The organism is Marinimicrobium sp. (genome assembly GCF_002695945.1).
Classification (GTDB): domain Bacteria; phylum Pseudomonadota; class Gammaproteobacteria; order Pseudomonadales; family Cellvibrionaceae; genus Marinimicrobium; species Marinimicrobium koreense.
Window position 1 is genome coordinate 1 of record NZ_NZQP01000068.1, and the last position, 42231, is coordinate 42231.

Here is a 42231-nt window from a genome sequence, read left to right on the forward strand (position 1 = left end):
CGCTTCGCTTATCCGCCCTACGCCCGGCTCCGCGCTGCGTCGACCAATGGCGAACGGAAAATATCGCCTCCGCTGCAATTACACGTTACGCCCCCACAAAGAACGTCGCGTTTTGGCAACGGCGGATGCGCTGCGCTTATCCGCCCTACGCGAAGCTACGATCCCGTTTTCCGGCTATTCGATTCCGGGCGCACTCTGCTGGTGAAAATCCGTCGCCTGTTGGAACTGGTGGGCGACGTTCAACAATTTGCCTTCGGCGAAATAATTGCCAATCAACTGCAGCCCCACCGGTTTGCCATACACCTGGCCGCAGGGGATGGATAGGCCGGGTAGGCCCGCCAGGTTGGTGGGGATGGTGAAGACGTCTTCCAGGTACATGGACACCGGGTCTTTGGTTTTTGAGCCAAAGGCGAACGCCGGTGAGGGCGATGTGGGGCCGAGGATGACGTCGACTTCGCTGAAGGCGTCGACAAAGTCCTGTTTGATCAGGCGGCGCACTTGCTGAGCCTTGTTGTAGTAGGCGTCGTAGTAGCCGGCGGACAGGGCGTAGGTGCCTACCAGGATGCGGCGTTTGACTTCTTCGCCGAAGGCTTCGCTGCGCGAGCGTTCGTACAAGTCGTTCAGGTCTTTCGGGTTTTCACAGCGATAGCCGTAGCGCACGCCGTCGAAGCGCGACAGGTTGGCNGAGCACTCCGCCGGGGCGATCACGTAGTAGGCGGCGACNGCCAGGCCGGAGTGGGGCAGGCTGATGGTTTTGATGCTGGCGCCGAGGCTTTCATAGACTTTNATGGCCGCTTCTACCGCTTTGGCGGTGTCCGGNTCCAGNCCGTCGGTGAAGTATTCTTTGGGNACGCCAATTTTCAGGCCGTCGAGAGGCTTATCCAGCTCGGCGGTGTAATCCTCCAGCGGNTGGTCCACGCAGGTNGAGTCCTTGGGATCGAAGCTGGCCATGGCGTTGAGCATCAGCGCGGAGTCTTCNGCGGTGCGGGTCAGGGTGCCGGCCTGATCGAGGCTGGAGGCGAAGGCGATCATGCCCCAACGGCTGACCCGGCCATAGGTGGGCTTGAGGCCNGTGAGGCCGCACAGGGCCGCNGGCTGGCGGATGGAGCCGCCGGTGTCGGAGGCGGTGGCGCCGGGGGCCAGGTGGGCGGCCACCGAGGCGGCGGAGCCGCCGGAGGAGCCGCCCGGCACGCAGCCGGTGTCCCAGGGGTTTTTCACTGGCCCATAGAAACTCGTTTCGTTGGAGGAGCCCATGGCGAACTCGTCCATATTGGTTTTGCCCAGCATGACCGCCCCNGCCGCTTCGTAATTGTCGACGATGGTGGCGTTGTAGGGGGCAATGAAGTTGTCCAGCATTTTGGAGCCGCAGCTGGTACGCACGCCGGTGGTACAGAAGATGTCCTTGTGGGCAATGGGTACGCCGCACAGCGCGGGCGCATCCCCNTGGGCCAGCCGCTCGTCGGCTTTGGCGGCCTGGGCNAGGGCCCGCTCTTCGGTCAGGGTGATGTAGCTGTTATAGGTCGGGTCCAGGCGCTGGATGCGGTCAATATAGTGCCGGGTCAGCTCGGTGCTGGAAAACTCCCGGTTGCGCAGTCCCTGAACCAGTTGGGCAATGGTGTGTTGGTGCATTGCGATTTACATCCTCAAATAAGTGTCTGGGCTCAAGCCGCTTNAATGGCGCAGGGCGCTATAGAGGGCGGGCCGGTCAAAGGTCGGGCCGGGCGCGGCGATCATTCGATGACGCGGGGCACCAGGTAGAGCCCGTCTTCGGTCGCCGGNGCAATGGCCTGGAAGTGCTCGCGCTGATTGGGCTCGGTCACCTGATCCGCGCGCAGGCGCTGGGTGGCNTCCAGCGGGTGGGCCATGGGCTTGACGCCTGTGGTATCGACCGCCTGCAACTGGTCGACCAGATTGAGGACGTCAGAGATGCGCTCGGTGACTTGANCGACTTCATCGTCGGAAACAGCGATGCGCGCCAAATGCGCCAGCTTGGCGATGTCGGAAGAGGCGATGGCCATCAAGATGCTCCAGATTGGTGTGGCTCCGGGTCAAAAAGTGCTCAACCGGTGGCCAAAAAGGTCCAAAAGTTCGCGTTTGTGCAATAAGCCGCTAAAGTTATCACATTTGCGCCTTGCCCTAAATCCCTGCCGTTGATAGAGTGCCAGCATCTGCGCCGACGCTTCGGGCCCGCTCATGGGCCGGGCGCCCGCCAAGCCGCGTCGGGTAAAGCTGTNCAACCTCGTGTAAACTGCTTGAGCCGCGAGTGAATTCGCAGGCGGGGTGTCGGTCTAACCGNCGTCCGGACCNGGTCTGGCAGCACGGCGGACCATCCGAAAGAATTTTAGGCAGCAGGTCGGTTCCGGCCTGCTGCGAGACAGAACAATATAGGGTTGCGTGAACCAATGTTAAAACACCTGCGTGGAGCCTTTTCCAACGATCTTTCCATAGACCTGGGTACCGCCAATACACTGATCTACGTACGCGGCCGGGGCATTGTCCTGGACGAGCCGTCGGTGGTTGCCATCCGCCATCACAACGGCCACAAAATTGTCGAGGCCGTGGGCACCGAGGCCAAGCGTATGCTGGGTCGTACCCCCGGCAACATTACCGCAATCCGCCCCCTGAAAGACGGTGTCATCGCCGATTTNCANGTCACCGAGAAAATGCTGCAGCACTTCATCAAAAAGGTACACGAGGCGAGCTGGTTCCAGCCCAGCCCCCGGGTTCTGATCAGCGTTCCCTGTCTGTCGACCGAAGTGGAAAAGCGGGCCATCCGCGAATCCGCCATGGGCGCCGGTGCCCGGGAAGTGCGCCTGATCGAGGAGCCCATGGCNGCNGCCATCGGNGCCGGTCTGAAGGTNTCGGAAGCCAGNGGCTCGATGGTGGTTGATATCGGTGGTGGTACCACGGANATNGCCGTGATCTCCCTTAACGGCGTCGTTTATTCGGATTCCGTGCGCATCGGCGGGGACCGGTTTGATGAAGCCATCGTCAATTATGTCCGCCGCCATTACGGCAGCGTCATTGGTGATGCCACGGCCGAGCGGATCAAGCAGGAAGTCGGCTGTGCCTTCGCCGGCAGCGAAGTGCGTGAAATCGACGTGCGTGGGCGCAACCTGGCCGAAGGGGTGCCGCGCAGTTTTACCCTGAACAGTGANGAGATTCTGGAAGCCCTGCAGGAGCCGCTGGCGGGCATTGTCCAGGCGGTGAAGAGCGCCCTGGAACAGTCCCCACCGGAGCTGGCGGCCGATATTGCCGAGAGTGGCGTTGTCCTGACCGGCGGTGGTGCGCTACTGCGCGACATCGATCGCCTGTTGTCCAACGAAACCGGTCTGCCCTTCATTGTGGCGGAAGATCCGCTGACCTGCGTGGCACGCGGCGGTGGCCTGGCAATGGAAATGATGGACAAACGGAATATCGATCTGCTGTCTTCCTGACGGGTTGCTGGGCCCAGAGTTAACGGGATCCACACTGAGCGGGAGAGGGTGTTATTAAAACGCTGTTTACCAAAGGCCCGGCGGTTGCCTCGCGTGCGTTGTTCTTCAGCGTGGCGGCCGTCGGCCTCATACTTGTCAGTCTCTACACCGATTGGCTGGGGCCGGTGCGCGCCCAGCTTGGTGCCGTCGCTACCCCTTTCTATTGGGTGACCAATCTGCCCCAGCGCATCGGAGCCTGGGGCGATGATACCTTTGCCAGCCGTCAGGCGCTGAGCGAGGAAAACGAAGCCCTCAAGTCCGAACTGCTGATTCTCCAGCGCAAATTGCAGCAAATGGCCGCTCTGGCCGCCGAGAACGTGCGCTTGCGTCGCCTGCTCGGTTCCAGTGACATGCTCCAGGATAACGTCCTGGTGGCGGAGCTGGTGGGAGTTTCCCCCAATCCACTGAGCCACTCCGTGGTCATCAATAAAGGCGCCCGAGACGGCGTCTATATGGGGCAGCCGGTGCTGGATGCCTTTGGCCTCATGGGGCAGGTGGTGGAGGCCAACCCGGACAGCAGCCGGGTGCTGTTGATCACGGACACCAGTCATGCGCTGCCGGTGCAGGTCAATCGCAACGGCGTTCGCGCGATTGCCGAGGGCACCGGGCACATCAACCGCCTGCGCCTTCGCCACGTATCCAACACCACCGATATCCGGGTCGGCGATCTGCTGGTCAGCTCCGGGCTGGGGGACCGCTTCCCGGTGGGTTATCCGGTGGCCGAGGTCGAGCAGGTGGTCCGGGATCCCGGGCAATCATTTTCAACGGTCATCGCCCGCCCTATGGCGCGCCTTGACCGCAGCCGACACCTGCTGTTGGTCTTTGCTGGCGGCGCGTCCGAGCGCAGCGGCGTCGAGCAACCCGCCCCGGAGCTTCCGCTTGAAGAGGCCGAGGGCGAGGCCAATGATTGATCTGACCCGGGGCCACAATCGCTGGCTGGTGCTGGTGGCTCTCTTGCTGGCCCTGACGTTGGCGGTTTATCCGCTGCCTCTGGATTGGCGCTGGTGGCGCCCGGAGTTTGTCATGCTGGTGGTGGTCTATTGGGTGTTTACCCTGCCCGATCATGTCAGCCTGACCCAGGTCGCTCTGCTGGGTCTGATTCAGGATCTGGTGGAGGGTACGCCACTCGGACAGCATGCGCTGGGTTTGGTGATCGTAACTTACATTGCGCTGCAATCCTATCGCCGGTTTGGCAACTACGCCCTCTGGCAGCAGGCCTGTTGGGTGTTTGTCCTGGTCGGCATTGCCCAGATGACCAGCAATTGGGTTCACAGCCTGGCCGGGGGGCATGTGTCAGGCCTGCAGTTCCTGTACCCGGCACTGGTCAGCGCGGTGCTATGGCCTCTGGTCCACATCGGTTTTGGGGGTCTGCGTCACCGCTACCGCATCCAGTAGCAGGGGCGCCAGTGCTGGCCCACACAACAGACGCAGGAGAGATGTGACAATGACGGATCTGTATCTGGCATCCCAATCCCCGCGCCGCCGCGAGTTGCTCGGTCAATTGGGTGTGCAGTTTGAGCCCCTGACGCTGTCGGTACCGGAAGAGCGGGGGGTGGATGAGCCGCCGGCTCAGTACGTTGAGCGTCTGGCGCTGGAGAAGGCCCGGGCGGGTCTGGCCCTGCTTGGTGAGTTGGGGCTGCCGGCGGCGCCGGTGCTGGGGTCCGATACCATCGGGGTCTGTCTGGGAAAGGTGCTGGAAAAGCCCCTCGGGCGTGACCATGCCCTGACCATGTGGCGGCTGATGTCCGGGCGTGAGCACCAGGTGATGACCGCCGTCGCGGTCTGCTCGCCGGAGCGCGAAGCGGTCTGCCGCGTTACCACCACCGTCTGGTTTCGGGCCCTCGACGAGCGCGAGATGGAGGCCTATTGGGCCTCCGGCGAGCCCCGTGATAAAGCTGGCGGATACGGCATCCAGGGCCTGGGCGGTGTCTGGGTGGATCGAATCGAAGGTAGTTACAGTGCGGTTGTGGGTCTGCCAATGGCTCAGACCGCCGAGCTGCTCAACCAATTTCAGGTGCCTTGGTGGGGCCATCCCGCCGGCGTACCCAAAGGCGAGCGTCCATGAGTGAAGAACTACTGATCAATGTCTCTCCCGTGGAAACCCGGGTGGCCCTGGTGGAAAACGGGGTAGTCCAGGAATTACACATCGAGCGCAGTCACGGCAAGGGCTACGTCGGCAACATCTACAAAGGAAAAGTGGTCCGGGTGCTACCCGGCATGCAGGCGGCGTTTGTGGAAATCGGGCTGGCCCGCACCGCCTTTATTCACGCTTCGGATATGGCCGAGACGGATGACGATGAGGGTCGCCGCGGAGAGGTGCCGGACATCCGTGCTCTGGTGCGCGAAGGCCAAACCCTGCTGGTGCAGGTCAGTAAAGACCCCATCGGCACCAAGGGCGCTCGCCTGACGACCAACCTCAGTCTGTCTTCCCGTTATCTGGTCTACATGCCCAACAGTGCCCACATCGGGGTGTCGACCCGCATTGACGATGACGCCGAACGTCAGCGGCTGCGCGGACAGGTCGAATCGCTTGCCGAGGAGGCCGGTGTGTCCGGTGGCTTCATCCTGCGCACCGTGGCCGAGGGCGTCGGGGCGGACGAGCTGCGCAATGACATCGACTTCCTGCAGAAGCTGTGGCTCGATTTTCAGGATAAGTGCACCAATGCCCCGGTGCCCAGCGCCATTCACACCGACATGCCGCTATTTCTGCGCGCCCTGCGGGATCTGGCCCGGGCACCGATCGAGAAAATCCGGGTGGATTCGCGCATGAGCTGGACCCAGATGCGCGAATTCGCCACCAGTTACTACCCTGAGCTGGTGGATCTGATTGAATGCTACAGTGGCGAACGCCCTTTGCTTGACCTGTACGGTGTTGAGGATGAAATTGCCCGGGCGCTGGACACCCGAGTGCCGCTAAAGTCCAATGGTTACCTGATTGTCGAGCAGACCGAAGCCATGACCACCGTGGATGTGAACACCGGTGCGTTCGTGGGGCGGCGCAATCTGGAAGAGACCATCTTCAAAACCAATATGGAGGCGGCCAGTGCGATTGTGCGACAATTGCGGCTGCGCAACCTCGGGGGGATCATCATCCTCGACTTCATCGATATGAAGGACCCGGAGCACGAGCGTCAGGTGCTGCGGACGCTGGAAAAAGCCCTGGAAAAAGACCACGCCAAGACCAGCATCACCGGGGTGTCCGAGCTGGGGCTGGTGGAAATGACCCGCAAGCGCACCCGGGAATCCCTCGGCCAGATGCTCTGCGAGCCCTGCCCGCTGTGCTCGGGGCGGGGCCTGGTCAAGTCGGCCGAGACGGTGTGTTATGAGATTTTCCGGGAAATTCTGCGCGAGGCGCGCGCGTACGATAATGACAAGTTCCTGGTGCTGGCCTCCCAGTTGGTGGTGGATCGCCTGCTCGATGAAGAGGCGGCTTACGTGGCCGATCTGGAGGCCTTTATTGGCCGCACCATTGAATTCCAGGTCGAGAGTCTGTTTACCCAGGAACAGTACGACATTGTGCTGGTCTGATGATCAACCCGGGTAGAGAGGCAGATTCTGGCGCCCCGGCCGTTCCGTCGACCGGTTTGAGGAAACCCTCAGGTATGTTTCGGTGTTAGCTTACCTACTGAAAAAATTTTACATCCTCTGCGCCGTGCTGATTATCGCCCTGGCAGTGGTGGTGCAGTCAGGGCGGAGCCTGTTTCCGCTCCTGGCCAACTACGACCGGCAGCTGACGGAGTATCTATCGGAGCAATTGGATCTGTCCGTGTCGGTTGGGCGCCTCACGGCCGACTGGCAGGAGCTGAAACCCAGCCTCACCCTTTACGAGCTGAGTGTCAGTGATCAGGAGGGGCGCCCCCTACTCAAGGCCGACCGGGTCCTGCTTCGACTGAANCTGGTCAGCAGCGCGCTGGAAGGGCGACTGGCTTGGGACAAGATCGTGCTGCGTCGCCCCCAACTNTCCCTGTCCCAGGGGACCGATGGGTATTGGGGNCTGCCAGACTTCGTCNCCGATCAGGAGCGCCCNNCCGCCGATGAACCGCTCGCGCCAGACGATCTGCTCACCCTGTTCGAAGTCGGCACNCGNGTCGAGCTGCTNGATGCCAGTATTGNCCTGTCTTTTGCCAGNGGTCACCAGCAGACCTTCTCCGCCCCGTACNTGTTACTGGAGCATGAGGGGGACTTCCACCGGCTCTCCTTGCAGGTGGACCTGGAAGGACGGGACCGTGCCCTGGTGGCCATTCTCGAAGGCCGGGGCGATCCGCGAGACCCGAAAAACTTCCATACCGAAGGCTATCTGAACCTGCGNGACTTCCCCACCCTGGAGCCCCTGACCGCGATCGGTGGCATTCTGGTGGGCGAAAGCGAACATCGTGACTGGTACCGGGAAGGGCGAATGAACGCCAGCCTCTGGTTCTCCAGCCAGGAAGACGGTGGCGGNTACGACTGGGTCGGCAATCTGGGGCTGGACGACGTNGCTCTGCCGTTGGAAGAACTCACACTGGACCGGGTCAGCGCCACCATCGGCGGCGAATGGCGTCGCTCCGGTCGGTGGCAGGTGGCGTTGCAGGATCTCTCGGCGGAATGGCGCGATCGGGCNCTGGAGCCGCTGCAGGTCTCCGTGTCCACTGCCCGGACCAACGCTCCGATCCACTGGATGATCGATCACATCGATCTGCGCTACTGGACCACCCTGGCGGACCAGCTTGGATTGCTGGGGGACGGTCGCCTGCAGGAAGTGGTGCGTACCCTCAATCCCCAGGGCGACGTCCGGCATCTGCAGCTTACGGTGCCCCAGGACGACTGGCGGGGTTGGGAGCTGATGGCCGAGCTGGGAGACGTAGCCGTGGAACCCTGGCAGGGCGTTCCGGGCCTGAACGGTGTGACCGGGTTTGTCGAGGCCANTCAGCNCGGNGGCCATGTCGATCTGGATAGCCGCAACGGTTTCGAGATGTTCTTTGCCAAAACCTACGACGAGCCCATGNCGTATCANAGCGCCCGCGGTCAGGTCGCCTGGCACTTGCGGCCGGANGAGAANCAGATTTACGTCAATAGCGGGCCGCTGTCATTGCGNGGGCCGGGNGAGTCCGCNACGGGCAGNATGTGGTTGTCGCTGCCCTGGGAGCGNAACACCGGTGANATCGACCTGTACCTGGATATCCNTGGCGAGGACCTGANCGCCAANGNGTACGACAAGTACCTGCCCAAGGTGGTCCCGGCCTCGCTGACCGATTGGCTCNCTCGCAGCCTCGGTGANAATAACCCNGGCACNGCCCGCTCGGCGCACTTTCTGTTCCGTGGCACTCTGAACCGTCCGGGCCAACCGCGCGTGCGCAGCTACCAACTGGCACTGGAAATGGCCGGCGCGNACCTCAACTATCATCCGGACTGGCCGCCGCTCAGTGNCCTGACCGGTCAGCTCATGCTCGATAACAACCGGGTCGATGCCCGAGTGGAGCAGGCCCGGCTGTACAACAGTACTCTGGAAAATGCTCGGATTCAGGTGGCAGAGAACCCCGTGGGCNAGGGNCTGTTATTGAACATTGACGGACAGCTGCAGGCGCTGGCCAGTGATGGNCTGCAACTGCTCAGAGAGGGNTACCTGCGCCGATACGTCGGTGACAACATGGATGCCTGGAGCGTACAGGGCACCATTGATGCCGAGCTGGATCTGGCTATCCCCCTGCAACCGGATCAGCCCGGGGCCGCCCAACAGGTGGCGATGGATCTGACCTTGCCCCGACTGACCATGAACGACCTNAATTTGAGTGCANGGGATCTGTCGGGNCCNCTCCGNTACGACAATGAGCAGGGGCTGAGCAGTGAGGGNCTGNCCGGGGAGNTGTTTGGCGAACCGCTCACGCTCNCCATCGCCAGCCGGCAGGAGNAGGAANAGGTCGGTGACGGCCATTGATCTCAATGGTCGGGCCTCTGGCGCGGTGTTGGCGGAGTGGGCTCAGCGCCCTGCACTGCAATTTCTGGATGGCACATTTGCGTTCGGCGGCGAGCTGGAACTCAGTCATTACCGGGACCCCGAGCCCCATCGCGACCAACAGCTGGCGGCTTTCACGCTCAGCTCGGATCTGCGCGGAGTTTCGCTGAATGTCCCGGCACCGATCGGAAAGACGGCCGAGCAGACCCGGGAGCTTACCGCCAGCGTGATTCTGGGACGTCAGAGTGCGCAGGCCGAGTTGTACTACAACGATCATTTGCAGGCCCGGGCCCAGATTGATCTCGAGCGGCAACAATTGCAGCGGGTCAGCGTGGGCCTGGGGGTGCCAGCACAACTGCCGGAGGCTCCCGGCGTGCATCTGAGCGGCGCCATGGAGACGCTGGATTTGGAGGGATGGCAGGATCTGCTTCGTCGCTATCAGGATCTGGTCGCGGACGATGAACAGCCGGCACCGGAGACCGCCTTTGAGGGGCTCCCGGTCGAAGTGGACCTGGCGTTGGCCCGGTATTCACTGGGCCCATTGGAACTGGAAGAGATTGAGCTTGGGGCCGTCTCCACCGAGCGCGGCTGGCGCCTGACCTTCACCAACCCCGAGCTGGCGGGTGAACTCGACTGGGCGCCGGGGCAGCCTCTGGCGCTGCATCTGGCCCGGGTTGATCTGCCCCGGTCGGTGCTGGAGTCGGCCGTCGGTGCGACGGAGTTGGCTGACCCATTTGATCCCAGGAGCCTGCCCGAGGCCCAGGTCAGCATCGAGTCGCTCATGCTCGGAGGTGAGGATTACGGTCAGTGGGAGTTCCGGTTGGCCCCGGGAGATCAGGGGGTCATTGTCGATCAGTTGCAAGGCAGTATTCGCGGCCTGACCGTCACCGGCCAGGATGAAGACACGGGCGCCCGACTGCTCTGGTCGCAGGCTGAAGACACTCCCGAGCGGACCTACCTCGCCGCCAGCCTGCGCGCCGGCAACCTGTCGGAAGTGATGCAGCGCTGGGGGCAGTCCGATATTCTCGAAAGTGAATCGGCCAACTATCGGCTCGACATCAGTTGGGCCGGGGCGCCTCAGGCGTTTGATCTCGAGACGCTGGAGGGCGACGTCCGGTTCAACGTGACCTCTGGGCGCTTCAAACGCAATCCGGCCGCCGGTAGCGACGGCATTCTGCGGCTTTTTGCGGTGCTCAATTTCGACTCCCTGGCGCGCCGGCTGCGGCTGGATTTTTCCGACCTCTATCAAAGTGGTCTGGCCTACGACAGTATTGAAGGGCTCATGACCTTCGACAAAGGGACGCTGGTGTTTTCCGAGCCGGTGCAGGTACGCAGCCCCTCCAGTCGCCTGCAACTGGCCGGTCGCGCCAATCTGGTGGATGAAACCCTCGACACCCGGCTGATCGCGACGCTGCCCGTTGCCGGTAACCTGACTTTCCTGACTGCCGTGGCGGCGGGGCTGCCCGCGGCGGCCGGGGTATTTCTGGTCAGCAAGCTGTTCGAGAAGCAGGTGGACCAGGCAACCAGCATCAGTTACACCATTCGCGGAGATTGGGATGATCCGACCATCAAGTTTGATCGAATGTTTGAGGGTGGGGCTGGTCTAACGACAGAGAACGGCTCCACAGAGCCTCAATCCCCCGAGGAGCCCTGATATGCGCTACATCAATCAGCATCGAATTCTGGCCAGCCTGCTGCCCCTGACGCTGGGGCTGCTGTTGCTGGCGGCCCTGCCGGCGGCGTCCCAACCGGCCGTAGAGCAGGCCCGTGCCTGGATCAAAGCCGGCGAAAATCTGGAGCAGATCGACCAGAGCACCTGGCGTGAACTGCTGACCGACGAGCAGTACGACATTCTCTGGGAAAAAGGCACGGAGCGGGCCTACACCGGCGAGCTGCTGGATAACAAGCGAGATGGCGTCTACGTTACCGCCGGGTGCCGGATTCCGGTGTTCGACTCCCGGCACAAGTATGATTCCGGCACCGGGTGGCCCAGCTTCTGGACCGTCTTTGAGGACGACAATATCCGGCTCGAGGATGATTACAGTTGGTTTGGCCGCCGTCGGGTGGAAGTGCTCTCCGCCTGCGGCGAACACCTGGGACACGTGTTCCCTGACGGTCCGGAGCCCACTGGAAAACGCTACTGCATCAACTCCCTGGCTCTGGAATTCGTCCCCCGCGAGGAGTGGCAGGCCGAGCAGAGCCGCCGAACCGACTGACCGGCTGGGGCTCCTGTTTCCCGGCAGATTGTGATAACGTTCGCAGACCCTGAGGCGAGCGGACCCTAGACTGCCCGCTCTTTATGGAAAGCCGTGACCCAACGGTTGGGCCTGACAACGACACAATAAGATCATGTTGCAATCCATCGCTCGAACTCGGCGCTTTTGGGTGCCTGCTCTCGTTCTGCTGGTCTCGTTACTGGTGTACGGTGTGAACTACGGTTCGCCCAAGGCCATGTTCTGGGACGAAAACTATCATGTGACCTCCGGACAGAAATACCTGGACGGCACCCTGTTCATGGAGCTGCACCCGCCCCTGGGCAAGCTGCTCATCGCCGCCGGGGAAAAGCTCTTCGGAGGCAACGAAGACCTCGACAAAAGCCGCTTCAACCGCACCGATTACCTGCAGGGCTCCGCCGTCCCGGAGGGAATGAGCTACACCGGGTTCCGCTTCGCCTCGACCTTCCTGATGGCCCTGTCCGTGCTCTTTTTCTACGGTATTGTCTGGCGCATCACTCGACGGGTCTGGGTCGCCGCCGGTTTCAGCGCACTGCTGATTTTTGATAATGCGTTGGTGGTCCACTCCCGCGCTGCCATGCTCGAGGGCATACAACTCTTTTTCATCCTTGCTGCACTTTATTACTTTGTCCATGTGCTCACCAGGACCAGACCCATCCGCTTGCCCCAGTACGCCATTCTGGGGGTATTGGTGGGGCTGGTGGTATCGGTAAAACTCAACGGGGCGGTTCTGCTGCTGCTGTTTGTCATGCTCTGGGGCGTGGATCAGTGGGAGAACCTCAAGGCCTTTCGCTGGAAAGCGTTGCTGCAGCGACTCGCCACCACTGTGCCCTCGGCCGTACTGCCGTTGCTGGCTGTCTTTGCGAGCATTCTGTATGTGCATATTGCTCTGGGCGAAAACATTGTGGGCAACCGCACCTACAAGGCGTCGGAGCCCTACCTCGAAGAGGTGCGGGCCGGTCGCAGCCATAGCCTCAGCGCCTTCTATCACGGTTTTCAGGACAATCTGCGTTACATGCTGGAATACTCCGACGGTGTGGCCCGGCTGGACATCTGCAAACCCGGCGAGAACGGCAGTTACGCGATTGGCTGGCCCCTGGGGAACAAAAGCATCAATTACCGGTGGGATAAAAACACCGTCGATGGCGAAGTGCAGGTCCGCTACATTCAGATTATTGCCAACCCGATTGTCTGGTTTTCGGTTGCCCTGGGGGTGATCTTGTCCCTCGGGCTGGCGATCAGCCGGTTTGTCTACGGCAACCCGGTCAAAGACGAGCGCCAGTTTTACTGGGTCATGGCATTTACCACGCTGTATGCGAGCTACATGATCGCCATATTGCAGATCGAGCGGGTCATGTACCTCTATCACTACCTGGTGCCCCTGGTATTCGGCATGCTCAATCTGGCCATGTTGTTCACCTATATCTTCCGCGATGAGGTGCTCGCCAACCGGCGGCACACCATGGTGAACCTCGGGTTGTTTGTGGTGTTGGTGGTGGCGATGTTTGCCTACTTCTCCCCGTTTACCTATGGGCTGCCCATCAATGAAGACCAGTTCGAGGCGCGCAACTGGTTTCATCTCTGGCAAATGAACGTGGTGCGATGATCATGCGGACCTGGTGGAATAAAAATACCGTACTGACTTTGCTGCTCGCGCTGGTGGCTCTGGCTATCGTGGTGCGAATCACGCCGCCCTACGTTCCCAAAGTGGTGGGGCTGACGCTGGTCAAGAACAAGGAGGCCATCCGGCGCATTGACCAGGAGCGGGAGGTCGACTTCCAGCGCACCCTCTGGGTGGACCGCCTGGACCTGTCCCGAAAAAACCAGCTACGCCACACCAAGCTGGGGCAAATAGGCTATGCCGACAACTTCTTTGTGGATATCGATCATACCTTCGAGGTGCTGGTGCCGGGGGAGTATCGCTTTCTGATTGGCAGTGACGACGGTTTTATCGCCAAGGTGGACGGGCGGGAAATCTGTCGGTTCAACCGGGATCGAGGGTACCGCAAGCAGAGTTGTCGGGCGCGGCTGGATGAAGGTGAACACCGGTTTGAGCTGACCTATTTCCAGGGTGGTGGACACGCCGGTTTGACCGTGGAGTATCGGTTGAAAGACGGTACTCAGGCCTATTTCTTTGGTGAGGATTCAGAGTTGATGCGTTTCTGATACCCAGGGGGAGCGCGCATCATCAATGGGGCAATCGGGGATAAAAAAAGCCCCCGAAACCGGGGGCCAAAAGAAAAGCGGGTTGAGGCCGGAGCCTCAGGTCTAACAAGGGGCAAGCGCCCCGAATCTTGCAACAGCTCGCGTCTTAGTTGGACGCCAGCTTGAATTGACGTACCGCCTGGTTGAAAGAGTCGGCGTAGGCTTTCAACTCTTCCACCGCCTGACGCTTCTCGCGGTTGCTCATGCTTGAGCAGTTCAGGAATGCTTCCTGAGCTTGAACATACTGCTTCACTTCATTGTTGGTTTTGACCATCTGCGCGGTCACTGCCGTTGCCGGATCCGGGATCGCGGGCTTATTGGCCGGCGCTTCACAAGCCAGGGCGGAAACACTGAACAGAGCGGATGCGCAAACAGCAAACAAAAACTTTTTCATAGTAAAACACCTGAATATTTTAACCGTCGGCCCTGCGGAGATATTAGCCGCGGAACCATATTTGACTGACTAGGTCTGTGACCGACTTCGCAACTTCCTGATCACGGGGCGCATTCTCCCACATGGATCATTGTTTCAAAAGGTTCTAAAAAGAACATTTTGTTATCGACATAAAGAATAAACAGGGAAAAAGTTATCAATCTTCCATGAAATGGTCACATTTACCCTGAAAGTGCTGGAAGGTTGACGCGCGACGGAATGCGGGTGGGTGTTTCAGGAATCCTGACGAAAAGTTGGCGGCTCCGGAAGGTTGNNAATNNNACCCTTCCGGAGGNTTCGGNNCAGACGGTNTTNGGNNNTNCGTGTTACNGNTCGATACCCAGNGCNCTCANNGTGTTCGGGTCNGGNAAGCCNTCNGGCACCAGATCNCGNTCACTCTGGAATNGNCTCAGGGCCTGGCGGGTAGCGGGCCCCCAGATGCCATCCACNTTGCCCGCCTCATGGCCTTCGGCNTTGAGNTTNTCNTGAATGGCNATTACCTGNTCCCGATTCAGCCGCGGGCTGTCTTCCGGGGGNGTTNNGCTCAGNNTGCCNGCNCCGGCAATCCGGTCCGCCANATGGCCCACNGCCAGGGCGTANTACTCGGACTGGTTCCANCCCATGATCACCTTGAAGTTGTCGTACACCAGGAANGCCGGGCCNCGATGGCCGGACGGNACCAGCAGGGCGGCTTCGATATCNGCGGAGGGCAGGGTGGTGCCATTGGTCTGGCGAATGCCCATNTCGTGCCACTCCGACAGCGGGCGGCGCTGTTTCAGGCCGGCTTCCAGGTACGGGAAGTTCTCCGGCAGGCGGACTTCCCGNCCCCAGCGGTANTCGNCGTCCCAGCCCATGCTGCTGAGAAANTTGGCCGCCGAGNCCATGGCATCNGNCAGGCTGTTCCANAGNTCCCGNTTGCCGTCATTGTCATANTCCACGGCGTGGCGAATAAACACCGACGGCATAAATTGNACATGCCCCATGGCGCCNGCCCAGGAGCCTTCCATACGCTCCGGTGCAATGGCCCCNTCGTCAACGATGCGCAGGGCCGACATCAACTCCCGGGTAAAGTAGGTGCTGCGGCGCTCGTCGCAGGCCAGTGTGGCCAGCGAGTCNAGNACGGACATNTTGCCGAAGTAGCGGCCNAAGTTGGTTTCCAGGCCCCAAAAGGCCACCAGATANGGNGCGGGTACGCCGTACTCCCGCTCGACCCGGGCGAGCAGGTCCCGATGCTCGCGNAGNAGGCGACGNCCGTCCGCCACTCGCTGGTCGGTGACGCGGCGACNCAAGTAGTCAGAGAAAGGCGTGGTGAATTCCGGTTGGCGNCGNTCCAGNTCNATCACCCGNTCGACCCACTTCAGATTGGCCAGGCTATCGCGGACGATNGCAGAGTCCAGCCCCTGGGTTTTGGCCTCCTGGGAGAAGCGCTCGATACACTGGGCAAAANCCTCCTGGCTCATGGCCTGGGACGGTGCGCTGGCACTGAGTGCAATCGCACCCGTCAACAATAACGAACCCCAATACATACATACTCCAATGGGATAAAAANTGGCCCCGTGTGGATCGCTCCGGGGTGGAAGTGGCNCTGCGCCTGAAATTGACCAGTGCGANTGCGCCGTGCCATGATTCCGCTGGTCAATAAAGCATAATGCAATGAGAGAAATCAACCATGAGACAACGCACACTTCTGGCCGCGCTNGGCGCGGCGAGCCTGTTTTTGTTTGGCTGTCANTCCACNCCGTCGTCAGACTCNTCTACGGTGANCGCNCCCTGGGTATCCGACCTCGGGGATGGNACCTACNAGAACCCGGTCATTTACGCCGATTACTCGGACCCGGATGTGGTTCAGGTNGACGGNACTTACTACATGACCTCCTCGAGCTTCAATAGTGCCCCNGGCCTNCCGCTGNTGACCTCCAAAGANATGGTCAATTGGGAGCTGGTGGGGCACGCGGTCGACCGGCAAATCCCGCNCGAGGTGTTCGANGTGCCGCAGCACGGCAANGGCATCTGGGCGCCCTGNCTGCGCTACCACGATGGCAAGTTCTGGATTTTCTGGGGNGACCCGGATTTTGGCATCTATCAGGTTCANGCCGAGGACTTTGCCGGCCCCTGGAGCGAGCCGCANCTGGTGGTGCCGGGCAAAGNTGCCGGGCTNATCGACCCGACGCCGCTGTGGGACGACGACGGACANGCCTATCTGTTGCACGGCTGGGCAAAGAGTCGCGCCGGGCTCAANAANATTCTGACNCTTCGGCGCATGGCNCCNGANGCNTCNNAAGTCTACGANGAAGGCGANACCGTGATTGACGGCTTTCAGNTGCCCGGCTATCGCACNCTGGAGGGGCCCAAGTTCTACAAGCGCAATGGCTATTACTACATCTTCGCCCCGGCCGGTGGTGTTGAGCCGGGTTGGCAGTCGGTATTCCGTGCCCGGAACGTTGAAGGCCCCTACGAGGACCGGATCGTNNTGGCCCAGGGCGACACNGAGGTCAATGGCCCACACCAGGGCGCCTGGGTGCAGACCCCGGAAGGCGATGACTGGTTNATTCATTTCCAGTCCAAAGAAACCTACGGGCGGATTGTGCACCTGCAGCCAGTGCGCTGGCGCGATGANTGGCCCGAAATGGGCCAGAACGTGAACGCCGANGGCCTCGGGGAGCCGGTGCTNCGGCACCGCAAGCCCGTGGACGGGTTCCCGGTNAAGGTGCCGGTCACCACCGATGAATTCTCCGGTGAGCGGTTGGGTGTGCAGTGGCAGTGGAACGCCAATTACNANGANGANTGGTTTTCCCTGACNGAGCGGGCGGGGCACCTGCGCCTNTTNGCCCATGACTTTGACTCCCCCAATGGCGAGGACAACCTNTGGCTGAACCCGGCGCTGGTCATGCAGAAAGTGCCCGCGCCNGCATTCACCATGACCACGGTGCTCGAAGTGAATACCCGGCATAACGGTGACCGGGCCGGCCTGGTCATGTTTGGTGAGGATTACGGATGGATCGGGCTGGAACAGCGCGATGGGCAGACCCGGCTGGTGCAGAAAACCTGTGTCGATGCCCGCACCGGGTGTGACGAACAGACTCAGGGCGACATCGCCTATGCCGGCGAGGGGCGCATTTACCTGCGGTTGCACTTTCACGATGATCAGACGGTCGATTTCGAATACAGTCTGGATGGCGACGACTACCAGCCCCTGGGTGAGCGCTTCCAAACCCGGCGGGGCCGCTGGGTGGGCGGTAAAATCGGTCTGTTCGTGGAGGGCGGCGAGGGCGCCTATGCCGACGCCGATTACTTCCGGGTGACACCTCCCGCGCGTTAAGTCCGTTTCACCCCCGGATTGTAAACAGGCCACCACTGGGTGGCCTGTTTGCGTATGCGCCGCTAAAAGGTTTATTCAGGCGACGTGAACTTGGTCATGGCCCGGCGGCTGAGCTTCTGGCAGAATATGGCGGCGTTCTTACGCGCAGATCCTACGCCTTATCAGGATGTTAAATACGGAAAAACAAGGAATCTTCTCTTATGCAGAAAATAACCAAAATTTCGCTCGTCGTATTGGTGTTGGTGGGAGTGGCCGTGGCGTTTGCCACCGGCGTTTTCACAGGCTCCCGAACCTCGGGCAACGGGCTGGATGAACTGCTCACCTTTATCCCGGCGGACAGCCCCGTGGTGGTGGTAGGGCAAACCAAGGCAGACTATACCGAGCTGTCCAACAAAACCCTTCAGAACATGAACCCCAATGATATCCAGCCGCTGATTGACCTGCTGGATGCCAGCGAAGAGGGTTCCGGTGCACAACTGGTACGCTGGTTGATCGATGACTACATTCAGACGGCGGCCACTCAGGGGCAGCAAGGTCTGGTGGATCGCTACGGTGCCAATCCCACCGGCCCTTATGGTTTCTACTTCAGCGGTGCTGCACCGGTAGTCCGCTTCTCGCTGACCAGCGCCGAGCCTCTGATGGCCGTACTGGCTGAAGCCGAGCAGGAAACCGGCGTAACCGCGGAGCAGAGCACCCTCGGAAGTGCCACCCTGTACGCCTGGTCTCTGAATGAAGAAAAGCCGGAGATCAAGCTGGGTCTGGCGCTGGATGAGCGCAGCCTGACGCTGTCTCTGCTGAACAGCAAGGATACGCCGGAGGCGCGGATGCTGCGCTTTGCCCGCCAGCCCCAGGCGGAGCCGCTGGCCGGTACCGAGCGCCTCAAACAACTGCGTAAGGACTATGCCGATGCGGACCAGTTCATGGGCTATGTGGACTTCCAGCAAATTGTGACCGCCCTGTTCTCGCCCGAGCAGAATGGCACTGGCCGTGAGCTGCGCACCTGGTTCCCGGAGTTTGAACAGGATTTCGCCCAGGACATGAGCGATGCCTGTCGTAACGACTATGTCGCGCTGGCGAGCCATATGCCGCGCATCACCATGGGCTCGGACGGCTACTCCGTCAACGGCAACGAGCTGGGGCAGGATCTGAGTTTCCTCTGGCACATCAACAACGACAGTGTGGTCACGTCTTTGCAGAAGCTGCAGGGCCATGTGCCGGGCTATGCCCGCACCGTGGATGACAAGCTGGCGGCTTACGCGCTGGGGCTGAATGTCAGTCAACTCGTGCCGGTGTTGAGCGAATTCTGGACCCAGTTCACCCAGGCCGAGTTCCAGTGCGAGCAACTGCAGGCGATGCAGCAACAAGCCCAGAGCTATAACCCGGCCATGCTCGCCATGGGTACCGCCATGGTTGATTCGGTGCGTGGTGCCGGTATTGCGCTGTTCAATCTCGAGCCCAGCGATACAACGCCAGTCGGACTCGACGGCTCCGTGCTGGTGTCCATCAGCTCTGAGAATCCGGCGGCCCTGGCCTCCATGGCCAGCTCGTTTGTGCCGGGTATGATGGGCTTGAGCATTCCCTCAGACGGCACCGCGGTGGAAATTCCCGACCCGATGGGCCTGGGCGGTAACTTTGCGGCGATCAAAGGCAAGCATCTGGTGGTCTATCGTGGCAGTGCCGGTGAAGCAGCCGCTAACAACCTGGCCGGCGAAACGCTGGAAACCAACGGGCTGTCGGCACTGGCGTTGAACCTGCGCGAGCCCATGAAAATGTTCAACACCGTTGAGCCGGTGATGCAGACCATGGGTAACCCCGGTTGTGCTGAGACCTTTGTCGGCCTGCTGAACCTTACCCAGACGCCCATTTCCATGGGGTATCAGGAAGCGTTGGGTCAGCGCGGCTGGCGTGGTGACCTGTCCATCGAAATGGAAGTGGCTGATCCTGTCACTCCGGGTGATATCGCCGGAGAGTATGAGCTGGCACTTCTGGATGACAGCAGCTGCTCCTGGGAGCCGCTCGGTCAGGAAACCCTGGGCGAGGACCAGACCGGGGGCTTCGCGTCCGAGTCGGCCGATGGCGCCTGTGATGAGTACCAGAGTGAATTCACCTGGAGTATGACCGGTCGCCTCCTGTCCCAGTCCACCCACGTTGAGCGTCAGCGCGACGCCTGTGACAGCGACTGGAACACCATGGAAACGGCGGAGAACTTCGAGTGCGGTGTGATTGCTGCCGAAGGAGACCACTTCTACTGCAGCACCATGACCGACGGTGTGACCGAGCTGTATCGGTACAGCCGCCTGTAAGTCGCGCTGGTATTGGATGTTGAACCGGGCAGGGAGGCCCGGTTATCTCACGCTTGATGGAATGGCAGTCCTCGCCAGATCCGTACTCCCTCGTTAGCGTTTCGAAATTCGGTTTACGCTGGAAATTCCCTCGCCATCCCAGATCATTTCATAATGTGCTGACTGCACCATACTTTTGACGCCCCGTGGGGTGAACAGCGCCCAGCAGGTGGCCCCCAGGTTGCGCACTGAGTGATAGCTCAGGCCTTTTTTTCCCCTCTGGCGAGCGGCGGCGCCCAGCGCCTGGCTGGCGGAGTAATCCTCGGGATCATAAATCGCGTGCTCGGGCGGAAGCCGGGTCAGATCCAGCAGGGTGTCCGAAAATCCGCACAGCAGCGAGCGAAATACCAGCCGGTCATAGCGCAGACCTTCCACCCGACTCAGGTATCGCTGCTGATGGTAGCGAACCTCGGCAATCGCCGTGGTGACGGATTCTGCCAGGTACAGTACGCCGAAGGCGCCATTGCTGAAGCGGCTGCCGTCCGGGTTTACATGAGTAAACGGTGCTACGGCGTAGGAGCAGCCTCGAATCCCGAAGGGGATCTCGTCCCGGGGGATCAGCCCCAGGTCGCCGGCCTCGGCCAGTAGCCGAGGATTGGTCAGTGCCTGCAACTGATACAGCGCCTCGAAGTCGTCCGCGTCGGCCACATCCTCAAACAGGGTGATGGGCGGAAACCGGGAGGGAATCAGCCGGTAGCTGGCCAGCGGCTCGACCCGCTGTTCCGGAGCGTCGAGCGGTGCTACCACTGTGCCCCCCGCAGTGCATCCACGCGTTTGAAGGTCTCATATAACGCCGCCAGGGAGCCGGTACTGATGACCTCCATGGGAGTTTTGCCGCTGAAGTAGGGGTTGTGGTTCTTCATACGCATAAAGCCGTAACGGTTTTCCGGGTTGTCGAATACCGTGTTCAGACCGGCATGTATGTTCAGCAGGTAGCTGATCCGGTCCAGGTGATCCCGGTCCAACTGCGCCTTTTCCGGCTGACTGCGGTACTTGTAGTAGGTTGCCTTGGGCAGGCTGAGGATAGCCAATTGCTCATTCAGGCTGCAGTCCCACTTCTCCAGAATATTGAAGGCCGCCTTGAGCCCGGCGGGGCCGAGTGGCGCGGTATCGGGCTGTTGACGGGGCGCTGTAGTTGCCATGAGTTACCTCCAAAAAAGCGGCCTGACTGCTCACCAATATTCTAATTATGAACCTTTATTATTTTTTTGTCTATATGGAGACTGGGGCGCTCGGCCGAATCAGCTGATGCTGAGTTAATGGGGTATTACGGCATCGTTATCTGGTTTAAGGATAATAGTGTGGCAAATATGCCCCATTTCAGAGAGTCATCTGGTTATCTTGCGACGGAGTTCGTCAGACCGACTAGTATACATTTGTTATGTTCTTTACGAGCGCGACGTCATAGCTTATTGTCGTGGTGACTTATAGTTGAGGCGGGCGGTAAGACCTCTTTTTAAGGTAAGCGCCTACTCGGCTCAAGTACCCAGCAAAGCCCAATAACAAATGCAAAGGCAGGAAAGTCATGAGCAAACACCCAATCCCATTTTTGAGTCAATGCCTCGCGGTCGCACTGATCGCCTTCAGCACCGCCGTCTTCGCGCAGGACGGCAAAATGTATCCGATCGACGCCCCCGATGAGCCCGGTGCCATTCCTCTGGAAACCGGAGGTGTGGAAGGGCAGACCGAGCCGGAAAGCTGGTTCCGCCAGTGGGGAGATCCCATGGCCCGCAATATTTCCAGGGCGACTCTGACGCCGGTATTGGCCGATCCGGAAAAAGCCAATGGCACCTCGGTGATCGTGGCGCCGGGCGGTGGCTTCATGTGGCTGTCCATGGGCAATGAAGGCTGGGAGGTGGCCGAGGCGCTGGCCGAACAGGGCATCAATGCCTTTGTCCTCAAGTACCGGCTGCAACCCACGGCTCCCTCCCTGGAAGACTTTGAAAACCAGATGAACCGCCGCTTCGAAGAAGCCGATGAATCCTCTGAGGGTGGTGAACAGAACGAAGCACCGGAGCGCCCGCGCTGGGACCTGTCAAACCAGATTGCAGATGTTGAGGCGGCTTATTCGATGATACTCGAGCGCGCTGATGACTGGGGCGTTGATCCTGAACGAATCGGCATGATTGGTTTCTCTGCCGGTGCAGGCCTGACTATGGCCACCGCACTCGAATCCGAAAAAGTCGAGCTGGCGTTTATTGGTCCGATTTACGGCGGTATGAATGCTGTCGATGTGCCAGAGAGTGCGCCGCCGATGTTTGCGGCCATCGCTTCCGACGACTTCCTCTTCAACGGAAAATTCGGCCTGATCGAATCCTGGTACGAAGCGGGCATTCCGGTCGAGTTCCACCTGTACCAGAATGGCGGTCACGGCTTTGGGCTGGGCAATCCGGACCGGACCAGCAACAAGTGGTTTGGTTCGTTCATGTACTGGCTGGAAGTGAATGGCTTTCTGAACTCTGCAAAAGACTGAGGGGAAACTCAAGGTCACTGCGATGAAATAGGGCTTAGCGATAAGCCCTATTTCAGTATCTACCGCCTCTGGCGTATCAGTTGGCCGTGGCGGTACAGTCCGGTGTGCTGATCGATCCATTGGCATTGCCGAGAACCCCGAAGGTGGCGGTGCTCCCTGGAGCCAGGTTGGCATTCCAGCTCAGGCTGCTGGCCACAATGTCGGACGCGCTGGCCTGTACATTGGCGCTCCAGCTATTGGTCACCTGTGGGTCCTGATCAAAACCGAGTGTGGCGACCCAGCCGTTGATGGCGCTATTGGTGTCATTGGTTACCGTTACATCCATCTGATAACCCGACCCCCACTGATTGAGCCCCGTTACGCTGCAGCCAATAGTACCGGGCGTGGGTTCCGGTTCGGGATCTGGTTCTGGCGTACCTCCGTCGGTGTCTCGTGGCGGCGTACCGTTATAGCCTTCCTGCCCTTCGTGCGTCATGCTCAGTACCAGATAGCCATCGCGAGTGGTGACGTTGCTCGGGGTGAAATCGGCGCTGTTTTCCGCAAACGTCCAGTCGGCGGTGCCCCAGCGGGAGGGATCCAGTGAATCAAAATCATCACGCCAGCTAAGCTGAAAATTCTGTCCATCCCAGCGGTGATACTCCATCCAGTTCACGTACATGTGCACCGGTAGAATGCTGTCATCGAAGGGGCCGACCCACTCGGCGATATTCGCTGGCCAGAAGTTCATGCGCGCCTGGGCGGGGCTGGTCAGGGCACTGGCCTGATTGCCATTCACTTCGCGTACCAGCTGCCCATCAATCAGCCAGCGAACCCGATCCGGGGTCCACTCAAGCGTGAACGTATGGTAGCTATCCCCCAGGCCAGACGCTGGGTGTACCTCCTCAGAGGTGATCTTGGTGCCCAGACCGGTAATGATGTTGCTCTGCCAGGCGTTGGCGCCGTCTTTGCCGAGCACCTCAATGTCTACCTCTTCCCAGAATACATCCTCGAGCTCCGAGCCTTCTTTCCAAAGGAAAAACGCCGAGATCAGGCCGCTGCCTTTACCGGCCCGCATGCGAATCACGTATTTGCCGTAGAGCTCCGAGTCCAGAGTAAACACTTCAGCGCTTTTGTAGGGTTTGGCATCTGCCAACAAAGGCGCCATGAGTAATAGCCCGAAGACGGGCACCGTGCGGGCGAGTCGCCGTAGAGAGGAAAACATAACGAACTCCTTAAAGTTATAAGAATGAAGATCGTAGGCGCCTGGCTCCCCGGGGAGAGTGGCGGCCGACCGGGCGATTTTCCGGTGGGGAGCGCGTGAGGAACAGTCTCAATAGGCGTTTTGCAGAAATTGAGACAGGGTGGGATCAGGCGGTACGAGAGCTGGCCGGCAGGCCGTCATAGTCCGGGTGGTGTTTCTGCCGGTAGGCGCATGGCGTGATGCCTTCGGTTTTCTTGAAGAACCGGTGGAAGGTGGCCTTGCTGTTGAATCCCGCCGCTCGGGCGATATCGGTAATGGTCTGATTCCTGGTTGCCGGGTCGCGTAGCTGACGTTTTACTTCCTCGAGGCGATAGCGACTGACAAAATCGTGAAAGTTCTGCTTGAAGCGGCGGTTTATGATGGTTGAGACGTCTCGCGGCGAACAGTCAACCTTTGCCGCAAAACGCTCCAGGGTAAGCTGAGGGTTCAGGTAGGTTCTATCTCGGGTCATGGCCGCTGTAATACGCGCCACGTCGGCATCGTCGATGGGGGCGGCACTGGCCGGGGGCGTGCTCTGTTGTGCTGTGAGGGTAGGGAGCGGTGTGAGCAATTCCCGGTAGAGCAAAAAGGCGACCAACGCCAGGGTGGCGTAATTGCCGACCACGCCCATGGCATCGCTGACCGGACCGGAATGCGCGCTGCCCACAAAGTGGGTAAGGGCGCTCCACAACCACACCATGGTGAAGCCGCTTACGATACAACTCTGTTCACGAAAGACGTCTTTGTCGACGATCGTCGCTGAAACTTCGTGCCTGGAGCGAACAACGATGGCCAGACACCACAGGCCATAGGCAAGCGGCAATAATTTCTTCAGGGTAATAAAGTCGTCGTAATAGGCGTTCGGCTGCTGATACAGCTGCAGGTTCAGTAGCAGGTCCCGTTGTACCGCGTGGGGAAAACGGAAGCACTCAAGGTAAAGGTATATCAGCGCCAGCACCGCAGGGGTCAGATGCCACCACTGCCAGCGGCTCAAGCGGAACCCCGGGCTCATATGTGATCTCAACTGCCAATAGAGCAGGGGCCCCAGCAGAAAGCCCACGGCGCCCAAGACGAGATACAAGTAGGGGAGCAGCGCAAACACCGGGTGGCGAATGGGCTCGGCCCAGACAATCAGGGTATTCACGGCGACCAGCGCATTGATCGCGAAAAACAACCCAAAAAAATAACCGGAGCGCTTTGGTCGACGCCAGCCGCCAATGTGTCGGGAGCCCAGCAGCGCACAGGCGATGACTGTCACAATCAACGCAATATCATGAACATTGAACAGAACGGCTTTCATCCCCATCCGGGCCTGGTCCTCATCGGTTCAGGTCTCGCAACGCTGAACGATATTAACGGCCCATGACACGGCTTACTATGAAGCTCATCGCAAATCGGGTGGGTGCGATTTACCAAGGCAGAGTTCTCTACGAGCAATAATCTGCCATTGTCTCGCTACTTACGAGCGACGATAAAGATCGAGGCCTTGTTGGGCTGCCACTCGCGCTCGATACTGAACCCCGCTCTGGTCAGTTTGGAAAGTAACGCTTCCTTGCTCAGGGTATTGACGTAAGGTGCCATGCCCACCCATTGCATAACGGGGATCAGCAATCGCCACAGGAAAAACAGGTCGCCCACCAGCGCGGTACTGGAAACGAAAACGCCGCCCGGTTTCAACAGCTTGTGGACGGTTGCGAGAGTGGCATCCACATCCTCAAGCAGATGCAGAATGTTGAGCCCCAGAATGACGTCAAAGCGTTCTTTGTCGAAGCTGAGATCATTCAATGTGCCCTGCTGGAACTGGATGTTCTCAACCCCCACATCCCGCGCCTTCTGCTCGGCGATATCGAGCATCTTCTGCGATATGTCGGTGGCGATAATCTGTCTGACATGGGGCGCGTGCACTAATGCCGTGCTTCCGGTACCGCACCCGAACTCCAGTACCGACGAGTCCGGCCGGAAGTATTCCCGGGTAATGGCCAACTTTTCCTGATACACCGCTTCGTCCCGAACCGGGCTCTTGGCGTAGCGGGGTGCGCTCTTGTCCCAAAATTCCTTCGAGGCTTTCATTGGTTCTCCTTGGGGTTCATGAAATGTTCCTCTAAAAAATTATCCAGCGTGTTTTTAGTGCCATATCCTATCGCTTATTGTGGTCAAAATGAATGTCATTGATTCTGGCCTTGAAAAACACAAAGTACTCATCAGTTCCGAAGCCATTTCCCGCATTGACCTGGTAGGGGAGTCGGAATCCCTGAATTTCCCTGAAGTCCGAAAGAATGCCGCCAAAGGGTTGAAGGCGGAATGTCTTCTCAGGGTTGGCATTGCTCCAACGCATAAATGACACATGAGTGGGTTGCCCCTCCTTGTCCATGTGAATGCTGACGGATTGGGACAAGCCTCCCGACGACAGCGTTACTCGAGCGGTATCGGTGTCAACCGCCTCCCAAGTGATGCCTGGGCCTGGAAGTAGTGCGGCGGGTGTCCAAAAGACCGCTTCAGCAACATAGCGACCAAAGGCGGAACGGGCATGATCTGAATTCCCGCCCTGGCGCGCTACCGGGATCAGACCCAGAATACGGAAGCGGGTCCAGCAACTGGAGTCTGACCCGCACATGAGCATTGGGCCTTTCAGTCGCATTCGCCAGACAAATCCCTCCGGAGCAGCCAGTATCTGCTCGGCACGCATTGGTTGATAATTGGGCGCTGCCTTTGATCCCAGGCTGAACTGCCCTTCCATACGTAATTTCGCCACGCGATAGAGCGGTGTGCCGGGGGTGATGGCAAAGTTGAAAAACCGCTGTGCTGGCTCAGGCAACTCCGAAACCAAGGAGGGATCATATGGTGCCGGGCGTTCAGGTTGCAGTGCCGCCAATCTTACCCACTCTGCACGGTCTGCGTGCTCGTCTGCCAGCCGAAGCGCAATCAGGGCTGTGCCGATAAGGAAAAGCGTTGAATACAGAAAGATCATCAGCCGCCACTCAGCGCTTGAAAGATAAACAGAGTATCACCGTCTTCAACCTGATCCGCGAGGGTTTTTCGATCAATCACGATGGTATCGTTAATACACAGTTTTACATGTCGCCGCACCACACCCCGTTCGTCGAGCACATAGTCGGTGAAACCGGGCGCCTGCTCATTAATGGCGTGCAGCACTTCGGCGACCGAGCCGGGCGGTGCGGTCAGCGTTCGGTCCTGTAATTGAGGAAAGAACCGGTACAGGTGTGAGGTCATCTTTACCGTAGGCATAGAGGTCAACCAAACCGCACGGAGTAGATGGGCGGAAAGTTGTTGCCCAGGCACTGCCAGGTTTCGCCTCGGTCTTCCGACAGGTAGGCATTGCCGGTGGTGCTGCCAAAGCACAGGCAATCACCTGAGACGTCCAGGGCGTGGCGCAGCACGATGTCGTGGGCATTCTCCTGGGGCAGGCCGTTGCGCAGTGCCTGCCAGGACTGGCCGCCATCCTCGGTACGGGCGACAAACAGTCCGCCGTCGATGGTCATACGCTGGGCGTCGCTCCGGCCCGGTACCACCCAGGCGGTGCGGCCATCCTGTTCATCCACGGCCACCGGGAAGCCAAAGTTTACGCCCGTGTCCGGGTCGCTGACCTTCTTCCAGCTTTGAGCGCCGTCGTCACTGTAGAACACGCCACAGTGGTTCTGTTGCCATAGGTGGTCCGGCTGGCCGGGGCATTGGGTTACAAAGTGCGGGTCGTGCCCCCAGTCGGCTTCTGGGTTCGGCAGATAGTCCATCAGCATGCCACGGTTGCGCCCGGCCCAGGTTTTGCCGCCATCCGTCGATTCGAGCACCCCGGCGGAGGAGACCGCCACATGCAAGTGATTCGGGTCGCGCGGATCGACAATGATGGAATGAATGCCCGGCTCAAACACCCCGTAATCAATACTCGCGGGTGTGCCACCCCATTGGTTTTCACTGGTGGCATCCCCGGCAAACAGATCGCCGCCGCGACTCTCATGGTTCCACAGCGGCCGGTTTAGCTCCCAGGTATCCCCGCCGTCATCACTGACAAACAGCCCTCCGGGGATGGTGCCGGCGTAGAGTCGACCGGGCTGGTCCGGCCCGCCAAAGGCCAGATGCCAGATCTTGTACACCGTCGCATTGGCGTATTCCGGTGTGCCGGCGGGCGCCTCGGGATCGAAATCTGGGGTGGGCAGTACCTGGGCGATATGACGCGCACCCTCCGGGTACTTCAGCGACGAGATATCGTCCCAGGTCTTACCGCCATCCCGCGAGCGAGACAGCTTGGGCCCCCAGTGGCCGTGATCCAGGGAGGCCCAGAGAGTGCCATCGCGAGGATCCCGGGCGGCATAGCAGACCGGAACGCCGGCGTGAAGGATAGGACGGGGTCGCCAGCCCGCCCCCCGTCGGTCGATCATGACGGTACCTTTACGGGTACCCAAAAGGATGGTGTCGGTCATCAGTGTGCCCTCATGGTGTCCAGATACGAGTAGGGCCCGGTCAGTCAGCCCCGGTAACTGGTCGAACGGCACCTCTGATTATAGACAGGGGGCGAAAAATTGCCCGGCGTCGGTGTTCAGCTGCTACGAAGCACGGCCTGGATTTTCTGTACATGCTCCACGACGTCACTGCCTAGCGGCGTGAGATACCCACCGTCCTTCTGGGTAATCAGGCCCTTCTGGTGGAGTTGCTCCGCTGCGGCCACCATCGCGGGGTCGGCGGAGTGCTGGTGTACTTTGAGGCCCTCCTGAGAGGATGCTGAGTCGAACAGGGCCAGCAGGTTGAGTTCGTTGAGGTGGTCTTCAAAAAAGTTCATGGCACTTTCCTCGCGCAGTGTTGATACAGCTCAAATAAACGTCGTTTAACGTTGGTCATTAGGTAAATATGAACGACACTTGAGGTTTAAACAACAGGAATCAGCCCTTGCATAGGAAAATGCAGCTTCAGGCGTCAGCCCGGCTGTGGCATACCTTCGGAGTCTACGATGAGCTACGAACGGTTGTTTGACGAAAGCTATGAACGCGTAGCCGTTGGAGTACGGGACGGGCAGCCGTTTTTTGAGGGCTTTTACCATCGTTTCCTTGCTGCCTCTCCTCTGGTGTCTCACAAATTCCGCCATACGGATATGGTTAAGCAGCGCACCATGTTGAAAAAGTCCTTCTACAGTTTGCTGACCTTTTATGCGAGTGGATCGGTCGATAACGTGCTTGAGCGTATCGCCGCCAATCACAGCTGCAAAGGCCTGGATGTTCCCCCGTTTCTGTATGATCTCTGGCTCGAGTCCCTGATGGACACAGTCAAACGCTATGATCCTCTATTCGACGATGACGTGGAGCTGGCCTGGCGGTTGGTGCTGAGTCCGGGTATTACCTATATGAAATTCAAATATGATCACTGCTGAGAGATTGATCTGCTTTCAGCGTTTTCAATAATAGACAACAACTCAGCGTAACTTCGACAAACAGCATCCGCTTCGGCACACCTGTCGCCATAAAGTTCGCTGGGAATAAAAACGGTATACATGCCGACCTTGGCAGCGCTCCGGATGTCGGCAACTGGGTTGTCTCCGATGAAAATGCACTGATCCGGCGAAACCGCCAGCTCCTTGCAGGCCAGCTCAAAAATGCTGGGGTCAGGTTTTCGGCAACCTACTGCCTCGGAAACGATAATCGAATCAAAGAAGTCGGCTATGCCGAGCGCTGATAGGTTTTCTTCCTGGAAAGGGCTTTTACCGTTAGAGACCAAGCCAATTTTATAGCCTTCGCGAGCAAGCTGCCGAACTGCATCCGAAGCCCCTGGTCTTTCGGCACAAAAATTTCGAAAGTGGTTAAGGTACTCGTCCACCAGCTCGTCAACGCTCTGTGGAATAGAGAATTCGCCTTTCAGGCATTGGTAAACCTGGTCCTTCCAAACCGATCCATTGCTATCGAGCTCGACAAACCGTCCCACAAACTTCTCCGAGTTGTCGATTCCCAGTGAGCTAGTGGCTTGCCAGTGACAGAATCCGATAAGGGAGCTCGCTCTGTCCAGCAGGGTGTTGTCGAGGTCAAACAGTATGCTTTTCATGGGTTGCTCGTAGGAATGAAGTCAAGTGCTGTCTTGTCACTATATAGCATCGAAAACCTTTATCACGAGTGCACCCCTTTATAAATAATCCTAATAAATAACAACGCCACTAATTTCAAATATTGACAACCACTCTGATTTTATTCGAGCTCAGATATTCTGATTGATTATGATCAAATCGCCAATAATAACTAATACATCATTAGTTGATAATGATTATATGACTTAATATTAATTTAAATGATCTAAAATGCTTGCAAATGACCTAAAATAGAATAATAGTGTGCGGTGAATCAGTTGGCTGATCTTTCAGGTTGTTACTACATAACATAAAAATTCAAGAGGAATAACATGAATAAATACCTATGGCTGCTACTCCTGACCATCGCACTTGCCGGATGCGGCGGGGGCAGTAACTCCACCCCCGACAACACTCCCAGTGAGCCGCAAACACCGACCACACCTACCGCTCCCGAAGAGGAAGAAGAGGGCAACGAGGATGTCCCGGACGAAGAAGAGCAGACCGAAGAGGACCAGGCAGAGGAGCCAGTGGTTGACGAGCCGGGTGCCGATGTTCAGCTGTTTGTAGTCGGGGACTCAACGGTTGCCAGCTATAACTCGTCCTCCTATCCACAGGCAGGCTGGGGTCAGGTTCTCCAGCATTATTTCGATGAGAGTGACATTGAGGTTCTCAACCGGGCTCGAGGTGGTCGCAGCTCCAAAAGCTACAAAGTCGATGGCATCTGGGATGACGTTCTGGCCGAGGTGGACGAGGGCGACTATGTGATGATCCAGTTTGGGCACAACGACCGGGACTGGACCAAAGAAGAGCGCTATACCTCCACAGACGATTACGAAGTCTATCTGACCGAATACGTGGAAGAGACTCGTGCGAAGTCGGCGACACCGATACTGGTCAGCCCGATGGTCATGAATGCCTACCGCGACGGTGCACTGCGCAATGTGTTCACCGAGGAAGGCAATGACTATGCAGGTTCCATGGCCAAAGTGGCGACGGATCTGGACGCTGCCTATATCGACCTGAACGCCAAATCCTGGGAGTTGGTGAACTCCCTTGGGCAAGAGCAGGCATCGCATTACCTCTACCTGATTCTGGACGCTGGCGAGTACGAGAATTACCCCGAGGGCAGCAACGATGGCACTCACTTCCAGGAGTCCGGGGCTGTGGAAATGGCTCGTCTGGTGGTGGAAGGCCTTGAAGAACTGAATGGTAATGAGTCCCTGATGACGCTGTTGGACGGAGTAAAGCAACGATACGCCCTGACGGTCGAGCAGGAGGGCGCCAGCGACAGCCTTTACACCCAGGGGAACAACTACCCGGCGGGTACGCCGTTGACCCTCAAGGTGAGAGCTGGGGATAGCGATACCTTTGACGCCTGGTATACCGCTGGCCAGGTGGCCAGTGAAGTCAACCTGTATCAGACGACCATGCCGGTTGGAAAGCTCACCCTGATCGCCGCTTTCAACGGGGTTGTGCCTGAGTTCAATTTTGAGGCCGCGACCGCTTACCTGATTGGTGATTCGACCGTTGCCGATTACGCCGACGGTTACTACCCGCAAACCGGCTGGGGGCAAGTGTTTCAGCATTACTTTGATGAATCCAAAATCACCATCGACAACCGGGCCCTGGGTGGGCGTAGCTCAAAAAGCTACTATGAAAACCACTGGGCCGATGTCAAAGCCAGCGTTCAGGAAGGTGATTTCGTCTTCATTCAGTTCGGCATTAACGACCGAGCGCAGGATGAGGAGCGCAGAGCGCCCACCGGCGGTGTGTTCGAAGGCTATATGACCAATTTCGCGGAAGAGACCCGGGAGCTGGGCGCAACGCCCATCTTTGTGACCACGGTGCGTCGCAACCAATGGCAAAACGGCGTTCCCTACGATGCTTACCATGAACATCCGGTGGTCACCCGTGAGCTGGCCGCCGATCTTGGCGTGCCGCTGGTTGACCTCAACGCAAAAAACAAAGCGCTACTTGAACTGGTTGGCGAAGACTACGCTAACGAGTTTTACTACATGGGCTTCGGTGCCGACCAATACGGAAACGCCACGGCCGCCTCGGACACCGTGCACTTTCAGAAGCAGGGCGCCGTCGAAATGGCACGCCTGGTGGCGGAAGGGCTGGAGGAGCTGAGCGGGGTCAATTCAGTGGCACCCCTAGTCAGTGCGCTGAAACCAACTTTTGCCATGAGTGTGTCGTCACCCACGCCCGAAGCAGGCACTTACTCACAAGCGTTCGAGTATCCTGAAGGTGCCCCGATGACGCTCAAAGCGCTGGCTAACGAAGGCGATGAGTTCACTCAATGGCTGGATGGTGATCGTGCCGAAGCATCTGCGGACTTCATCTATGAGTTTGATACCGCGGCCATGGCTACCAGCTACGAGGCGGTATTCAACAACAGCGAAGGCCTGGGGTCGGTGATGACCAACCTGACCACCGAGTTCGACAATACCAACATCGTGCTGAACTGGTCACTGGAGAATTTCAGCGGCGAGATTACCTATATTGAAATCTACCGCAATGATCAGGCGAATTTTGATGATCGCGAGCGTATTCTCGCCGGTGCCGCCACCAGTGGCAGCTTTGTCGATGAAACCGCCGAAGCCGGCAAAACCTATTGGTACATGTTCAAGGTGGTGCACGATGGCGAAACCACCAACACCGAGGCCGAAGGCGAAATCAGAAAGCCTTTTGTCGATGAAGTGCCCGTGACCAACTTGACGGCCACCATTGTCAACGGTACCTCCGTTCAGGTCTCCTGGAATCTTCAATACTTTGAGCCGGAAATTACGTATATCGAAATATACCGGAACGACGTGCAGGAGCTCTTGGGGCGCGACCGTATCGTTGCCGGTGCCGGCATGAACGGTACTTACCTGGATGAGGCTCTGGAGCCAGGTAAAACCTACTGGTATATGGTCAAGATTGTTCAGAACGGCAATACGATCAATACGGACCCGGAAGCGGAAACCACCATTCCTGAGGATGCGATTGCCGAATAAGGGGGGGGCAGTGAGGCTGGCACGCGAAAAAAGAGGGCTCGCTTACTGCGGGCCCTCTTTTTTTGTGTCAATGGTAGCCAAACAGCTTCTGGCGTTTGATTTTCTGGGCCACCACATCCGGAACCTGATGTTCCCACCCGGATTGGCCAGAGCCGATCTGTTCAAGCACGTTCGGGGAGAAAATATCCAGGTAGTCTTCGTTGTACCGCTCCAGTTGCACGATATGGCTATTGTCCAACAGGTGCTGGTAGAGGTGGCGAAGGGGCTTGGGAACCTCAAGGTTGTCTGCTTTGATCAACTGGGCAGTGTTCGGGTCGCGATAGGGGTAGATATACAGTTTGACCTTGTTTTTGAACAGCCGGCCGAAGCCTTCCAAAAGGCCCCCGGGAAGGTCTTTATAATAGCTTTCCTCAAACAGCTCGGCGAGGCTGTGGGCGCCCATGGTAATGCCGATGCGGCCCTGGGTGTTCCGGCTGAGGTAAGACGCCAGACGGTGGTATTCCGGGTAGTCCGAAATCATCACTGTGTGGCCGGCGGCCTCCAGTACCTCGGCCCGGCTGATGAAATCGTCCAGATCGACGTCGCCCCCGGCGTTCAGGTTCTTCAGGGCCATTTCCATAATGGCGACCGTCTCTCCGGATTCGGCTCCGGTCTCGGCTTCCATGGCGGTCAATGCGGAGTCGAGCATGTCGATATTCACATGGGTCACCGGGCGAAAACGTCCCCGCTCCACCAGCACGGATTTCTTGCGCAGGTGCTCGGAGGGCTGAAGCACGCGGCCGTCGGCGGCAAACATGGCGGCATCACTCAGGCCCAGCTGAACCAGGCGCAGGCTGAGAACGCGATTGTCCACCTGCTCAAAGGCTGCGCCGGAGAAGTCCACCATATCGACTTCCAGGCGATTCACACTGAGGCCGTCGAGCAGCGATTGCACCAGCAGGTCCGGATCATCGCTCAAAAAGCAGGCGCCATAGACGAGGTTCACGCCGACGATGCCCAGGGCCTCCTGCTGCAACGCGTTTTCGCTGTCGAGCATGCGCACATGAATAATGATTTCGCTGGCCTGGGCGCCGGGCTCGGCCTGGAAGCGTATCCCCAGCCAGCCATGGCACTCGTTGGTGCCATGGTAGTTGCGCGCGGAGACGGTGTTGGCAAAGGAAAAGAAGGCGGTACTCTCACCCCGGTCTAGCGCCAGGCGCTCCAGGGTAAGGTCGTACTCGTAGGTGAGCATGGATTCCAGTCGCTCCCGACAGACGTAGCGGGCGCATTTGCCGTAAATGGCATCGCTCACCGTCATATCGTAAGCGGAGATACTTTTTGCAATCGTGCCCGCTGCGCCTCCGGCCTGAAAGAACCACCGTACTACCTCCTGCCCCGCGCCAATTTCGGCAAAGGAGCCGTACCGGGTGTCCTCCAGGTTCAGTTTCAGGGCTTTTTCGCGCGGATGCTTGGGATGGGGATCCATAGGGGCAGTCTCTCCTCGGGCTGGGTGGATGAGGCAAATGTGCAATCCTCATCCTAACCCACAAGCGGCCGTGAGGCTATGGCAGCGGCTTTACCCCTGACTCCCGGATTGCCTGTCTTAGTTGCCCTTCATGCAGACGTACACCGAGTTGGTCGATTCGCCGCTTTGAAACGGGTTATAGAAAGAAACCACGTTGGATTCCACACGCTCGAACACTGTTTTCAGCAAGGCTTCAAAGCGCGCTTCCGGCAGGTTCTGGGACCACATGGCGAACACACCCTTGGGTTTGAGCTTCGCCGCCATCAGCCCCAGGTTTTCCGAGGTGTAAAACCCGGCGTTACCGGAATTCAGGTATTCGGTGGGGGAGTGATCGATATCCAGAAGAATCGCATCGAAACGCTTGGTTGGGTCTTCCGGGTCAAAACCGGCCTCGGGGTCCGTTGCCAGGTCAAAGAAACTGTCCAGCACGTAGTGGTTGCGCGCATCGGCATTGAGTATTTTCCCGAGCGGCACTTTTTCGTCGCGATGCCAGCCAATCACGGTATCCAGGGCCTCGACCACAAACAGCTCGGAAATCCGCTCGTCCTTGAGTGCCGCCACAGCGGTATAGCCCAGGCCCAGGCCGCCCACCACAACACTGAGCGGGTCGCCCTCCACGGCCGCCAGGCCCAGCGTGGACAGGGCTTCTTCGGCTTCCACAAACATGCTGGACATCAGGAATTCATCGCCCAGCTTGACCTCATAGATGTCCCGGTCGCCAAAGGCGGGCATGCGGCGACGGCGCAGGGAGATCTCCCCGAGCGGGGAGTTCTGGCTGTCGATTTCTTCAAACAATGCGGGCATAGTCGTTTCGTCTCAAGCGACGCGCGATGCGCTTTTATTCCTCGCCTTCCGGCGTGATGGATAAGATGTAGGCCGCCAATTTCTCCCGGGTCTCCTGTTCCAGGAAGTTATGCGCAGGCATGGCGTGTTCGCCCCATTTGCCGGAGCTGCCATTGGCGATGGCGCTGGCGATGTAGGCCGTGGGGTCATCCAGGTCGCCGTACTTCTGCTTGATGGCCAGGAAACTCGGGCCCACGGAGTCAGCGCGCTCCTGGTGGCAGGCCACACAGCTGGTGTCTTTGGCGGCCGCTTTACCTTCGGCGATCTCAAGCTGGGCTTCATGCCCGATGCCGTCGTTGCCAGCGCCGGAGGCTACCTCATCGTCGTTCAGCTCGCCCAAGTCAGCGTTCGCGTCGTATTCCACCACGCTCAGCTTGGCCTCTTTACCGCCAGCCCACCACTGGGAGCCGTATTCCAACACCCACAGGCGGCCATCGGGGGTAATTTTCAGGTCCAGCGGCCCGGCAAAGTCGACATTCGGGGCCAGGTCTTCGATTTTGACTACACTGTCGTACTCATCCAGGGTGACGACCTTGATCCAACTGCGCATAAAGTCGCCGATGATCAACTTACCCTGATAGTAGGCAGGGTAGGCCAACTCACCGGAGTTCGGGTAGACACCGGCCACCAGGGCGTTGCGGCCGCCCTGTCCCAGTTCGGGGAAGCGCTCGGAGTTGTTGTAGGGGTACCAGATCAGCGCCGGTTGGGCCGGTGGCAGTACCTTCAGCCCGGTGTTGCGCGGCGAGAAATTCTCTGGCGCCAGGGGATCGAACAGCTTGCCACTGGTTTCTTTCTCGTAGTCGTACATGCGGTAGGGAATATTGTTGCCCACCATGGTGGGCCAGCCAAAGTTGCCGGCTTCGGTCACTTTGTTGATTTCATCGTAGCCGCGCGGGCCGAAATCGGCCGTTTCTTCCTTGGCGTCGGGGCCGATATCGCCGTAATAGAGCGTGCCGGTGCTCTCATCCACGGCGATGGTGTAGGGGTTGCGGGTGCCCATCACATAAATTTCGGGGCGGCCCTGTTCCGGGTCCTCGAACAGGTTGCCCTCGGGAATGCGGTAACCGCCGTTCTTGTCCGGCTGGATACGCAGGATCTTGCCGCGCAGGTCCTGAGTGTTGCCCGCGCTGCGCAGGGCATCGTGATGCGTGCCTTCGGCGGTGTTGTTGATCGGACCGGAGCCGTTGGACTCGAAGGGGTTGGCATTGTCCCCCAGGGCGACGAACAGGTTGCCGTGCTGGTCAAACTCCAGGTTGCCACCGGTGTGGCAGCAGGTGTCGTCGTTGGGGATGTCCATCAACACCTGCTCAGAGGCCATGTCCACGGTTTTTTCGTCCACCTTGAACTGCGCCAGCCGTTGCAGCAGATCGTGCTCGCCGCTCTCGTCCGGCAGGTTGTACATCGCGTAGATCAGCCCGTTCTCGGCAAAGTCGGGGTCGAAGGCCACCGCAATCAGGCCAAACTCGATGTTTTTGGCAGGCGCGAACACTTCAAACTCGGCCATTTCGGTCATTTCCCGGGTGCCTACATCCACCCAGAAGAGCTTGCCCTGGCGCTGGGCGATCATGGCGGCGCTGTAGTCCTCGGTCACATCAAAGCTCACCGGCTCGTTCAGGTCATCCACCAGAATGTCGCGCTTGAAGCGGCGGGGGTCCGGTTTCACCTCGGCGTAATCCAGCGGCCGACGTTCGGCCAGGGCATACTCAAGCCCCCCGTCCAGGTGCTTCAAAAATAACGGTTCGCTGAACATCTCGATGGTATGGCCCAGGCCGGTGTAGAAGGCCCGCCCACCGTCAAAGTCGTGGTACCAGGCGATAGGGTGGTAAGCGCCGTGCTGGCCGCCCTGGTAGCTGCGCTCGTCAAGGGTCAGCAGGTCGGTGCGGCGATCGGACAGCTGCTGAAAATCGTACCACTCGTCCGCCAGCCGGAACTGCGCCGGTAGCGTTTCGGTGGCCGGGTGATGGGAGTTGACCACCTTGATGGTGGCCGCCTGCACGTCCGCCGGGTCGCTGGGGTGGGATTTGAACGTCGCGCCCAGCAGGCGGCGATACCAATGCCAGTCGCCCTCGGTGTCCGCCGCCGAGTGGATGCCCACAAAGCCGCCGCCCGCCTGGATGTAGCGCTCGAACGCCAGTTGCTGCTGTGCGTTGAGCACATCTCCGCGGGTGTTGACGAACACCACCGCCGCCATCGTCTGGAGCTGCTCATCGGTAAACACGCTGGCGTCATCCGTTGCCTCTGCTGTCAGACCGCGTGCCTCCACCAGATCGGTCACTGCCTGGACCCCGGCCGGGATCGACTCGTGCTGCCACTCGGGGGATTTGGAGAAGATCAGCACAGAGCCCAGCAGGTCGCCTGGCTGAGTCGAGGTGGGCTTTTCCGCGCCCTGGTCGGAGTCAGAGCACGCAGTGGACAGGGCGCCCAGGAGCACCAGGGCGAAAACAGCGAAAATACGAGGGGTATTTACAGTCATGGGAAAGTTCACATTGCCGTTGGGATGTTATTGCTCGCCTGTTTATTGGGTACGGGCTGAGTGTGGAAATCGGTAGGGTGCCACTATAAACCAGACGTGGGAGCGATGCGAGTCGGGGTGACTATTAGGGGGCAGGCATAAAAAAAGGCTCCGAAGAGCCTTTTGCAGGGTAGATCAACCGCGTTTATAGGTTATTGTCGTCCGCGCAAGTCGCCACAGCGCTGTGGTCGCAGCCACCGGAGTCGATGTAGCGCTGAGTGGAGTACTCGGCTTCGGGCAGTTTGATCAGGTTCTGGCCATCAGCGGTCAGTGCTTCGACATAATCGATAAAGCCCTGGGCGTATTCGGTGAAGGTATCCTCGTAATCGCCGGCGTCGAAGGGAATCGCAAAGGTATCGTAGCCATCCTGCCCGGAGGCGATAAAGTCATTGGTGACCACGGTGTAGGTGGCCGAGGTATCAATGGCGGTCCAGTCACCGGCTACCTGTGAGTTCACTTCCACGTTGGACACGCGGCTGCCTTTCCCCTGGGATGCATCTACTTCAAAACGCAGGCCGGAGGCGTAGGGGTAGGAGCCGGAGGAGCCGCCGTTGTCGAGGGCATTGGCCAGCGCGTCTTCCAGCACATCGATAATCTGCTGACCGGTCATGTCCAGCGTTACCAGCGTGTTGGAGAAGGGCAACAGGGTAAACGCATCGGCAATGGTATAGGGGCCGGTTTCCACATCCACCCGCACACCGCCGCCATTCTGAATGGCAATATCGGCCGTTGGTGTCACCGTGAGAAAGGCTTTGGCAACAATATTGGAAATGTCGCTGCCGCGCTCATAGGTCGCCGAGGCATCACACAGGGAAGAACGCCCCTGTCCCGGAAAACGCTCCAGACACAGGTCTTCCGCGCTGCTGCCAATCACGGTCTGTTCCAGCACACTGACCTGAGCGTCGTAAATCGACAACAGGTTGGTGGTGTTCGCGTCTGGCTGGGTAACCACCACTTCCGGGTGGGCAGTCAGCGCCCGGACCACGGAGAACTGATCGGCGGCGTTCAGGCTGCGCGTCTCTTCCTCATTATATTCATAGACAAAGTTATCGCTGATGGGCATCAGCGGCATACCAGCGCAGGAAGAGACCACGCCGGCCTCGTCAAAACTGACGTGAAGCTTGCCCATCAGGTGAGCGTACTCCCAGGCCTGAACCACACAGACGGGCTCGCCATCGGCGTTGTTCACCTGCGTCGGGTAGTCACCGGCCGGGTTAAAGCCCAGTTCCGCAAAGGTCTCGTCGCCGAGCAGCGTGTGTGAGTCGCCGCCAACAATCACGTCGACGCCGCTCAGGCTGGCTGCCAGATCGAGATCGTTCTGATACTGGTAGTGGGTCAGCAGAATGATCTTGTTGACGCCCATTTCGGACAGGGTGTCGATGTTGGCCTGGGCCGTCGTCACCTCGTCCAGGAACTCAGTCCCTTCGTCGGGGTTGGATGAGTTCTTGGTTTTACCGGCGATATCAATGCCGATAATGCCAATCTGCTCACCGTCTCGTTCGACAATGGTGTAGGGCTGAATATAGCCGTCGGCAATGGCTGAATCTTCGGCCGGCTGCACATTGGCCGCCAGTGCCGGGGTTTCGCAGGCGGTGGAATTCAGGGCGTCCAGGAAGGTCGCCAGGCCGCTGTCGCCATCATCGAACTCATGATTGCCCAGGGCGAAGGCGTCGAAACAGACTTCGTTCATGACCGCCGCATCGGCTGCGCCGTTGAACAGCGAATAATACAGTGTGCCGGTGATGGCGTCCCCCGTGTGCAGCTTCAGGACGTTTTCGTGTTGGCCGGCCACCGTATTGAACAGACTGACCAGCATCGGGAAGCCGCCGTAGGTCACCTCAACCTCGGTGACGGCATCGGCGGCCTCATTGGTGGCATCTACCAACCCGGTCACGTCAAAGTCAAAGCTCTCGGCGGCGATGTGGGAATGGTGGTCGTTCATGTGCAGGATGGTCAGGTCGATGGCTTTGGGCGCCGGTTCACCCTGTGGACCCTGTTCCCCTTGAGGGCCTTGCTCACCCAGTTCACCCCTCGGGCCGACGTCCCCGTCGTCGCCGCTACAACCTACCAGTACCGCCTGCGCGAGCAGGCTCAATGCAAATACTCTGAAAACGTTCATGTTGTCCTTTACCTCTGATGTTACGAAATCGTCGATGGTCAGAGGATGTTACGGACGCATTTTGAAGCTCTGGTGACAGTGGGGGCTGCGGGAGTCCAATCACAGAAAATTCATGGAGTGGTAACAAAAGTGAAATCCCAGGAGGCTGGCTCTAGAGCTATCTGTCGGTTGTGTATGGTGGCGAGCTCAATGAGCGATTATATAAATCCGGTGGTTCTGTAAAAAAGACAAGATAATTTATATATTTCCGGTTATTTCCCATAAAACTACCGGTAAGTTGTAGATTGATAGGTTATATACCCTAAAATGTTGCTTTTCTGGTAGTCGCCGTCGGCGCACTGCGCCGACCCGAGTGAACAAGTTCGTTTGCTAAGCGGCGTTCAGAGGCTCGATTCGGGCCACCTCATCTTTAGCTGACTGGGAGGCCTCCCATAGATCAACGGCTCTCTGCGCGTTCAGCCAAAACTCGGGAGAGTTGCCAAACAGGCGGCCCAGTCGCAGAGCCATTTCGGGGCTGACCGAGCGGCGCTCGCGCAACAACTCGTTCACAGACTGGCTAGAGACCCCCAGGAGCTCGGCGAGCTTAACGACGCTTAAACCGTAATCCGGGATAAAGTCCTCCCTCAGCATCTCACCAGGGTGGGTCGGTTTGCGCTGAATACTCTCAGTATTGGGAATAGCCATAGTTTTCACCTCTCAGTGAATGTGCAAGTACTTCTTCTTAAAAATCGTCCTAAGGGGCCTTCTACCCTTATCACTTGATCTCGGGATTATGAAGCCCTTGGGGTCAATAGTGAGGATGTACGGGTCCGCTTTGTTAAACGAAAACTTCAAACGGTTATGACTCTGAACTTCTACATCTTCAAGTATTCCAGGCACCAGCGCGCTGGAAATTTCGATTTGATCTGTTACCTCAAAGTGCTGGTCGATCACTGTGATGTAAAGCGCCTCATCGTACGGTGAATCTGCCGTCGTCAAGATGAGGTGCCAGCCATTGGGAAGGGAAAACTGCTTCTCCAGCACCGAGCCTTTAACATTGACAGACTCTGGTCGCCGCGAAGTCGTTAAAATCGACGCATTTTGATTTATTGGTGTCAGATAAAAAAAGTCAAGTTCTTCCATTCTGTCGTTCCTTACGGACAGTTACCATTGCTCACTGCTGATGATTGTCACCTGCCGGGCCGATCCAGGAAAATAGGGAGGCATGCTAGACCATGAGTTGGGAGTTGGTTGATTTCAAGGTAACTGGTCCATGGCATCAGCGTGGTAAGCCGTTCATACAGCACATAATGTGATTTGTGTCACTCCGTAAGGGGTTGAACTCATTTGACCTCAGAGGTATTCTTTCACCGCAGTTTATCCTCCGATTTTAGCAGCTACAAATTAAAAGGAAATTAATTATGACGCCATCTGTTCTCCAGCATCTAGACGAGCTTCGCCCAGAAACGGGAATCAAAACCTTAGGCGATTTGATTGGCTTAAAAAGGTATCTGCAAAATTCCGGTCAAAAGCCCTTCCTTCTTGCCCACTCTAAATTTTTGAACGGCCGTTGGATTTATGAGCCATCGACTCCTGTCGAGAAACTGGCAATACAAGAGAATTGCGTCGCGCACCGAAAAGCGATGACATTACCCAGCGTCATAGAGAACAACTATACGTTCATGCTCAATAACCGCCTAATGGGCGGTCGAGATTACCCGCTTCTCACTTCCCTAGCAGGTGCAGGGGCAAGCTTTGTATCGGGTGGGGCAGGGCTTATCTTCAGTGCGGCGGCAACGGGAATCAGTCTGGGAAAAACCACGCATCGAATTTTGGCGCGCGGAGGAGATGAACTCTGGCAACGGGAAGAGATAGGTAAATCACGAATAGGCGCCTCCTTTGTTCCGGTTCATGTTGTTTCATATTTTTTGGTTGATCCTTTTCGTGGGGCAAATGATCGAAAAGTATGGCTGATACATGAAGAGCGACATGAGCTTGCCATGTAAAAGGAGGTGATGATGAATAGTGGTATAAAAACAAATGTTCGGGCTCTATCCATTTTCCTGCTGTTATCGGCAAACGCCTGTAATAGTGGAGCTACGAATGAAGAAAATAATCCTTATGATCGGCTTTGTTTGATCTATGAGGAAGAGCTTTCCGGCAGGGAGTCACCGGGACCGGAGGTCTTCCAGAGACTCTCTGACCGGGTTGATGAAGAGATTCCAGAGTTAGAAGAGCATACTGGCCATCTAGCCAATCTTCCCAAGAAGCGTTTCTACTCTACATTGAAAGACTTGGCGGAATATGAAACAGGAAGAGATTGGGAGTGTCGTTTTATTGCGGACTACTACCGTTAACTTGAATTAATCGCATTAACCTCATCAAGATTTATTTGCCTGGGCCGAGAGTGAGACCGAAGATTTATCGGGACTCTTTTTAGCTGTAATCCCCTCGCTTCACGTTTCAGAACGCTGATAAAAGCGTGGCTGGTAAACTGCGAACCCCGATCGCTGTTAAAGTGTAGTAGTTCAGACTTGATCTGACAGTTACCGGTTTTTCCGATGGTGTCTGTCAG

Annotated in this window: 37 protein-coding genes; 17 read left to right on the forward strand and 20 right to left on the reverse strand. The window is 58.4% G+C overall.

Going from position 1 to position 42231, the window contains the following annotated elements:
- Window positions 1–174: 174 nt before the first annotated feature.
- Together gatA and gatC are read right to left on the reverse strand one after the other, a co-directional pair.
- Complete coding sequence (gene gatA, locus CMG77_RS15140; protein WP_286905061.1) at window positions 175–1629, reverse strand: Asp-tRNA(Asn)/Glu-tRNA(Gln) amidotransferase subunit GatA; 1455 nt, start codon at window positions 1627–1629, stop codon at window positions 175–177.
- A 101-nt stretch (window positions 1630–1730) separates the two neighbouring features.
- A complete protein-coding gene (gene gatC / locus CMG77_RS15145; protein WP_286905063.1) occupies window positions 1731–2018 on the reverse strand; it encodes an Asp-tRNA(Asn)/Glu-tRNA(Gln) amidotransferase subunit GatC in 288 nt (95 codons plus the stop codon).
- Between the two features lie 384 nt (window positions 2019–2402).
- On the opposite strand from gatC, the gene CMG77_RS15150 reads away from it, so the two are divergent.
- The 10 genes from CMG77_RS15150 to CMG77_RS15195 all read left to right on the forward strand — a co-directional run bounded on the left by CMG77_RS15150 (window position 2403) and on the right by CMG77_RS15195 (window position 13808).
- Entirely contained in the window at window positions 2403–3437 is a 1035-nt protein-coding gene (locus CMG77_RS15150; protein WP_286905064.1) for a rod shape-determining protein, read from the forward strand.
- Window positions 3438–3499: 62 nt separating this feature from the next.
- On the forward strand, window positions 3500–4387 hold the full coding sequence (gene mreC / locus CMG77_RS15155; RefSeq protein WP_123637890.1) for a rod shape-determining protein MreC: 888 nt from the start codon (window positions 3500–3502) through the stop codon (window positions 4385–4387).
- The gene (gene mreD / locus CMG77_RS15160) at window positions 4380–4871 is read left to right on the forward strand and encodes a rod shape-determining protein MreD (protein ID WP_123637889.1); all 492 of its coding nucleotides are present in this window, start codon (window positions 4380–4382) and stop codon (window positions 4869–4871) included. The genes mreC and mreD overlap by 8 nt, the downstream gene beginning before the upstream one ends.
- 49 nt (window positions 4872–4920) lie before the next feature.
- Window positions 4921–5541, forward strand: a complete 621-nt coding sequence (locus tag CMG77_RS15165; protein ID WP_339618727.1) for a Maf family protein — start codon at window positions 4921–4923, stop codon at window positions 5539–5541.
- Window positions 5538–7004 carry a ribonuclease G gene (gene rng, locus CMG77_RS15170; RefSeq protein WP_123637887.1) on the forward strand — a complete coding sequence of 489 codons (1467 nt, stop codon included), beginning with the start codon at window positions 5538–5540 and terminating at the stop codon, window positions 7002–7004. The genes CMG77_RS15165 and rng overlap by 4 nt, the downstream gene beginning before the upstream one ends.
- 82 nt (window positions 7005–7086) lie before the next feature.
- On the forward strand, window positions 7087–9390 hold the full coding sequence (locus CMG77_RS15175) for a YhdP family phospholipid transporter (RefSeq protein ID WP_286905067.1): 2304 nt from the start codon (window positions 7087–7089) through the stop codon (window positions 9388–9390).
- Window positions 9377–11062 (forward strand): YhdP family phospholipid transporter, encoded by a 1686-nt coding sequence (locus CMG77_RS15180; protein ID WP_286905069.1) that lies wholly within the window; start codon window positions 9377–9379, stop codon window positions 11060–11062. Before CMG77_RS15175 ends, CMG77_RS15180 begins: the two co-directional genes overlap by 14 nt.
- Before the next feature lies 1 nt (window position 11063).
- Window positions 11064–11624: a peptide-methionine (R)-S-oxide reductase MsrB gene (gene msrB, locus CMG77_RS15185; RefSeq protein WP_123637885.1), complete on the forward strand. Its 561-nt coding sequence runs from the start codon at window positions 11064–11066 to the stop codon at window positions 11622–11624.
- Between the two features lie 169 nt (window positions 11625–11793).
- On the forward strand, window positions 11794–13248 hold the full coding sequence (locus CMG77_RS15190) for a phospholipid carrier-dependent glycosyltransferase (RefSeq protein ID WP_286805940.1): 1455 nt from the start codon (window positions 11794–11796) through the stop codon (window positions 13246–13248).
- 2 nt (window positions 13249–13250) lie between these two features.
- A complete protein-coding gene (locus tag CMG77_RS15195) occupies window positions 13251–13808 on the forward strand; it encodes a PA14 domain-containing protein (RefSeq protein WP_286805939.1) in 558 nt (185 codons plus the stop codon).
- A gap of 145 nt (window positions 13809–13953) precedes the next feature.
- Here CMG77_RS15195 and CMG77_RS15200 read toward each other — a convergent pair whose 3' ends face one another.
- Both CMG77_RS15200 and CMG77_RS16035 read right to left on the reverse strand, forming a co-directional pair.
- Complete coding sequence (locus CMG77_RS15200; protein ID WP_024460782.1) at window positions 13954–14241, reverse strand: hypothetical protein; 288 nt, start codon at window positions 14239–14241, stop codon at window positions 13954–13956.
- A gap of 365 nt (window positions 14242–14606) precedes the next feature.
- Window positions 14607–15806 carry a lytic murein transglycosylase gene (locus tag CMG77_RS16035; RefSeq protein ID WP_353743507.1) on the reverse strand — a complete coding sequence of 400 codons (1200 nt, stop codon included), beginning with the start codon at window positions 15804–15806 and terminating at the stop codon, window positions 14607–14609.
- A gap of 143 nt (window positions 15807–15949) precedes the next feature.
- On the opposite strand from CMG77_RS16035, the gene CMG77_RS15205 reads away from it, so the two are divergent.
- Both CMG77_RS15205 and CMG77_RS15210 read left to right on the forward strand, forming a co-directional pair.
- Entirely contained in the window at window positions 15950–17599 is a 1650-nt protein-coding gene (locus CMG77_RS15205; protein ID WP_286905071.1) for a glycoside hydrolase family 43 protein, read from the forward strand.
- A 200-nt stretch (window positions 17600–17799) separates the two neighbouring features.
- Window positions 17800–19902, forward strand: a complete 2103-nt coding sequence (locus CMG77_RS15210; protein ID WP_286805932.1) for a hypothetical protein — start codon at window positions 17800–17802, stop codon at window positions 19900–19902.
- A 93-nt stretch (window positions 19903–19995) separates the two neighbouring features.
- On the opposite strand, the gene CMG77_RS15215 is transcribed toward CMG77_RS15210, so the two are convergent.
- Entirely contained in the window at window positions 19996–20688 is a 693-nt protein-coding gene (locus tag CMG77_RS15215) for an RES family NAD+ phosphorylase (protein ID WP_286805931.1), read from the reverse strand.
- Complete coding sequence (locus tag CMG77_RS15220; protein WP_286805929.1) at window positions 20682–21083, reverse strand: antitoxin Xre-like helix-turn-helix domain-containing protein; 402 nt, start codon at window positions 21081–21083, stop codon at window positions 20682–20684. Before CMG77_RS15220 ends, CMG77_RS15215 begins: the two co-directional genes overlap by 7 nt.
- Window positions 21084–21466: 383 nt before the next feature.
- Between CMG77_RS15220 and CMG77_RS15225 the strand changes: the two genes are divergently transcribed.
- A complete protein-coding gene (locus CMG77_RS15225; RefSeq protein ID WP_286805928.1) occupies window positions 21467–22414 on the forward strand; it encodes an alpha/beta hydrolase in 948 nt (315 codons plus the stop codon).
- Window positions 22415–22490: 76 nt separating this feature from the next.
- On the opposite strand, the gene CMG77_RS15230 is transcribed toward CMG77_RS15225, so the two are convergent.
- The 7 genes from CMG77_RS15230 to CMG77_RS15260 form a co-directional block, all read right to left on the reverse strand.
- Window positions 22491–23615 (reverse strand): family 16 glycosylhydrolase, encoded by a 1125-nt coding sequence (locus CMG77_RS15230; RefSeq protein WP_286805927.1) that lies wholly within the window; start codon window positions 23613–23615, stop codon window positions 22491–22493.
- A 145-nt stretch (window positions 23616–23760) separates the two neighbouring features.
- Entirely contained in the window at window positions 23761–24933 is a 1173-nt protein-coding gene (locus tag CMG77_RS15235) for a helix-turn-helix domain-containing protein (protein ID WP_286805924.1), read from the reverse strand.
- 155 nt (window positions 24934–25088) lie between these two features.
- Window positions 25089–25703 (reverse strand): class I SAM-dependent methyltransferase, encoded by a 615-nt coding sequence (locus CMG77_RS15240; protein ID WP_286805922.1) that lies wholly within the window; start codon window positions 25701–25703, stop codon window positions 25089–25091.
- A gap of 67 nt (window positions 25704–25770) precedes the next feature.
- Window positions 25771–26601: a DUF6544 family protein gene (locus tag CMG77_RS15245; RefSeq protein WP_286805920.1), complete on the reverse strand. Its 831-nt coding sequence runs from the start codon at window positions 26599–26601 to the stop codon at window positions 25771–25773.
- Window positions 26601–26879, reverse strand: coding sequence for a MoaD/ThiS family protein (locus CMG77_RS15250; RefSeq protein ID WP_286805919.1), 279 nt, complete (start codon window positions 26877–26879; stop codon window positions 26601–26603). Before CMG77_RS15250 ends, CMG77_RS15245 begins: the two co-directional genes overlap by 1 nt.
- A 5-nt stretch (window positions 26880–26884) precedes the next feature.
- Window positions 26885–28069, reverse strand: a complete 1185-nt coding sequence (locus CMG77_RS15255; protein WP_286875247.1) for a sialidase family protein — start codon at window positions 28067–28069, stop codon at window positions 26885–26887.
- Between the two features lie 116 nt (window positions 28070–28185).
- Window positions 28186–28425, reverse strand: a complete 240-nt coding sequence (locus CMG77_RS15260; RefSeq protein WP_024460766.1) for a TIGR02647 family protein — start codon at window positions 28423–28425, stop codon at window positions 28186–28188.
- Window positions 28426–28593: 168 nt separating this feature from the next.
- On the opposite strand from CMG77_RS15260, the gene CMG77_RS15265 reads away from it, so the two are divergent.
- Window positions 28594–29010 carry a globin gene (locus tag CMG77_RS15265; protein WP_286805914.1) on the forward strand — a complete coding sequence of 139 codons (417 nt, stop codon included), beginning with the start codon at window positions 28594–28596 and terminating at the stop codon, window positions 29008–29010.
- On the opposite strand, the gene CMG77_RS15270 is transcribed toward CMG77_RS15265, so the two are convergent.
- Complete coding sequence (locus tag CMG77_RS15270; RefSeq protein WP_286805912.1) at window positions 29001–29675, reverse strand: HAD family hydrolase; 675 nt, start codon at window positions 29673–29675, stop codon at window positions 29001–29003. The genes CMG77_RS15265 and CMG77_RS15270 overlap by 10 nt on opposite strands.
- A gap of 351 nt (window positions 29676–30026) precedes the next feature.
- On the opposite strand from CMG77_RS15270, the gene CMG77_RS15275 reads away from it, so the two are divergent.
- The gene (locus tag CMG77_RS15275; RefSeq protein WP_286805910.1) at window positions 30027–32699 is read left to right on the forward strand and encodes a GDSL-type esterase/lipase family protein; all 2673 of its coding nucleotides are present in this window, start codon (window positions 30027–30029) and stop codon (window positions 32697–32699) included.
- A 67-nt stretch (window positions 32700–32766) separates the two neighbouring features.
- Here the strand turns inward: CMG77_RS15275 and CMG77_RS15280 are convergent, their stop codons facing one another.
- The 6 genes from CMG77_RS15280 to CMG77_RS15305 form a co-directional block, all read right to left on the reverse strand.
- Complete coding sequence (locus CMG77_RS15280) at window positions 32767–34164, reverse strand: hypothetical protein (protein WP_286805909.1); 1398 nt, start codon at window positions 34162–34164, stop codon at window positions 32767–32769.
- Window positions 34165–34281: 117 nt separating this feature from the next.
- Entirely contained in the window at window positions 34282–35007 is a 726-nt protein-coding gene (locus CMG77_RS15285; protein WP_286805907.1) for a polyamine aminopropyltransferase, read from the reverse strand.
- A 34-nt stretch (window positions 35008–35041) separates the two neighbouring features.
- Window positions 35042–37519 (reverse strand): ThuA domain-containing protein, encoded by a 2478-nt coding sequence (locus CMG77_RS15290; RefSeq protein WP_286805905.1) that lies wholly within the window; start codon window positions 37517–37519, stop codon window positions 35042–35044.
- A 184-nt stretch (window positions 37520–37703) separates the two neighbouring features.
- Entirely contained in the window at window positions 37704–39677 is a 1974-nt protein-coding gene (gene nadN, locus CMG77_RS15295) for an NAD nucleotidase (RefSeq protein WP_286875254.1), read from the reverse strand.
- Between the two features lie 369 nt (window positions 39678–40046).
- Complete coding sequence (locus CMG77_RS15300) at window positions 40047–40361, reverse strand: HigA family addiction module antitoxin (protein WP_286875257.1); 315 nt, start codon at window positions 40359–40361, stop codon at window positions 40047–40049.
- Window positions 40362–40373: 12 nt separating this feature from the next.
- Window positions 40374–40799: a hypothetical protein gene (locus CMG77_RS15305; protein WP_286875259.1), complete on the reverse strand. Its 426-nt coding sequence runs from the start codon at window positions 40797–40799 to the stop codon at window positions 40374–40376.
- Window positions 40800–41077: 278 nt separating this feature from the next.
- Between CMG77_RS15305 and CMG77_RS15310 the strand changes: the two genes are divergently transcribed.
- Window positions 41078–41662 carry a hypothetical protein gene (locus tag CMG77_RS15310; RefSeq protein WP_286805899.1) on the forward strand — a complete coding sequence of 195 codons (585 nt, stop codon included), beginning with the start codon at window positions 41078–41080 and terminating at the stop codon, window positions 41660–41662.
- Window positions 41663–41674: 12 nt separating this feature from the next.
- Window positions 41675–42013, forward strand: a complete 339-nt coding sequence (locus CMG77_RS15315; protein WP_286805897.1) for a hypothetical protein — start codon at window positions 41675–41677, stop codon at window positions 42011–42013.
- Window positions 42014–42231: the final 218 nt, after the last annotated feature.

Excerpts from the sequence above, each read along its gene's own strand:
- mreD (WP_123637889.1), top strand. The coding sequence starts at position 4,380 with ATGATTGATCTGACCCGGGGCCACAATCGCTGGCTGGTGCTGGTGGCT.
- CMG77_RS15165 (WP_339618727.1), top strand. The coding sequence starts at position 4,921 with ATGACGGATCTGTATCTGGCATCCCAATCCCCGCGCCGCCGCGAGTTG.
- rng (WP_123637887.1), top strand. The coding sequence starts at position 5,538 with ATGAGTGAAGAACTACTGATCAATGTCTCTCCCGTGGAAACCCGGGTG.
- msrB (WP_123637885.1), top strand. The coding sequence starts at position 11,064 with ATGCGCTACATCAATCAGCATCGAATTCTGGCCAGCCTGCTGCCCCTG.
- CMG77_RS15195 (WP_286805939.1), top strand. The coding sequence starts at position 13,251 with ATGCGGACCTGGTGGAATAAAAATACCGTACTGACTTTGCTGCTCGCG.
- CMG77_RS15200 (WP_024460782.1), bottom strand. The coding sequence starts at position 14,241 with ATGAAAAAGTTTTTGTTTGCTGTTTGCGCATCCGCTCTGTTCAGTGTT.
- CMG77_RS15210 (WP_286805932.1), top strand. The coding sequence starts at position 17,800 with ATGCAGAAAATAACCAAAATTTCGCTCGTCGTATTGGTGTTGGTGGGA.
- CMG77_RS15220 (WP_286805929.1), bottom strand. The coding sequence starts at position 21,083 with ATGGCAACTACAGCGCCCCGTCAACAGCCCGATACCGCGCCACTCGGC.
- CMG77_RS15225 (WP_286805928.1), top strand. The coding sequence starts at position 21,467 with ATGAGCAAACACCCAATCCCATTTTTGAGTCAATGCCTCGCGGTCGCA.
- CMG77_RS15230 (WP_286805927.1), bottom strand. The coding sequence starts at position 23,615 with ATGTTTTCCTCTCTACGGCGACTCGCCCGCACGGTGCCCGTCTTCGGG.
- CMG77_RS15235 (WP_286805924.1), bottom strand. The coding sequence starts at position 24,933 with ATGAAAGCCGTTCTGTTCAATGTTCATGATATTGCGTTGATTGTGACA.
- CMG77_RS15240 (WP_286805922.1), bottom strand. The coding sequence starts at position 25,703 with ATGAAAGCCTCGAAGGAATTTTGGGACAAGAGCGCACCCCGCTACGCC.
- CMG77_RS15245 (WP_286805920.1), bottom strand. The coding sequence starts at position 26,601 with ATGATCTTTCTGTATTCAACGCTTTTCCTTATCGGCACAGCCCTGATT.
- CMG77_RS15250 (WP_286805919.1), bottom strand. The coding sequence starts at position 26,879 with ATGCCTACGGTAAAGATGACCTCACACCTGTACCGGTTCTTTCCTCAA.
- CMG77_RS15255 (WP_286875247.1), bottom strand. The coding sequence starts at position 28,069 with ATGACCGACACCATCCTTTTGGGTACCCGTAAAGGTACCGTCATGATC.
- CMG77_RS15260 (WP_024460766.1), bottom strand. The coding sequence starts at position 28,425 with ATGAACTTTTTTGAAGACCACCTCAACGAACTCAACCTGCTGGCCCTG.
- CMG77_RS15265 (WP_286805914.1), top strand. The coding sequence starts at position 28,594 with ATGAGCTACGAACGGTTGTTTGACGAAAGCTATGAACGCGTAGCCGTT.
- CMG77_RS15270 (WP_286805912.1), bottom strand. The coding sequence starts at position 29,675 with ATGAAAAGCATACTGTTTGACCTCGACAACACCCTGCTGGACAGAGCG.
- CMG77_RS15275 (WP_286805910.1), top strand. The coding sequence starts at position 30,027 with ATGAATAAATACCTATGGCTGCTACTCCTGACCATCGCACTTGCCGGA.
- CMG77_RS15280 (WP_286805909.1), bottom strand. The coding sequence starts at position 34,164 with ATGGATCCCCATCCCAAGCATCCGCGCGAAAAAGCCCTGAAACTGAAC.
- CMG77_RS15285 (WP_286805907.1), bottom strand. The coding sequence starts at position 35,007 with ATGCCCGCATTGTTTGAAGAAATCGACAGCCAGAACTCCCCGCTCGGG.
- CMG77_RS15290 (WP_286805905.1), bottom strand. The coding sequence starts at position 37,519 with ATGACTGTAAATACCCCTCGTATTTTCGCTGTTTTCGCCCTGGTGCTC.
- nadN (WP_286875254.1), bottom strand. The coding sequence starts at position 39,677 with ATGAACGTTTTCAGAGTATTTGCATTGAGCCTGCTCGCGCAGGCGGTA.
- CMG77_RS15300 (WP_286875257.1), bottom strand. The coding sequence starts at position 40,361 with ATGGCTATTCCCAATACTGAGAGTATTCAGCGCAAACCGACCCACCCT.
- CMG77_RS15305 (WP_286875259.1), bottom strand. The coding sequence starts at position 40,799 with ATGGAAGAACTTGACTTTTTTTATCTGACACCAATAAATCAAAATGCG.
- CMG77_RS15310 (WP_286805899.1), top strand. The coding sequence starts at position 41,078 with ATGACGCCATCTGTTCTCCAGCATCTAGACGAGCTTCGCCCAGAAACG.
- CMG77_RS15315 (WP_286805897.1), top strand. The coding sequence starts at position 41,675 with ATGAATAGTGGTATAAAAACAAATGTTCGGGCTCTATCCATTTTCCTG.